Annotated in this window: 32 protein-coding genes and 1 pseudogene; 19 read left to right on the top strand and 14 right to left on the bottom strand. The window is 71.7% G+C overall.

What is annotated here, in order from left to right; all coding sequences use genetic code 11:
* Positions 1-273 (bottom strand): annotated as a pseudogene (locus B9S57_RS35495) (hypothetical protein); the annotation flags it as partial.
* Positions 274-439: 166 nt separating this feature from the next.
* Between B9S57_RS35495 and B9S57_RS15930 the strand changes: the two are divergent.
* Complete coding sequence (locus tag B9S57_RS15930; protein ID WP_103516238.1) at positions 440-1,081, top strand: superoxide dismutase; 642 nt, start codon at positions 440-442, stop codon at positions 1,079-1,081.
* A gap of 122 nt (positions 1,082-1,203) precedes the next feature.
* Here B9S57_RS15930 and B9S57_RS15935 read toward each other — a convergent pair whose 3' ends face one another.
* The 3 genes from B9S57_RS15935 to B9S57_RS15945 form a co-directional block, all read right to left on the bottom strand.
* Positions 1,204-2,670, bottom strand: a complete 1,467-nt coding sequence (locus tag B9S57_RS15935) for an aminotransferase class V-fold PLP-dependent enzyme (RefSeq protein ID WP_103516239.1) — start codon at positions 2,668-2,670, stop codon at positions 1,204-1,206.
* Positions 2,660-4,033, bottom strand: coding sequence for an MFS transporter (locus B9S57_RS15940; RefSeq protein WP_103516240.1), 1,374 nt, complete (start codon positions 4,031-4,033; stop codon positions 2,660-2,662). Before B9S57_RS15940 ends, B9S57_RS15935 begins: the two co-directional genes overlap by 11 nt.
* 110 nt (positions 4,034-4,143) lie before the next feature.
* Positions 4,144-4,794 (bottom strand): DsbA family protein, encoded by a 651-nt coding sequence (locus B9S57_RS15945; protein ID WP_103516241.1) that lies wholly within the window; start codon positions 4,792-4,794, stop codon positions 4,144-4,146.
* 133 nt (positions 4,795-4,927) lie between these two features.
* On the opposite strand from B9S57_RS15945, the gene pepN (B9S57_RS15950) reads away from it, so the two are divergent.
* The 4 genes from pepN (B9S57_RS15950) to B9S57_RS15965 all read left to right on the top strand — a co-directional run bounded on the left by pepN (B9S57_RS15950) (position 4,928) and on the right by B9S57_RS15965 (position 13,315).
* Positions 4,928-7,516, top strand: a complete 2,589-nt coding sequence (gene pepN, locus B9S57_RS15950; RefSeq protein ID WP_103516242.1) for an aminopeptidase N — start codon at positions 4,928-4,930, stop codon at positions 7,514-7,516.
* Between the two features lie 125 nt (positions 7,517-7,641).
* Positions 7,642-8,649: a hypothetical protein gene (locus B9S57_RS15955; RefSeq protein ID WP_103516243.1), complete on the top strand. Its 1,008-nt coding sequence runs from the start codon at positions 7,642-7,644 to the stop codon at positions 8,647-8,649.
* Positions 8,650-8,792: 143 nt separating this feature from the next.
* Positions 8,793-12,101 (top strand): S8 family serine peptidase, encoded by a 3,309-nt coding sequence (locus B9S57_RS15960; RefSeq protein ID WP_181011362.1) that lies wholly within the window; start codon positions 8,793-8,795, stop codon positions 12,099-12,101.
* Positions 12,102-12,286: 185 nt separating this feature from the next.
* A complete protein-coding gene (locus B9S57_RS15965; protein ID WP_103516244.1) occupies positions 12,287-13,315 on the top strand; it encodes an aspartate-semialdehyde dehydrogenase in 1,029 nt (342 codons plus the stop codon).
* Positions 13,316-13,385: 70 nt separating this feature from the next.
* On the opposite strand, the gene B9S57_RS15970 is transcribed toward B9S57_RS15965, so the two are convergent.
* From B9S57_RS15970 to B9S57_RS15980, 3 genes are read right to left on the bottom strand one after another with little or no spacing between them, the layout of a single operon-like run.
* The gene (locus B9S57_RS15970) at positions 13,386-13,733 is read right to left on the bottom strand and encodes a type II toxin-antitoxin system PemK/MazF family toxin (protein ID WP_103516245.1); all 348 of its coding nucleotides are present in this window, start codon (positions 13,731-13,733) and stop codon (positions 13,386-13,388) included.
* Complete coding sequence (locus tag B9S57_RS15975; RefSeq protein WP_103516246.1) at positions 13,726-13,950, bottom strand: ribbon-helix-helix domain-containing protein; 225 nt, start codon at positions 13,948-13,950, stop codon at positions 13,726-13,728. The genes B9S57_RS15970 and B9S57_RS15975 overlap by 8 nt, the downstream gene beginning before the upstream one ends.
* A gap of 45 nt (positions 13,951-13,995) precedes the next feature.
* Positions 13,996-14,505, bottom strand: a complete 510-nt coding sequence (locus tag B9S57_RS15980) for a DUF1203 domain-containing protein (protein ID WP_103516247.1) — start codon at positions 14,503-14,505, stop codon at positions 13,996-13,998.
* A 114-nt stretch (positions 14,506-14,619) separates the two neighbouring features.
* Between B9S57_RS15980 and pepN (B9S57_RS15985) the strand changes: the two genes are divergently transcribed.
* Together pepN (B9S57_RS15985) and B9S57_RS15990 are read left to right on the top strand one after the other, a co-directional pair.
* Positions 14,620-17,196 carry an aminopeptidase N gene (gene pepN, locus B9S57_RS15985; RefSeq protein WP_103516248.1) on the top strand — a complete coding sequence of 859 codons (2,577 nt, stop codon included), beginning with the start codon at positions 14,620-14,622 and terminating at the stop codon, positions 17,194-17,196.
* A gap of 158 nt (positions 17,197-17,354) precedes the next feature.
* Positions 17,355-17,915 carry a hypothetical protein gene (locus B9S57_RS15990; protein WP_103516249.1) on the top strand — a complete coding sequence of 187 codons (561 nt, stop codon included), beginning with the start codon at positions 17,355-17,357 and terminating at the stop codon, positions 17,913-17,915.
* A gap of 89 nt (positions 17,916-18,004) precedes the next feature.
* Here B9S57_RS15990 and B9S57_RS15995 read toward each other — a convergent pair whose 3' ends face one another.
* The 6 genes from B9S57_RS15995 to B9S57_RS16020 all read right to left on the bottom strand — a co-directional run bounded on the left by B9S57_RS15995 (position 18,005) and on the right by B9S57_RS16020 (position 24,547).
* Positions 18,005-19,183, bottom strand: a complete 1,179-nt coding sequence (locus B9S57_RS15995) for a permease (protein ID WP_103516250.1) — start codon at positions 19,181-19,183, stop codon at positions 18,005-18,007.
* A 420-nt stretch (positions 19,184-19,603) separates the two neighbouring features.
* Positions 19,604-20,752: an allantoicase gene (gene alc / locus B9S57_RS16000; protein ID WP_103516270.1), complete on the bottom strand. Its 1,149-nt coding sequence runs from the start codon at positions 20,750-20,752 to the stop codon at positions 19,604-19,606.
* A 58-nt stretch (positions 20,753-20,810) separates the two neighbouring features.
* On the bottom strand, positions 20,811-21,734 hold the full coding sequence (locus B9S57_RS16005) for a LysR substrate-binding domain-containing protein (RefSeq protein WP_103516251.1): 924 nt from the start codon (positions 21,732-21,734) through the stop codon (positions 20,811-20,813).
* Positions 21,735-21,815: 81 nt separating this feature from the next.
* Complete coding sequence (locus B9S57_RS16010; RefSeq protein ID WP_103516252.1) at positions 21,816-22,028, bottom strand: hypothetical protein; 213 nt, start codon at positions 22,026-22,028, stop codon at positions 21,816-21,818.
* 38 nt (positions 22,029-22,066) lie between these two features.
* The gene (gene malQ, locus B9S57_RS16015; RefSeq protein WP_103516253.1) at positions 22,067-24,214 is read right to left on the bottom strand and encodes a 4-alpha-glucanotransferase; all 2,148 of its coding nucleotides are present in this window, start codon (positions 24,212-24,214) and stop codon (positions 22,067-22,069) included.
* Positions 24,215-24,547, bottom strand: a complete 333-nt coding sequence (locus B9S57_RS16020) for a hypothetical protein (protein WP_103516254.1) — start codon at positions 24,545-24,547, stop codon at positions 24,215-24,217. It abuts the gene before it with no gap.
* A gap of 307 nt (positions 24,548-24,854) precedes the next feature.
* Here B9S57_RS16020 and B9S57_RS16025 point away from each other — a divergent pair, with 307 nt between their 5' ends.
* Entirely contained in the window at positions 24,855-27,857 is a 3,003-nt protein-coding gene (locus B9S57_RS16025; protein ID WP_103516255.1) for a beta-N-acetylglucosaminidase domain-containing protein, read from the top strand.
* A gap of 29 nt (positions 27,858-27,886) precedes the next feature.
* Here the strand turns inward: B9S57_RS16025 and B9S57_RS16030 are convergent, their stop codons facing one another.
* Positions 27,887-28,423, bottom strand: a complete 537-nt coding sequence (locus B9S57_RS16030) for an HNH endonuclease (protein ID WP_103516256.1) — start codon at positions 28,421-28,423, stop codon at positions 27,887-27,889.
* Between the two features lie 316 nt (positions 28,424-28,739).
* On the opposite strand from B9S57_RS16030, the gene B9S57_RS16035 reads away from it, so the two are divergent.
* The 11 genes from B9S57_RS16035 to B9S57_RS16085 all read left to right on the top strand — a co-directional run.
* Positions 28,740-29,801, top strand: a complete 1,062-nt coding sequence (locus tag B9S57_RS16035; protein WP_103516257.1) for a mechanosensitive ion channel family protein — start codon at positions 28,740-28,742, stop codon at positions 29,799-29,801.
* Between the two features lie 178 nt (positions 29,802-29,979).
* Positions 29,980-31,140 (top strand): ROK family transcriptional regulator, encoded by a 1,161-nt coding sequence (locus B9S57_RS16040; RefSeq protein WP_103516258.1) that lies wholly within the window; start codon positions 29,980-29,982, stop codon positions 31,138-31,140.
* A gap of 110 nt (positions 31,141-31,250) precedes the next feature.
* Positions 31,251-32,591, top strand: a complete 1,341-nt coding sequence (locus tag B9S57_RS16045) for an ABC transporter substrate-binding protein (RefSeq protein ID WP_258036406.1) — start codon at positions 31,251-31,253, stop codon at positions 32,589-32,591.
* 11 nt (positions 32,592-32,602) lie between these two features.
* Positions 32,603-33,601 carry a carbohydrate ABC transporter permease gene (locus B9S57_RS16050; RefSeq protein ID WP_258036407.1) on the top strand — a complete coding sequence of 333 codons (999 nt, stop codon included), beginning with the start codon at positions 32,603-32,605 and terminating at the stop codon, positions 33,599-33,601.
* A 1-nt stretch (position 33,602) separates the two neighbouring features.
* Positions 33,603-34,505: a carbohydrate ABC transporter permease gene (locus tag B9S57_RS16055; RefSeq protein ID WP_103516259.1), complete on the top strand. Its 903-nt coding sequence runs from the start codon at positions 33,603-33,605 to the stop codon at positions 34,503-34,505.
* Positions 34,506-35,771, top strand: coding sequence for a 6-phospho-beta-glucosidase (locus B9S57_RS16060; protein WP_103516260.1), 1,266 nt, complete (start codon positions 34,506-34,508; stop codon positions 35,769-35,771). It begins immediately after the preceding gene.
* Positions 35,762-36,736 carry an N-acetylglucosamine kinase gene (locus B9S57_RS16065; protein ID WP_103516261.1) on the top strand — a complete coding sequence of 325 codons (975 nt, stop codon included), beginning with the start codon at positions 35,762-35,764 and terminating at the stop codon, positions 36,734-36,736. The genes B9S57_RS16060 and B9S57_RS16065 overlap by 10 nt, the downstream gene beginning before the upstream one ends.
* Before the next feature lie 231 nt (positions 36,737-36,967).
* Entirely contained in the window at positions 36,968-38,350 is a 1,383-nt protein-coding gene (locus tag B9S57_RS16070; protein ID WP_103516262.1) for a hypothetical protein, read from the top strand.
* 11 nt (positions 38,351-38,361) lie between these two features.
* A complete protein-coding gene (locus B9S57_RS16075; RefSeq protein WP_103516263.1) occupies positions 38,362-39,396 on the top strand; it encodes a glutamate ABC transporter substrate-binding protein in 1,035 nt (344 codons plus the stop codon).
* Positions 39,397-39,441: 45 nt separating this feature from the next.
* Positions 39,442-40,779 (top strand): hypothetical protein, encoded by a 1,338-nt coding sequence (locus B9S57_RS16080; RefSeq protein WP_103516264.1) that lies wholly within the window; start codon positions 39,442-39,444, stop codon positions 40,777-40,779.
* Positions 40,776-42,286: serine/threonine protein kinase (locus B9S57_RS16085; RefSeq protein WP_181011363.1), on the top strand; the 1,511-nt coding region annotated here is incomplete at its 3' end. The genes B9S57_RS16080 and B9S57_RS16085, both read left to right, overlap by 4 nt.

Here is a 42,286-nt window from a genome sequence, read left to right on the forward strand (position 1 = left end):
GAACCCGGCGGCCCGCCGGGAGCGCACCGGGGTGGCGGCGCCGGTGACACGGGTGACGGGCACGATCCCGGCGCCCTCCGCCAGCCGCGCCAGCGGGCGCTCCACCCCGCCGCCGCCGAGCCAGCGCCCGCGTAGGTAGGCGTCGGCCATGGCACCGAGGTTCAGCTCGTCCAGCGGCGTGATCCTGCCGCCCCTGCGCAACCGGTCGCCCGTCAGTTCCACCGTCCCGGCGAGCGGGTTCCAGGACCGCTCGCCGTAGAGCACTCCGCTCATGACTCCCCCTGTCGTGGCTCGGCGCAGGACACTCCCGGCACCACCGGGTGACCCTAACCCGCGACCTAGGACCAAGGGCTGATCAATCCGGCAGCCTCCTCCTGCTAGCCTGCATTTGCACATCACTTGCAATAACAACCAGGTAGCAGTTGGAGGGTTCGAACCCATGGCCACGTACACGCTTCCGGAACTCCCGTACGACTACGCGGCGCTCGAACCGGTCATCAACCCGCAGATCATCGAGCTCCACCACGACAAGCACCACGCGGCGTACGTCAAGGGTGCGAACGACACCCTGGAGCAGTTGGAAGAGGCCCGTGACAAGGAGGCCTGGGGCGCGGTCAACGGCCTCCAGAAGAACCTCGCCTTCCACCTCTCCGGCCACATCCTGCACTCGATCTACTGGCACAACATGACCGGCGACGGCGGCGGCGAGCCCCTGGCGGCCGACGGTGTGGGCGATCTGGCCGACGCGATCACGGAGTCCTTCGGCTCCTACGCCGGCTTCAAGTCGCAGCTCACGAAGGCCGCGGCGACCACGCAGGGCTCCGGCTGGGGCGTCCTCGCCTACGAGCCGGTCAGCGGAAAGCTGATCGTCGAGCAGGTCTACGACCACCAGGGCAACGTCGGCCAGGGCTCGGTCCCGGTCCTGGTCTTCGACGCCTGGGAGCACGCCTTCTACCTGCAGTACAAGAACCAGAAGGTGGACTTCATCGAGGCCATGTGGCGCGTCGTCAACTGGCAGGACGTGGCGAAGCGCTACGCCGCCGCCAAGGAGCGCGCGGACGTGCTGCTGCTCGCTCCCTGACGGAGAACCCGAGCGTCCTGCCTCGTGATCGTCTTCTCAACCTTCACCCGGCAGGCGGATGGACGGAGAACCCCCGCGAGGACATGACTCGCGGGGGTTCTCCCGTGTGTCCGGGAGGGCCCTCAGATCCGGAAGACGGAGCCGACGAACTCGGAGAGGAGCCGCTCCTTGAGGGCACCGGGCAGGGCGTCCAGCAGGACGAGTACGGGCGCCATCCGGCCGGGCAGTCCGGTTCCCTCGCCGAGGCCCGCGAAGGCGAGGACACCCGCGACCTCGTCCGGCCCCAGGGTGTCCGGGTCCAGCTCCGCGGCGAACGCGGCCAGCGCCGGGTCCACGGTGACCGGCTCCAGCGCGCGGGCCTTCGCCAGCGCGGTCCCGAGGTCGCCGAGCAGGGCGTCGACCTGGCCGACGGTGGCGGGGGTGAGCGTGAGGTGGAGGTTGGGCGGGAGGGCGTCGAAGGAGAGCTGCGGCTGGAGGTACCAGCCGCTCTCGCGCATCTCGTCGGCGAGGTGGAGGAGCATGCTGAGGTCGGGGGCGCCGTCCTCCCCGGCGACGGTGAACGCGACGAGCCCGGCCGCGGGATCGCCCAGCACCCGTACGCCGTCGAGGGAACGCAGCCCCGCGAGCAGCCGGTCGGACGCCTCGGCGACCCGGCCCGCGAGCGCGGTGTAGCCCTCCTCGCCGACGTGCTGGAGGACCGCCCACGCCTGCGCGAGCAGTCCACCGGACTTGGTTCCCTGCACCGTCGGGTTGACGACCGGGTAGCCGGGCCAGCCGGCGTGCGCGAAGTACTGGTGACGGCGGAGCTCCGCGTCGCGGTAGAGGACCACGGAGGCGCCCTTGTCGGCGTACGCGTACTTGTGCAGGTCCACGGAGAGGGAGGTCACCCCGGGCACGGACAGGTCGAACGGCTCGACCTCCCGCCCGGCGCGCCGCAGGTAGGGCAGGATCCAGCCGCCGATGCAGGCGTCCACGTGGCAGAGCGCACCGCGTGCGGCGGCTGCCGCGGCGATCTCGGCGACGGGGTCGATCACTCCGTGGGCGTACGAGGGCGTGGAGGCGACCACCAGCGCGGTGCGGTCGGTGAGCGCGGCGGCCATGGCGGCGGCGTCGGCCCGGAAGGTGACGGGGTCGACGGGGACGACGACGGCCTGCACACCCAGGTAGGCGGCCGCCTTGTGGAAGGCGGCGTGGGCGGTGGACGGCAGCACCAGCTGGGGCTCGGTGATCCCGCGCACCGTCCGTGCGTGGTCGCGCGCGGTCTTGACGGCGAGCAGGATGCTCTCCGTGCCGCCGCTGGTGAACGTCCCCTGGGCGCCGGGGGCACCGAGCAGCGCGGCGACCGCGCCGACCACGTCGTTCTCCAGCCGGGCCACGCTCGGGAAGACGGTGGGGTCGAGGCCGTTGACCGTCGCGAACGCGGTGTACGCCTCGGCGGCCAGCTCGTCGAGTCCCTCGAGCCCCGCGTCGTAGACGTAGGCGAAGGTGCGGCCCCCGCGGGTGGGCGCGTCGGCCGCGCGCAGGGCGCGCAGCTCGGCGAGCACCTCGGTGGCGGGGCGGCCGTCGGGCAGGGCGGGGTCAGTCGGCACGGGCGGGCTCTTCCTGGAGGGTGCGGGGTGCGGGCGGGGTGTCGCGGTAGCGGTGGAGCAGCAGCAGGCTCGCCGCGGCGAGGACGGCGGGCAGCACGCTCATCCCCGCGGTGATCCCCGTCAGCGCCGCGGCCGGCTGGTCCGCGTGGTGCGCGGCGTCTGAGGAGCGGAAGCCGGTCGCGGCGAGGACGAGGGCGAACACCCCGGCGCCCAGCGCGAAGGCGAGGGTCTCGGCCGCGGTCCACAGGCCGGTGAAGGTCGCGGCCCTGCGCCTGCCGGTGGTGACGAAGTCCGCCGCAAGGGTGTCCGCGAGCATCGTCAGGGGGAGCAACTGGAGCCCCGCGTAAGCGATTCCGACGAGGACGACGGCCGCGTACCCGACGACGGGCCCCCCGGCGCCGGTGAACGCGAGGAGCACCGACCCTGCCGTGTAGAGCAGGGACGCGCACCACTGGGCGTACCTCACGCCCTTGCGGCGGGCCAGCCGGTTCCACAGCGGCATGAAGAGGACGAGCGGGCCGATCAGGCAGGCGAAGAGCGGGGTGACCGCGTCCGGTGAGCCGAGGGTGTACGTCGCGAAGTACTGGACGCCGGCGAGCATCACGCCGATGGCGAGGGCCTGGAGCGTCCACATGCCCGCCAGGTACAGGAACGGCCGGTTGGAGCGGGCGGCGGCGAGCTGGGCGCGGAGGGAGGGTTCGGCCTCGCTGCGGGCCGCGGCCGGGGCGCGTCGGGTGGCCGCCCAGGCTCCGAACATCCCGAAGGCCAGGAGGACGGCGACGACGGCGCCCATCAGGCGGTAGCTCTCCGGGGTGTCCCCTTGGGCGTGCGCGATCGCGGGGGCCAGGGCGCCGGACAGCAGGATGGCGACGCCGAGGAACCCCACCCGCCAGCCGAGCACGCGGGCGCGCTCGTGCGGGTCCTCGGTCATCTCGGCCGGCATGGTCACGTACGGCACCTGGAAGACGGCGTACGCGGTGGCGGCGAGCAGGAACAGGACGGCGACGTAGCCGGCGGCGGGGGCGCCCCGCAGCGGTGGAGCGGCGAAGATCAGCGCGAAGAGCGGGGGCAGTGTGCAGGCGCCGATCAGCAGGAACGGCCTGCGGGACCCGCCGCGCAGGCGGCTGCGGTCGGAGACCGCGCCGACCAGCGGGTTGATCAGGACGTCCCAGGCCTTGGGCAGGAAGACGGCGGCCCCCGCGACGGCGGCCGGCACGGCGAGGACGTTGGTGAGGTAGTAGAGCAGGATCAGGCCGGGCACGGTCGCGAAGGTGCCGGTGCAGAGCGAGCCGAGCCCGTATCCGATCCGCACGGTGCGCGGCAGGGAAGGGGCCGCGTGCTGATCCGGACCGGCCGCTGGCATGGGCAGATCTTGAACGATGTTCATCTTTTCGGCAAGACCCGCGGAGCCCGCGACGCATGACGCCCTGCGGCGGGCGGGGCGCGGCCGCCCCGCCCGCGGCAGGCGCGGGGTCAGTCGAAGACGGGACCCTGCGTACGGGTCCGCTTGATCTCGTAGAAGCCGGGGATCGACGCCACCAGGAGCGTGCCGTCCCAGAGCTTCGCCGCCTCCTCGCCCTTCGGGGCGGGGGTGACGACCGGGCCGAAGAACGCGATCTGCTCGCCGTCGGCGCCGGGCACGGCGATGACCGGGGTGCCGACGTCCTGGCCGACCTTGTCGATGCCCTCCTGGTGGGAGGCGCGCAGCTCCTTGTCGTACGCGTCGGAGTCGGCGTACTCCAGCAGTTCGGCCGGCAGGCCGACGTCCGCCAGGGCGCCCGCGATCGCCTCGCGGGTGGGGCCCTCGCCGTTGTTGTGGATGCGGGTGCCGAGGGCGGTGTACAGGGGGCCGACGATGGCGTCGCCGTGCTTCTCCCGGGCGGCGACCACGACACGGACGGGCGCCCAGGCCTGGGTGCGCATCATGTCCTGGTACTCCTCGGACAGCTCGTCGAGCCTGGGCTCGTTGAGCACGGCGAGGCTCATCACGTGCCAGCGCACCTCCACGTCGCGGACCTTCTCCACCTCCAGCATCCAGCGGGAGGTCATCCAGGCCCAGGGACAGAGCGGGTCGAACCAGAAGTCGGCCGGGACCTTGCCGCCGGCCGTGCTGTTCTCGGGCATGTCTCTCCTCATGAGGTCGGTCTGCACCTGAGTCCCGGAACACCTCAGGGCCCTCCCGCCATTCCCGTGCGCCGCCTCCCGGGGCCGCATGGGAGGATCAAAAGTCTTCGAACGAGACACAAAGGAGTGCTCCGTGCCTGGTGAGAACCTGTCCCGCGACGAGGCCCGCGAGAGGGCCGAGCTGCTGACCGTCGACGGTTACGAGGTCGTCCTCGACCTCCGTTCCGCCGTCGGTGAGCCCGACGGGGGCGACGACGCCGGTCCGCGCACCTTCCGCTCGCAGACCACGATCCGTTTCCGCGCCGCCCGCGCGGGGGCCTCGACCTTCGCCGATCTGCTGGCGCCCTCCGTGACCGCCGTGACGCTGAACGGCAGGGACCTGGACCCCGGGGCCGTCTTCGACGGCACCCGGATCGCGCTGGAGGACCTCGCCGGCGGCGAGAACGTCCTGGTGGTCGACGCGCAGTGCGCGTACAGCCGGACCGGCGAGGGCATGCACCGCTTCGTCGACCCGGAGGACGGCGAGGTCTACCTGTACACGCAGTACGAGCCGGCCGACGCCCGGCGCGTCTTCGCCAACTTCGAGCAGCCCGACCTCAAGGCGCCCTACCGCTTCCAGGTGACGGCGCCCGAGGGCTGGCGGGTCTGGAGCAACGGCGCGGAGGAGCCGCAGGAGGGCGAGGTCCACCGGTTCGCGGAGACCCTGCCGATCTCGACGTACATCACGGTGGTCGTCGCGGGGCCGTACCACTACGTGAGCGACCTCTACACGCGCAGGTTCGACGACGGCTCGAAGCTGGAGGTCCCGCTCGGGGCGATGTGCCGGAAGGGGCTCGCGCGGTACTTCGACGCGGACGACGTCTTCCTGATCACCAAGCAGGGCCTGGACTTCTTCCACGACCACTTCGACTACCCGTACCCCTTCGGGAAGTACGACCAGGCGTTCGTGCCGGAGTACAACCTCGGCGCCATGGAGAACCCGGGCCTCGTCACCTTCCGCGAGGAGTACATCTACCGCGGAAAGGTCACCTCGGCCTCCTACGAGCGCCGCGCCAACGTCATCCTGCACGAGATGGCGCACATGTGGTTCGGCGACCTGGTCACCATGCAGTGGTGGGACGACCTGTGGCTGAAGGAGTCCTTCGCCGACTTCATGGGGACGTTCTCGATGGTGGAGGCGACCCGCTTCACCAACGGCTGGATCACCTTCGCCAACAACCGCAAGGCCTGGGCCTACCGCGCAGACCAGCTGCCGTCCACGCACCCGATCACGGCCGACATCCGTGATCTGGAGGACGCCAAGCTGAACTTCGACGGCATCACGTACGCCAAGGGCGCCTCGGTGCTGAAGCAGCTCGTGGCGTACGTGGGACGGGACGCCTTCCTGGAGGGCGCTCGCCGCTACTTCAAGCAGCACGCCTACGGCAACACGCAGCTCGGCGACCTGCTCTCGGTACTGGCCGAGACGTCCGGGCGCGACATGACGGCCTGGTCGCGCGCGTGGCTCCAGACGGCGGGGGTCAACGTCCTGACGCCGGCGGTGACGTACGACGGCGAGGGCCGGATCGCGGAGCTCGCCGTGGTCCAGGAGGCCGCCGCCTCCCACCCGGAGCTGCGTCCGCACCGGGTCGCGGTGGGGCTGTACCGGCTCTCCCCGGAGGGCGAGCTGGTGCGGTACGCGCGCGCCGAGGCCGATGTCGCCGGGGAGCGCACCGTGGTCGCGGAGCTGGCGGGGTCCGAGAGGCCCGATCTGGTCCTGGTCAACGACGACGACCTCACGTACTGCAAGGTCCGTTTCGACGAGGTGTCCCTGGCCACCCTGCGCGAGCACCTCGGTGACATCACCGACCCGCTGGCCAGGGCGCTGTGCTGGTCCGCGCTGTGGAACATGACGCGGGACGCGCTGCTGCCGGCCCGGGACTTCGTGTCCCTGGTGCTGTCGTCCGCCGGCCGCGAGTCGGACATCGGCGTCCTGCAGATGCTGCACGCCTGGGCGCAGTCGGCGCTCGTACGCTACGCCGCGCCCGCCTGGCGCGAGGAGGGCGGCCGGGCGCTGGCCGAGGGCGCGCTGGCGGAGCTGCGGCGCGCGGAGCCCGGCAGCCAGCACCAGCTGACGTGGGCCCGGTTCCTCGCGGCCGTCGCGTCGTCGGAGGCGGACCTCGAGCTCCTGGGCGAACTGCTCGACGGCTCGGCCGCGATCGACGGCCTGGACGTCGACCAGGAGCTCCGCTGGGCGTTCCTGTCCCCGCTGGTCTCGCACGGCAGGGCCGACGAGGCGGCCGTCGACGCCGAACTCGCGCGCGACGACACCGCGTCCGGCAAGCGGCACCACGTGCGGTGTCTGGCCTCGCGCCCCTCGGCCGCGGTCAAGGCGCAGGCCTGGGCGGCGGTCGTGGAGTCGGACAAGCTGTCCAACGCCCTCGTGGGCGCCACGATCGCGGGCTTCGAACAGCCCTCCCAGCGGGAGTTGCTGGCCCCGTACACGGCCACGTACTTCGAGGCGATCGAGCGGGTCTGGGCCGAGCGCTCCATCCAGATCGGCATGGACGTCGTCAAGGGGCTGTTCCCCGGGCTGCAGGACGACCCCGCGACCCTGACCGCGACAGACGCGTGGCTGACCTCGCACCCGGACGCGGCCCCGGCGCTGCGGCGCCTGGTCCTGGAGGCGCGGGACGATCTGGCGCGGACGCTCCGGGGGCAGGAGCGCGACGCGGCGGCGTGAGATTCCGGCGCAACCCCATCTTTTCGGCGTTCGAACTGCCGTGCTTTAGGACGGTGTTGTCCTGGAATGTCGACGGACGTGTAACACGGGTTACCGCGCCGCGGGGCTGCGGAACCCTCCCCGGCATGAACCGGAACACCCCACTGTCCCCGAGCCCCGTCCACGAAGTGAGCCACCGCGTGCAGTCGGCCGCGCAGTTGCGCGCCCGCGGCGTGACCGCCGCGCAGACCGCCGCACAGTGTCTGCCCGGCGGCCCCTGGCAGCAGCTGCTCCCGGGCGTGTACCTCCTGCACCCGGGGCCCCCCACGAACGACGACCGGGTGCACGGCGCCCTGCTCTACGCCGGGCGGCCCCCGGCCGGCGCCCGGCGGACCGTGCCCGCCCCGTCAGGCCCCGGCTACGGCGAGGCCATGGTGACGGGCCTGGCGGCCCTGTCCCTGTACGGATTCGCCTCCGCGCCCACGGTGATCGCCCTGCACCGGATCGACGTACTGGTGCCGCGCACCAGGCGGCTGCGCTCCACCCGGTTCGTCCAGGTCACCAGGACCGCCGCCCCGCCCCGGCCGCAGCGCCGACTCGGGGTGCCGCTGGCTCCGGTCGAGCGCGCCCTGGCCGACGCGGTGACCGCGCTCACGGACGCCTCGACGGTGCGCCGGATCCTGACGGAGGCGGTGCGAGGCGGCCACTGCGACCCCGTCTCCGTCGTGCGGGAGCTGAACGACGCCAAGCTGCTGGGCCGCGCCCATGTGGTGGACGCCGTGGAGGCGTTGCTCGTCGAGGGCCGCGCCGTGGCGGAGGCCGGCCTGTACGCGATGGTGCGCACCCACGGCCTGCCCCAGCCGCTGTGGAACGTGGAACTGTCCCTTCCGGGCGGCGGCTCGCTGGGAGGGGTGGACGCCTACTGGCCGGAGCAGGCGGTCGCACTCGAACTCGGCAGCCGTTCAGCCCGCCAGGAGCACGTCGTCTTCGCCGCGGAGCGGGAGCGTCTGGCGCGGCTCGGGGTCACGGTGGTGCGGGTGTCGCCCAAGCAGCTGAGGGATTCGACCGCACAGCTCTCGGTGGTGCTGCGTACGGCGATGATGGCGGCCGAGGACCGGGAACCGGCCGCGTACGTGGTGGTCCTGCCGCGGTAGTGGCGCGATGGGGACGGTGGCGGATCTCCGCCATGTCACTTTCTCGTCCCCGTCAACTCTCCACAAACCCCTGTCTTTTACGAAAGGCTGAGCGGTCATCGGGTACCGAATTCCGGACTCTCTCTTTCATTCACAAAACAGGGATGCTGATGACCAAGGAATCCCCCAGCTCCATACCCGGGGCCAGACGCGCGGCGCGCATCGCGGCCGCAGCCGGTCTGGCGGCCGCGCTGGCCGCCTCCGGCGCCGCCCCGGTCTTCGCCGCGGACGACCCGGCGACCTCCCCCGTGAAGCCCGCCGCCACGAGCGCGAAGGGCGACAAGCTGGGCGAGGCCGACGCCGATGTACTGGCGAAGGCCGAGGCCGAGGGCGAGAAGACCATCACGATGATGGTCGCCACCACCCCGGGTGCGACCGAGCAGGTCGCCGAACAGCTGGACGCCGTCAAGGGCTCCGTGCTGGGGCAGACGTACGACAAGCTCGGCTACGTCCGTGCGACCGTGCCGACCACGACCGCCGAAGCCACCATCAAGGCGGCGCAGAAGCTCTCCTCGGTCCAGGGCATCGACCTGAAGCAGGAGATCAAGCTCGACGACCCGACGCCTTCGGGTGACCGGGCAGCAGGGGCCAAGCAGCCCAAGTCGACCGGCAGTTACCCGGCACCGGGCAAGAACACCCCTGCCGAGAACCCGTACAACCCGTCCTTCGAGACGGGCGCGGTCGACTTCGTCAAGCAGCACCCGAAGGCCGACGGGCGCGGGATCACCATCGGTGTCCTGGACTCCGGTGTCGACCTGGGCCACCCCGCACTGCGCAAGACCACCACCGGCGAGCGCAAGATCGTCGACTGGGTGACGGCGACCGACCCCGTCAGTGACGGCGACGGCACCTGGCTGCGGATGACCGCGGCCGTGACCGGCCCGACCTTCACCATCGGGGGGCGCACCTACTCCGCGCCCAAGGGGTCCTACAGGATCCAGCTCTTCTCCGAGGCGGCCACCAAGGGTGGCGACATGGCCGGGGACCTGAACCGGGACGGCGACACCACCGACGTCTGGGCCGTGCTCTACGACCAGAGCGCCGGCACCGTCCGCGTGGACCTGGACAACGACGCGGACTTCGGCGACGAGTCGGCCATGAAGCCGTACAAGGACAAGCACCAGGTCGGCTACTTCGGCACGGACAACCCGGCGACGCAGATCGCCGAGCGCATCCCGTTCGTCGTCGAGACCCGCAAGGACGTCGTCTACAACGCGGCCGGCGACAAGGCCGACTACGTGAACATCGGCGTCATCGAGAGCGAGCACGGCACCCACGTCGCGGGCATCACCGCGGCCAACGGCCTGTTCGGCGGCAAGATGAACGGTGCGGCGCCCGGCGCCAAGATCGTCTCCTCGCGCGCCTGCACCTGGTCCGGCGGTTGCACCAACATCGCGCTGACCGAGGGCATGATCGACCTCGTCGTCAATCGCGGTGTCGACGTCGTCAACATGTCGATCGGCGGCCTGCCGCCGCTCAACGACGGCAACAACGCGCGTGCCGAGCTCTACAAGCGGCTCATCGACATCTACGGCGTCCAGCTGGTCATATCCGCCGGCAACGAAGGCCCGGGCGTCAACACCATCGGTGACCCCGGCCTCGCCGACCACGTCATCTCCGTGGGCGCGTCGATCTCCAAGGAGACGTGGGCCGCCAACTACGGCTCGAACGTCACCAAGAAGTACGACATGCTGCCCTTCTCCTCGCGCGGTCCGCGTGAGGACGGCGGCTTCACGCCGACCCTGACGGCTCCCGGCGCCGCGATCAACACCACGCAGACCTGGTACCCCGGCGGACCGGTCAAGGAGTCGGGCTACACGCTGCCCGCCGGCTACTCCATGCTGCAGGGCACCTCGATGTCCTCGCCGCAGGCCGCCGGTGCGACCGCGCTGCTGCTGTCCGCGGCGAAGCAGAAGCACATCGAGCTGCCCCCGGCCGACCTGCGGACCGCGCTGACCAGCACGGCCACCCACATCAAGGACGTGCCCGCGCACGCCCAGGGTGCCGGTCTGATCAACATCGTCGGCGCCTGGAAGCAGATCAAGAAGCAGGGCGCCCCGGCGCACGAGTACACGGTGAAGGCCCCGGTCGACACCGCGATCGACTTCGCGCTGAAGGACCCGGGCTTCGGCACGGGCCTCTACGACCGTGAGGGCGGCCTGCAGGCCGGCCAGAAGAAGTCGTACGACGTCACGGTCACCCGCACCACGGGTCCGGACAAGGCCGTCAAGCACAGGCTGTCCTGGAAGAACAACGACGGCACCTTCTCCCTGAAGGGGTCGAGCACCGTCTCGCTGCCGCTCGGCGAGCCGGTGACCGTCAAGGTCCAGGCGAAGCCCCGCACGGCCGGCGTCCACAGCGCGATCCTGCAGGTGGACGACAAGAAGACCTCCGGCATCGACCAGCAGATCCTCTCCACGGTCGTCGTCGCCAAGGACCTGGTGAAGCCGGGCTACTCGTTCTCGACGACCGGCTCGGTGCAGCGCAACGGCACCACGTCGTACTTCCTGAACGTCCCGGAGGGCGCGAAGACCCTCGAGGTCGCGATGAGCGCCCTGCGCTCGGGCAGCCAGACGCGGTTCATCTCCATCCACCCGTACGGGGTCGGGGTGGAGGACAGCTCGACGATCTTCTGCTACCCGAACTACGAGAACCCGGCCAACACCTGCCGCCCGGACACGCGCTCCTACAAGGACCCGCAGCCCGGCGTCTGGGAGATCGAGGTCGAGTCCCGTCGCACGTCGCCGCTGCTGGACAACCCGTACAAGCTGGACGTCTCGCTGCTCGGCGCCACCTTCGACCCGGCGGTGCAGACCATCCCCGAGGCGAAGATCGGCACCCCGGCCGCGGTGGACTGGACGGTCACCAACGACGCCGGTGACCTGAAGGGCTCCCTCAAGGGCGGCTCGCTGGGCTCGGCCGCCGTCGCGCGTCCCTCGATCGGCACGGGCGGCCAGTACACCCGTACGGTCACCATCGGTGCCGGCGTCGAGAAGCTGGACGTCGCCATCGGCAACACCTCGGACGCCAACGCCGACATCGACCTGTACGTCTACAAGGGCGACACCGAGGTCGGCGCCTCGACCACGGCGGGCTCCGAGGAGTCGGTCAGCCTGGTCAACCCGGCGGCCGGGACGTACACCGTCGTCGTCGACGGCTACTCGGTCCCGGCGGGGACCACCGAGTACGACTACCGGGACGTGTACTACTCCCCGGGTCTCGGCGAGATCAAGGTCGACGAGTCGAAGGCCGTGAACCTGGCCAACGGCGCGTCCGCCGAGGTCGGCGCCGAGGTCGTGGTCGCCGGAGCGGCTCCCGAGGGCCGGCAGTTCTTCGGCGAGGTCCAGCTCGTGAACGCCCGCGGCACCGCGGCGGGCACCGGCAGCGTCGTGATCGGGAAGGTCGCGCCGTAGCCGTGGCGACGGTGTGATCCGCACGACACCGGGTACCTGTGGGGCGAGTGCTCGCAAGGGCACTCGCCCCACAGTGCTGTGCGCGGCCTGTCCGTCTGCCGGACAATGGATTGGACAAGGAAGCCGGGGACATACGCATCATGGACCGGCAACCGTGCCCGTTCGCAGTCTGTGAGGGAGTTCTTGTGAAGGTCGGAATCGTCGGCGCCACCGGTCAGGTCGGCACAGTCATGCGCAGGATCCTGGCCGAGCGGAAGTTCCCCGTCGCCGAACTGCGGCTCTTCGCGTCCGCGCGTTCCGCGGGCTCCACCCTCTCCTACGAGGGCACGGACATCACCGTGGAGGACGCCTCGACGGCGGACTACACCGGGCTGGACATCGTGCTGTTCTCGGCAGGCGGCGCGACCTCGAAGGCGCTGGCCGAGAAGGTCGCCGCCCAGGGCGCCGTGGTGATCGACAACTCCTCCGCCTGGCGCAAGGACCCCGAGGTCCCGCTGGTGGTCTCCGAGGTCAACGCGCACGCGATCAGGAACCGTCCCAAGGGCATCATCGCCAACCCGAACTGCACCACGATGGCCGCCATGCCCGTGCTGCGCCCCCTGCACGACGAGGCACAGCTCGACGCGCTGACGGTCGCGACCTACCAGGCGGTGTCCGGCTCCGGTGTCGCGGGCGTCGCGGAGCTGCACGGCCAGGCCTCCAAGGTCGTCGCCGACGCGGACAAGCTGACGCACGACGGCGGCGCGGTCGACTTCCCCGAGCCTGGCGTCTACAAGCGTCCGATCGCCTTCAACGTGCTGCCGCTCGCCGGCTCGATCGTCGACGACGGCTCCTTCGAGACGGACGAGGAGCAGAAGCTCCGCAACGAGTCCCGCAAGATCCTGGAGATCCCGGAGCTCAAGGTGTCCGGCACCTGCGTCCGGGTCCCGGTCTTCTCCGGCCACTCCCTCCAGATCAACGCCCGTTTCGCCCGCCCGATCAGCGTCGAGCGCGCCTACGAGCTGCTGAAGGACGCCGAGGGCGTCGAGCTCTCCGAGATCCCGACCCCGCTCCAGGCCGCCGGGAAGGACGCCTCGTACGTGGGCCGCATCCGGAACGACGAGACCGTCGAGCACGGCCTCGCGCTCTTCGTCTCCAACGACAACCTCCGCAAGGGTGCCGCGCTGAACGCGGTCCAGATCGCGGAGCTGGTCGCGGCGGAGCTCAAGGGCTGAGCCCCTTCACTCCCGTAAAGGGCGGCCACCGGGTTCCCGGTGGCCGCCCTTTCGCGTGCTCCTGCCCGCCTCAGAGCGCGAGGTGCCTGCGCAGGGCTGCGTCGATCTCGCTCATGCGCTGACGCGGGACGGTGCCGACGCGCCTCAGCACCCGGTCCAGGGAGACGGCGCGGACCTGTTCGCACTGAACCTTCGAGTCCCTCGGCAGGCCACTCTCCGCCGCGCGGAGAAGCGCCTGGAAGGTGAGGACGCGCGCCGTGCTGGACGTCAAGGGCACCACGGTGACCACGCCGCGCGCATGGGACTCGACCGACAGGTTCGCCGCGTTGTTCGACACGATCACGGCTGGTCTGACCTTGTTGGCCTCACTGCCCCTGGCCGGCTCCAGATCGACCAGGTGGATGTCCCCTCTACGCATCGACGAGCCCGTCCCCGGCCGTGCGGTCCCAGAGAGCGGCGTCCTCGCTCGCGTCCCATTCCTCGAAGGCTTCGGTGTACTCCGCTTCGAGCCCTGCCTCGCGCAGCAACTCGATCGCGGCGTGTATCACCGCCGAACGGGAGTCCGCCTCGGTCTTCGCGGCGTACTCGTCGACGAAGGCGACATCCTCCTGCGGCAAGCTCACACTGATCTTCATGCCGCCCATCCTACCGCGAGTAGGAATGCCCTGCCCACCCGAGTGCTACCGCTCGCGACGCGCTCGTACCTCGAAGTGGAAGCACCCGAACTCCACGGCCCGTACGTGCGCCAGCACCACCTCCGGGTCCGCGAACGCCTCCGCGAAGGCCGCGTCGAAGCCCCGCTCCTCGTCGGCCGGGATCTCCAGCAGCCGGCCTCCGACGATCCTGCCCTCGGCGTCGTAGCGCCGGACCGTGCGCAGGGCGCCCGCCCGGGAGAACGGATAGCCGGGACGGTCCCCCGCCGGACCCTCGCACTCCTCGGCATGGACGAAGACCGGCCCCTGCTCGTCGTACGCCCCGGGGCGCGCCCCGGTCTCCTGCGCCCAGCGGCGCAGCGGCGCGTAGGAGACCAGGGCGATCCTGTCGCCGGGCTCGGCGCCGCGCAGGCAGCAGCGCAGGGGCTCGCCGCCCTCCGTCACCGTGTACGGGACGCAGGGCCGCCCCGCGTCGTCGGTCGTGCGGAGCTCTTTCAGGGTGTCCGGCCCGATGGGCCGCGCCTCGTATGCGGTCATGCTCCGAGGGTGGCCCGTACGCCTGGGCAGGTCCGGCGGAAAACGGACATCGCGTTGCGCCCTCCCCACGTGGAAGGATGGCGAAAAACATCGCACATCAAAGGAGATGACCGCGTGCCTGGCACGAATCTGACCCGCGAAGAGGCACAGGAGCGGGCGCGCCTGCTGACCGTGGACGCGTACGAGATCGATCTCGACCTCTCCGGCGCGCAGGAGGGCGGCACCTACCGGTCCGTCACCACCGTGCGCTTCGACTCCGCCGAGGCCGGTGCGGAGACCTTCATCGATCTGGTCGCCCCGGCGGTCCACGACGTCGTGCTGAACGGCAAGGACCTGGACGTCGCCGCCGTCTTCCGGGACTCCCGGATCACGCTGAAGCACCTCCTGGCCGGCGCCAACGAGCTCAAGGTCGTCGCCGACTGCTCGTACACCAACACGGGCGAGGGCCTGCACCGCTTCGTCGACCCGGTCGACGAGCAGGCCTACCTCTACACCCAGTTCGAGGTGCCGGACGCCCGCCGGGTGTTCGCCAGCTTCGAGCAGCCCGATCTGAAGGCGACCTTCCGCTTCACCGTGAAGGCGCCGTCCGGCTGGACCGTGATCTCCAACTCGCCGACGCCCGAACCGAAGGACGACGTCTGGTCCTTCGAGCCGACGCCGCGCGTCTCCACCTACATCACGGCCCTGATCGCCGGTCCGTACCACTCGGTGCACAGCAGCTACGAGAAGGACGGCCAGTCCGTCCCGCTCGGCATCTACTGCCGCCCGTCGCTCGCCGAGTACCTCGACGCGGACGACATCTTCGCCGTGACCCGGCAGGGCTTCGAGTGGTTCCAGGAGAAGTTCGACTACGCGTACCCGTTCGCCAAGTACGACCAGCTCTTCGTCCCGGAGTTCAACGCCGGTGCGATGGAGAACGCCGGCGCGGTCACCATCCGCGACCAGTACGTCTTCCGCTCGAAGGTCACGGACGCCGCGTACGAGACGCGGGCCGAGACCATCCTCCACGAGCTGGCCCACATGTGGTTCGGCGACCTGGTCACCATGGAGTGGTGGAACGACCTCTGGCTGAACGAGTCGTTCGCCACCTACACCTCGATCGCCTGCCAGGCGGACGCCGAGGGTTCGAGGTGGCCGCACTCCTGGACCACCTTCGCCAACTCGATGAAGACGTGGGCGTACCGGCAGGACCAGCTCCCGTCGACGCACCCGATCATGGCGGACATCCAGGACCTCGACGACGTCCTGGTGAACTTCGACGGGATCACGTACGCGAAGGGCGCCTCGGTCCTGAAGCAGCTCGTGGCGTACGTCGGCAAGGACGCGTTCTTCCAGGGCGTGCAGGCCTACTTCAAGGCGCACGCGTTCGGCAACACGCGCCTGTCGGACCTGCTGGGCGCCCTGGAGAAGACCTCCGGCCGTGATCTGAGGACCTGGTCGAAGGCGTGGCTGGAGACGGCCGGGATCAACATCCTGCGCCCGGAGATCGAGACCGACGAGAACGGGCACGTCACGTCCTTCGCGGTCCTCCAGGAGGCTCCGGCGCTGCCCGCCGGGGCGAAGGGCGAGCCGACGCTGCGCCCCCACCGGATCGCCATCGGCTGCTACGACCTGGACGGGGCCGGGAAGCTGGTCCGCACGGACCGGATCGAGCTGGACGTCGACGGCGAGCGCACCGCGGTGCCCTACCCGGCGGACAAGGTGCGCCCGGCGGTCGTCCTGCTCAACGACGACGACCTCTCGTACGCGAAGGTCCGCCTCGACGAGGAGTCGCTGCGGGTCGTCACCGCGCACCTGGGCGACTTCGCCGAGTCCCTGCCCCGCGCGCTGAGCTGGGCCTCGGCCTGGGACATGACGCGCGACGGCGAGCTGGCGACGCGCGACTACCTGGCGCTGGTCCTCTCGGGCATCGGCAAGGAGTCGGACATCGGCGTCGTGCAGTCGCTGCACCGCCAGGTGAAGCTGGCCCTGGACCTCTATGCCGCCCCGGAGTGGCGTGAGGCGGGCCTGAACCAGTGGACCGAGGCGACGCTGGCGCATCTGCGCGCGGCGGAGCCGGGCAGCGACCACCAGCTGGCCTGGGCCCGTGCCTTCGCCGCGACGGCGCGCAGCCCGCTGCACCTGGACGTGCTGCAGTCACTGCTGGACGGCACCCAGGAGATCGAGGGCCTGGCCGTCGACACGGAGCTGCGCTGGGCGTTCGTGCAGCGCCTCGCGGCGACGGGCCTCATCGACGAGGAGGAGATCGCCGCCGAGTACGAGCGCGACAGGACCGCCGCGGGTGAGCGCCACGCGGCGTCCGCACGCGCGGCGCAGCCCTCCGAGGAGGCGAAGGCCGAGGCATGGGCCTCGGTCGTCGAGTCGGACAAGCTGCCGAACTCCCTCCAGGAGTCGGTCATCGGCGGATTCGTGCAGACCGACCAGCGTGAGCTCCTGGAGCCGTACACCGAGCGGTTCTTCACGGCGGTCAAGGACGTCTGGGACTCACGGAGCCACGAGATGGCCCAGCAGATCGCGGTCGGCCTGTACCCGGCCCTCCAGGTCTCGCAGGAGACCCTGGACGCCACGGACGCCTGGCTGGAGACGGCGCAGCCGAGTGCGGCCCTGCGCCGGCTGATGTCGGAGTCCCGCTCGGGCGTGGAGCGTGCGCTGAAGGCGCAGGCCGCGGACGCGGCGGCGGCCACCGCGTAGCGGTCCGGCGTACGTACGCGTGAAGGGGGCGCCCCGGCCGGGGCGCCCCCTTCGTGCCGTCCGTGCCGTGCGGTGCCGTTGATGACGCCGGCGATCGGGGGTAGACGCGTCACCGGGGGCGACTCCCCCGTACCCGACGGGAACAAGGGGGCGGCCCGATGGCGGAATCCGCGAACGGCACGGCACGACCGCGTGGGCGCCGCACGCTCATGGCGGTGGTGTACCTGGTCGTCATCCTCCTGTCGGGTGTGGTCTCGGGGGCGGTCCTCCACACCGGCGGCAACCCCGTGCCCCTGGTCGTAGGGCTGCTCGTGCTCCTCGGGGGCCTCGGGGCGGCGGCGGGCGTGAGCGTCAACCGGGCACTGGCCCGCGAGACCGGCGTCCCCCGCGGGAGCCTGCGCTCGCTCACCCGCCGCGTCCAGCGCGAGGACATCCCCGACGATCCGCAGGAACGGGCGGCCATGGGCAGGATCGTGGCCCGGCAGCGGAGGGCGACGGAGAGGCTGGTCCGCTTCCGCTGGGCCTACCTGGTGCTCGCCACGTTCTTCGTGCTGGGCGCCCTGCAGCAGTTCCTCGAGGGACGGATCCTGCCGGGCGGCCTGATGCTGGTCGCCGCCGCCGCGCAGTGCTGTACGCCCCTGCTCACCCGGCGCTCCTCGGCGAAGCTGGACCGGGTGGAGGCGGAGTTGAGGCGGCGCGAGCCGCCCACCGGGTCGTGAGCCCTGAGCTCACGGCACTCAGCACCAGACTTCTCCGTGTGACGTCCACCGCGGGTCAACACCTCCGAACGACGCCGCACTTCCTCGGATCAGTGGTGGGAGTGGCCAGGTCCGGTGTGGTCGCCGTCGTGGTCGGAATCGGGTGAACCGCCCATCATCCCCAGCATGCCCCGTCCTCCGGTCCGAAGGAAGCGGATCACGAGGGAGGCGCCCAGCAGGAGAAAGGCGATGTTGAGCCAGGTGGTGTAGTTCCAGCTGACTCCGCTGTCCGGGATGGTGGCGCCGGCGCGGTCGGGGGTGAGACCCAGGCCCCCGAAGGCGAATTCGATGACGTAACCGGCCAGGACCATCGCGGCGTAGAAGGTGGCGAGCAGGAAGAGCGCCATGCGGGCGCCGTAGTACTTCCGGTAGATGTTCAGGATCGGCAGGATCAGCAGGTCGGCGAAGAGGAACGCGACGACGCCGCCGAAGCTGATGCCGCCCTTCCACAGCACGACGGCCAGGGGGACGTTGCCCACCGAGCACACGAAGGACCCGATCGCCACCAGCGGACCGATCAGCGGCCCCCACAGTTGCGCCGCGAGCGGGTGGCCGTCGAAGAAGAAGGTGCGCCAGAAGGAGTCGGGGACCCATGCGGCGATGGCCCCGGCGATCAGCAGGCCGACGACGAGGTCGCGGAGGATCGCCGCCCACTCCATGACGAAGACGTGCGAGACCGAGGTGAAGCCCTCGCGGGAGAACAGCCTGCGGGCGAAGGAGCCCTCACGCCGGACCGACATGTCCATCGCGGCATGCCCCTCCATGGAGCCGGCCACGCCGCGCTCCGCCTGCTCACGGGCTTCGCGCAGCAGCTTCTCGCGCAGGAACAGACGGAACATCACGGCCAGGGCGATGATCATCAGGGCGCCGCCGGTGAACTCCGCGACGACGAACTGCCACCCCATGAGCAGGGCCAGGATCACGCCGAGTTCGACGACGAGGTTGGTCGAGGCGATCTCGAAGGCCATCGCCGCGGTGAAGTCGGCTCCCTTGCGGAACAGGGACCGGGCGAGCGCCACCGCGGCGTACGAGCACGACGACGAGGCGATACCCAGGCCGGTCGCCGTGGCGAGGGTGCGGGGCCGGTCGTCACCCATCAGGGAGACGACCGTGGACTTGCGCACCACGGCCTGGACCACGGCGGACAGGGTGAAGCCCAGGATGAGGGCCCAGGCGATCTCCCAGGCCATGGAACCGGTGATCGACAGGGCGTGCCAGAGTGCGTGCATGGGTGTCCTCCTGCCCGGGAGGGGCCCGACGCACCGCCCGGATCGTGTACCCCCACGAGGTAACCCCCTGCGCGGACCCCGGAGACGGCCCGACTCGCCTTGCACCTCCGCGCCCACCCGGGTGGGGCAGGCTGCCCGGCGGCGACTCGGCCTCATGGCCGGAAGCACCGCTCGTGTCGCAGAGGCACGGGGGCACCGTGGAATCGGCGGCTCGCACCGGCGCACAGGCAGACGCACACACGATCGTCGTGTGGACGGGCCTTTGGTGCACACGCCGGCGCCGACAGGTTCGCCCCCGGTGCAGCGGCCCTGGGTGGGCGCGCCACCCCGTCCGAGCCCGGCCGCGCACGTGGAAGCCGCCCGGCGGGCAGGCGCCGGAGCGCTGCCGCCCGCCGGGCGGGAGTTCGGGGGTGGGGCGGGCTACGCCACCGACTCCTCGTAGCGGCGGGTCAGTTCCGCCGTACCCGCCTGCGTCGGCGAGCCGTGCAGGCGCATCCGGGCCACTCCGCCGTCAGGGAAGGTGTCGAGGCGGACGTGGGTCACCACGGCCTCCGCGTCCAGGACGAAGCGGTGCACGGTGTCGGGCTGGAGGCGGGTGCGCGGGATGATCTCGAACCACTCGCCGCCGTCGCCGTCGCGGCCCTGGAGGCTGATCCAGCCGGCCGCGTTGCCCTTGAGGTAGGCCGTGTCGATCTCGACGGCGCGCACCGCGCCCTGGGCGGGAAGGCGGAAGCGCACCCAGTCGTTCGTGTCGCGGACGCGGCGGCGGCGGTTCTCCCAGCCGTCGTCCATCTTGCGGGACGTTCCGGGCAGGATGATCTGGGCCGGCGAGGAGTAGAAGCGGTCCGAGGCGTCCTCGAACATGCCGCCGTTCAGGATCGAGATCAGGTCGATCGTGCCCAGCGCCGCGAGCCAGGCCGGGTCGGGCACGACCTCGCCGTGGACGCGGAGGCGGGCGACGCCGCCGTCGGGGTGCTGGCAGAGCCGGACGTGGGTGTAGCGGCGGTCGCCGGTGATCTCGAAGGCGTTGGCGGCGTGGCCGCGTACCGGCGTCTCCGGGACGATCTCCTCCCACTTCACGTCGTCGGCGAGGAGCTGCTCGGGGCTCGGGGCGCCCTCGACGGAGGTGGCCTGCACGGAGACGCGCTGCGGGTAGTTGCCGCGGAAGTGGGCGGTGTCGACGATCAGGCCGCGGATGATTCCGGGTGCACCGAGCCGGACGATCGCCCAGTCGTGCTCTCCCGGAGCCGGGAAGGGGTGCTCCGCGTCGGCGCCGCGGCGGCGGCGGGTCTCCCAGCCGTCCATGATCTTGCCCTTGTGGCCGAAGCGCTCGGGGTCGAAGACCGCGGGTTCGCGGATCAGGAGGTTCTCGCGCTCGGCGAAGAACTCGTCGTTGGCGGCGATCACACCCGCGCCGAGTCGGCGGTCCGCGAGGTCGACGAGCTCGGTGAATGCGAGACCGGTGGCGTGGCGGTAGTCGGCATAGGGGTCGCCCCCGCCGTAGGGGGCCGCGTCGTTCGCGTGGGGGTCGGTGTCCTGGAATGTGGTCTCGTTCGCGTCGGTGGTCATGTCACGACTGTCGCTCACGGGACCCATCAGGTCCATCGAAAATATTCGTACGGTTCCTTCAGTTTTCCTGAACGGTCGATCGGGCCACCCGCTGGAGCGCCGTCAGCACCCGCGCCACCGCCGGTCCACGCTCCGCCCCCTGCCGCACCGCCGCCACCACATGGCGGCGCGGGCGGTCCGCCTCCAGGACCCTCATGGCCACGCCTCCGCCGGACCGGTCGGCCGCGGACGCCATCCGGGGCACGAGCGCGACGCCCATCCCGGCTTCCACCATGGCCAGGATCGCGGTCCAGCCGGAGGCGCTGTGGGCCTGTTCGGGGACGAACCCCGCCGCCTCGCAGGCGGCCCTCGTGATCTCCGACCAGGGGCCGGAGCCGCCGAAGATCCAGGGTTCGGCGGCGAGATCGGCCAGCCGCAGACCCGGAGCGCGGGCGAGCCGGTGGTCCAGGGGCAGCGCGACGTCCAGCGGATCGGCCAGGAGCGGCAGCAGGGTGAACCGGGGGTCACGGGCCGTCGGCGCGTGCGCCGCGAGGGAGAGGGCGAGGTCCACGTCCCCCGCGGACAGCAGCGCGTACGCCTCGGCCGCCTCGGCTTCCCGTACGCACACCTCGGGGCCCGGGTGCGTCCCGTCCCGCAGGAGCCGTACGGCGGGCACGACGAGGGCGGGCACGGCCGTCGAGAAGGCACCGACCCGCACCTGGCCCGCCTCGCCCCTCAGATAGCCGGTCAGCTCGGCGTCGGCGCGCTCCAGCTGGGCGAAGACCGCCTCGGCGTGGCGCAGCACGAGGTGCGCGGCGTCGGTGAGCCGGACGCGTCGGCCCTGCGCCTCCAGGAGCGGCACACCGAGCTGCCGTGCGAGGTTGGTGAGCTGCTGCGAGACCGCCGACGGGGTCATGAGCAGCGCTTCGGCCGTGGCGGTGACCGTGCCCAGATCACGCAGGGTGCGCAGGATGCGGAGCTTCTTGACGTCCCACTCGGTCATGGCCGAAACCTACCGGGTGACGGACATGCCGGCGCGCCGCGCGGTAGGTCGTACCGGCGGCGCACTCGGGAGAACAGCTCTCTAGGCCTGCTTCTTGGACTTGTCGAGGACCACGACGAGCCCCGCGATCACCAGGAAGAGGACGATCGGTGCCGCGACGAAGAGGCCGAGGGTCTCCATCACGTTCAGCCCCGGACCCGGGTCGTCACCGTCGTCGCGGGTGAGCGCGAGCGCCGGGGACGACATGAGCAGCATCATCAGCGTCGTACCGGCCGCGACGGCGCCGGCGCGCATAGCGTTCTTCTTGTCCACGGTGCAAACGTAGCGAACGCCTACGACGGGCGCGCGCCCGGGGGTGCCGTACGGGACTTCCGGCCGTCCGGCATGACGGCCATCAGCCTGCGCAGCCGGGGTGAGGCGGTGATCTCCTCCAGCGTGACGGGGTGGCCCTCCGCATCGGCGATGGGCAGGCGCCAGTTGGGGTACTGGTCCCAGGTCCCGGGGAGGTTCTGCGGACGGCGGTCACCCACGGTGTCCGGGAGCCAGACCCCGGCCATCCGTGCCGGGGTGCGCAGCAGGAAGCGGTGGACCGCGCGTACGGCCGCCTCCTCGTCGCCGTCGCCCTCGGGCAGCAGCCGGAGCCGGGCCAGGCAGGCCAGCCACTCGGATGTGTCGGCGGCGTCCTCCGCGAGCTCCTGCTCGAGCCCCCGCGTGAGCAGCCCGAGCCGGTGGCGGAGCGTCACGTGCTCACCCGTCAGCCGGGCGGCGGTTGACGGCAGGTCGTGGGTGGTGGCGGTGGCCACACAGTCCTCGCGCCACTGCTCGGGGGCGAGCGGGCGTCCGGTGCCGCTCCAGTCGCGCTCGAACCAGAGCACGGAGGTGCCGAGCACCCCGCGCCGGGCGAGCGCCTCGCGCACTCCGGGCTCGACGGTCCCGAGGTCCTCCCCCATGACGACGGCACCGGCCCGGTGCGCCTCCAGGACGAGCACGGCGAGCATCGCCTCGGCGTCCTGACTGACGTACGTGCCGTCGGTGGGCGGGCGCCCCTCGGGGACCCACCAGAGCCGGAAGAGGCCCATGACGTGGTCGATACGCAGCGCTCCGGCGTGGGCGAGGAGGCCGCGCAGGAGCTGCCGGTAGGGGGCGTAGGCGGAGGCGGCGAGGGCGTCGGGGCGCCAGGGCGGCAGGCCCCAGTCCTGGCCGTGGGCGTTGAACGCGTCGGGCGGTGCGCCGACGGACATGCCGTGCGCGTAGGCGTCCTGCTGGGCCCAGGTGTCCGCGCCGTCGGGATGGACGCCGACCGCGAGGTCGTGGACGATGCCGACGGCCATGCCGGAGTCACGGGCGGCGGCCTGTGCGGTCGCGAGCTGGGTGTCGGTGAGCCAGGCGAGCCGGCAGTGGAAGTCGACCCGGTCCAGCAGCTCGCCGCGGGCCCGGGTGCTCTGCGGGGAGCGGGGGTCGCGCAGCCCCTCGGGCCAGGCGCGCCACTGGGGGCCGTGCACCTCGGCCAGGGCGCACCACAGGGCGTGGTCCTCCAGGGCCTGTCCCTGCGCGGCGAGGAAGTCGCAGTAGGCGGCGCGGCGGCCGGGGGTCAGGGGGACCTGGTGGATGAGCTCCAGGGCCTGCTTCTTGAGCTCCCAGACGGCGTCCCGGTCGATCAGCGCGCCCTTGTTCAGGACGGCTTCACGCAGCGCCGCGGCTTCCTGGCGCAGGTCGTCGAGGGCCGCCCTGCCGGGCTCGGGGACGTGGCCGCACTCGGGGATCGACTCGATGTGCAGGTGCACGGGGTCGGGGAAGCGTCGCGAGGAGGGGCGGTACGGGGAGGGGTCGGTGGGCGCCCCGGGCACGGCGGCGTGGAGCGGGTTGATCTGGACGAACCCGCTCCCCAGGGTCCTGCCCGCCCAGGCCGCGAGATCGGCCAGGTCCGCGAGGTCGCCCATGCCCCAGGAGCGGCAGGAGAGCAGCGAGTAGAGCTGGACGAGGAAACCGTGCGTGCGGCCGGGCGGCCGGGGTACCCGGTCCGGAGCGACGACGAGCGTGGCGGTCGCGGAGTGGCGGTCCGGCGTACGGACGGTCAGCCGGTGGACGCCCAGGGGCGGTTCGCCCCACCAGGAGGGTGTGACCGGCGTGTCCGCCGTCGGGGCCGGGGCGGGGAGCACGCGCATGCGCAGGGCCCCGGTCGTGGCGATGGTGCCCGGTTCGGGGTCGACCGTGAGGACCGTGCCCGGCGGGAGCGCGGCGAGCGCGGCCGGCAGCGGCTCTCCCGACCAGGCCACCACCGTCGGCGGGAGCAGTCGGGAGGCCGCTGCCGATTCAGCTGCGGCGAGTGATCTCCGCACCTCCGCGGGGGTGGCGGCGTCGACGCCCAGCGCGGCGAGCACGGCCGAGACCGTGTCGTCGGGGACGGACACCGCGACATCCGCGGACGGGGAGAAGGAGGTGGCGACGCCGTGCAGTGCGGCGAGCCGGGACAAGCCCATTCAGACTCCTGGGGACTCCATGCCCCCTGCGGTGCCGGGTGCTGTCGGCTCGCTGGTCAGAGGGGCGACGGCGGCGAGCGGAGGCTCGCTCGTGAGAGGTGTGGCGTCGGCGAGCGGGGGCTCGCTGGTGAGCGGGGGCTCGCTGGTGAGCGGAGCGCTGTCGGCGAACGCGGGTTCACCGGTCAGGGGAGAGACGTCGACGAGCGGCAGCTCGCTGATCATCGGAGGGGCGGTGAAGGTCGGGGACGATTTGGCTGCCAGCGGATCGGGTCCCATGGGGCTCGGTACCTGTTTGGAGAGGGCGGAGAGCAGAAGCTGCGCGGAAGCGGGCACGTGGGCCTCCTGGCCGTGGACAACAGAACACAGCAGGCCTACCCAGCAAGCGCGCGAGCAGACGTGGACGTGACATAGGCGTTATGACAACGAGCCCAACGTGCCGTGGGTCACATCCCGTTCCCTCGCGCGCCGACTATGGGCTGTATTCAGCCACTCGGTGACCCTTCCCCGGGCGCCGACGCGCCACGCCAGCCAATACATCGGGCATTTAAACCCAAAGCGGCCATGCGCATTGACACCCCCGCGCCCGGGTGGTGGGCTCGGACGTCACTGCCGGGGCGAGGTCTGGACGAAGGAGTACGACGTGCGGCTCGGGCGCAGGAGGCACGCGACAGCCGTCGCCGTAGCCGTGATCGGCGGGCTGCTCAGCCCCTTCGCGCCGGCCGCCGCAGCGACCCCGGCCCCGCCCGACGGTGCCGCGGCGACCCGCACGGACCGCACCGGCGACGAGCGGACGCCCGCCGTCTGGCCGCGGCCGCAGTCCCTGAAGGCCTCCGGACAGTCCGTCCCGCTGGGGTCCGAGGTCACCCTCCTCACCGACGCACAGGCAGATCCGTACGCCGTGGACGCGCTCAGGGAGCTCCTGGGCGACGCCGGCGTCCGGACGGTGCACGACACGCTGCCCGGCAAGGGCCCGGTGATCCGGCTCGGCGGCACGGACGCGGGAAGGGCGCTGCGGGCCCTGCGTGCACCCGAGCGCTCCGACCTGCCGTCCGGCGGCTACCGCCTCGCCGTGGGCAACGTCGAGGACCGGCCCACCGTGGCCGTGGACGGCGTCGGCGAGGACGGCCTGTTCCACGGTGTCCAGACCCTGCGCCAGCTCGTCCGGGACGGCGCCGTCGCCGGGGCCGTGGTCCGCGACTGGCCGGGGACCGCCGTGCGCGGCACCGCCGAGGGGTTCTACGGGCAGCCGTGGAGCCAGGAGGAACGGCTCGCCCAGCTCGAGTTCATGGGACGCACCAAGCAGAACCGCTTCCTCTACGCGGCCGGCGACGACCCCTACCGGCAGACCCGCTGGCGCGAGCCGTACCCCGCCGGGGAGCGCGCCGACTTCCGCGCGCTGGCGGCGAGGGCGCGGGCCGAGCACGTGACGCTCGGCTGGGCCGTCTCCCCCGGGCAGGCGATGTGCATGGCCTCGGACACGGACGTACGGGCGCTGAACCGGAAGATCGACGCGATGTGGGCGCTGGGAGTGCGGGCCTTCCAGCTCCAGTTCCAGAACGTCAGTTACAGCGAGTGGCACTGCGACCAGGACGCCGAGACGTTCGGCAGCGGCCCCGAGGCGGCGGCCAGGGCGCAGGCCCGGGTCGCGAGCGCGGTCGCCCGGCACCTCGCGGACCGCTACCCGGACGCGGAGCCGCTGTCGGTGATGCCGACCGAGTACTACCAGGACGGCGCCACCGCCTACCGCACGGCGCTCGCCGCGGAGCTGGACCACCGGGTGCAGGTCGCCTGGACCGGGGTCGGGGTCGTGCCGAAGACCATCACGGGCCGGGAGCTGGCAGGCGCGCGGGCCGTGTTCCGGCGGCCCCTGGTCACCCTGGACAACTACCCGGTCAACGACTACGCGCAGGACCGGATCTTCCTCGGCCCGTACACGGGCCGTGATCCGGCGGTGGCCGGCGGGTCCGCGGCGCTGCTGGCCAACGCCATGGAGCAGCCCTCCGCGTCGCGCATCCCCTTGTTCACGGCCGCGGACTTCGCCTGGAATCCGAAGCAGTACCGGCCGCAGGAGTCCTGGCAGGCCGCCCTGGACGACCTCGCGGACGGGGACGCCTCCGCCCGGGCGGCCCTGGGCGCACTGGCGGGCAACAGCGCCGCCTCGGTGCTCGGCGGCGACGAGTCCGCGTACCTCCGGCCGCTGCTGACCGCGTTCCGGGCCTCGCGTCCGGCCTCGGACGCGGCGGGACGCGACAGGGCCGCACGTGAGCTGCGGACCGCCTTCGGGGTGATGCGGCAGGCGCCCGAGAAGCTGGGGACCCTCGCGAGCGGCCGCCTCCGGGACGAGGTACGGCCGTGGACCGAGCAGCTGGCCAGGTACGGCCGGGCGGGTGAGCTCGCCGTCGATCTGCGGCAGGCCCAGGAACGCGGCGACGGAGCGGCCGCCTGGCGGGCCCAGCTGGCCCTCGAACCCCTGCGCAAGGAGATCGCGGCGAGCACCGCCACGGTCGGCGAGGGCATCCTGGACCCGTTCCTGGACCAGGCCCAGAAGGAGGCCGACGCCTGGAACGGCACCGACCGTGACGCGGGAACGGTGAGCAGGGACGCGCACGGCTACACCGTCCGGCTCGACCGGGCCCGCCCGCTGGAGGCCGTCACCGCACTGACCCGTCCGGGTGACGGTGCGGCGGGCGCCGTCCTGGAGGCCCATGTGCCGGGCGAGGGGTGGCGCGGACTCGGCCCCCTGTCGGCGGCGGGCTGGACGCAGACGGCGGCGAACGGTCTGCGTGCGGACGCGCTCCGGGTCACCGTCCCTTCCGCCCGCCCGGTCCTCGTCGGCCCTCCGGCCCCGGGCGTCACGGGGACCGCTCCCCCGTCCTCGGACGCCCCCGAGGTGCGGGCGCTGGTCCCGTGGTTCGGTGACGAGCCCGCCGCCCGGCTCGCGCTCGTCCGCGACAGGACGGACGCCGTGATCGGAGGCGGAACCCAGCGGGTCGAGGCGCGGCTGGCCGGCGGGCGCCCCGGCGAGGTGAAGGGCGAGCTGAAGGCGAAGGCGCCGAAGGGCATCGAGGTGAAGGTGCCGAAGCAGACGACCGTGACGCGCGGCTCGCGCACCGACGTCCCCGTGGACATCACCGTGCCGGCCGACACCCCGGCCGGCGAGTACGAGGTGCCGCTGAGCTTCGAGGGCCAGGAGAGCACCCTGACCGTGCGGGCCTACCCGCGCACGGCGGGCCCCGATCTGGTGCGTACGGCCGAGGCGTCCTCGTCCGGCGACGAGACCGCGGACTTCCCGGCGGCGGCGGCCTCGGACGGTGATCCCGAGACCCGCTGGTCCTCACCCGTCGAGGACAACGCCTGGTGGCAGGCCGAGCTGCCCGCGCCGGTGCGGCTGGGCCAGGTCGTCCTGCGCTGGCAGGACGCCTACGCCTCCCGCTACCGCGTGCAGGTCTCCCCGGACGGCCGTACCTGGCGTACGGCGGCGACCGTCCGGGAGGGCGGAGGCGGGCGCGAGTCGGTCCGGATGGACGCGAAGGAGACCCGCTTCATAAGGATCCAGGGCGACGGCCGTGCCACGCAGTACGGCTACTCGCTGTGGTCGGTCGAGGCCTACGCCGTCGCCGGTGAGGACCCGGACGCCCCCTGAGGGCCCGGGAACACCGAAGGCCCGGCACCTCAGGCGGAGACGCCGTCGATCCGGGCCATCACGTCGTCCGCGCCGAACGGCTGGAGGTAGGGCAGCCAGCGCGGGTCCCGGTGACCGGTCCCGATGATCCGCCAGGCCAGCCCGCTGGGCGGCGCCGGCTGGTGGAGCAGCCGCCAGCCCAGCTCCGGCAGATGGCGGTCCGCCTTGACGTGGTTGCAGCGGCGGCAGGCCGCCACCACGTTGTCCCAGGCGTGCTGCCCGCCGCGGCTGCGCGGGATGACGTGGTCGACGCTGGTCGCGGCGGCGCCGCAGTACACGCAGCGGCCGCCGTCCCTCGCGAAGAGCGCCCGGCGGGTGAGGGGGACGGGCCCCCGGTAGGGCACCCGCACGAACCGCTTGAGGCGGACGACGCTGGGCGCGGGCACGGCACGGGTGGCACTGTGCATGAAGGCGCCGGACTCCTCGAGGCAGATGGCCTTGTTCTCGAGGACGAGGACGAGCGCGCGGCGTAGAGGTACGACGCCGAGCGGCTCGTACGAAGCGTTGAGAACCAGGACGTGCGGCACGTGGATGCCTCCTTGTACGCCGGCGACGCGTGGCTCGCGCCGGGACGATCCGATCCAAGTCTCTCCTCATGCCTGGTCCGAGCGCCACCACGTGCGGGTAACGGGCCCGAAGGATTTTTCTCACCCCCCGCCGCGGACCCGGCCCGGACGCGCCGCGACCGGGGCTCCAGCAGGGCGTCCGGGCCCCGGGCGTGAGCCGCCGCACCCCGCGCGCCCCCGGGTGAGACCTGGATCTCCCTCCTGGAAGGCAACGAACCACTCCCCCGGCTTCGTTACTGTGGTTGGTCTGCTGTCGCCCCACGTGGAGGTCCCCGCCGTGTCCCTGTCCGCCCTCCTTGCCGCGGCTCCGTCACCCGGGGCCGGCGGCTCACTGGACGAAGCCGCAGAGCGGGCCGGGAACGCCGCAGGCTGGGTCGAGGAGAACTGGTCCACCTGGCTGAACACCAGCCTCCGCATCGTCCTCATCGCCGCCATCGCGATCGTGCTGCGCTATCTGATCCGGCGCGCCCTCACCAACCTCATCGACCGGATGAACCGCAGCGCCCAGGCGGTGGAGGGCACGGCCCTCGGCGGTCTGCTGGTCAACGCGGAACGCCGCCGCCAGCGCTCCGAGGCCATCGGGTCCGTACTCCGCTCGGTCACCTCGTTCCTGATCCTCGGCACGGCCGCCCTGATGATCCTGGGCGCCTTCCAGATCAATCTGGCCCCTCTGCTGGCCTCCGCGGGGGTCGCCGGTGTGGCGCTGGGCTTCGGCGCGCGCAACCTCGTCACCGACTTCCTCTCCGGCGTCTTCATGATCCTCGAGGACCAGTACGGCGTCGGGGACACGATCGACGCGGGTGTCGCCTCCGGCGAGGTCATCGAGGTCGGACTGCGGGTCACCAAGCTGCGCGGCGAGAACGGCGCGATCTGGTACGTCCGCAACGGCGAGGTGAAGCGGATCGGCAACCTCAGCCAGGGCTGGTCCACGGCGGGTGTCGACGTCACGGTCCGCCCGCTGGAGGACCTGGAGCTGGTCCGCAAGGCGATCGCCGAGGCGGGCGAGACCATGACCAAGGAAGAGCCCTGGTCGGAACAGCTGTGGGGCCCGGTGGAGATCCTCGGGCTGGACGCGGTGCTGCTGGACTCGATGACCGTGCGGGTCACTGCGAAGACGATGCCGGGCAAGTCCCTGGGCGTGGAACGGGAGCTGCGGTGGCGGATCAAGCGGTCGCTGGACGCGGCCGGCATCAGCATGGTCGGTGTGGTCCCGCTGCAGGACGGGGACGCCGCGGCCGACCCGTCGGCCGCCGTGGCGGCCCCCTCGGCGTACGCGTCGGCGGTGTCACCGCAGTCGCTGGCCGCCTCCCCGATACCGCCGGCGACTCTGACGAAGTAGGACCTGCGCCGGAAGGGGCGCCCCGCGCGATCGCGGGGCGCCCCTTCCGGCGTCCAACCCGGTGCCGGGTAAAGCTTCGGTAGCCGCATGCCCGCGCCCCATTGACGACCGGGTGACGTGGGTCCTACCGTCCTCAACGAATAGGAAAGTTTCCTAACAGAGGGCAGGTGCGTCGCTCATGGCCGGAACCACACCGGGTACCCCCCGCGTTCTAAGGGCCATGAACGACCGGGCGGCCCTCGACCTCCTGGTCACGCAGGGCCCCCTCACCCGCACCCGCATCAGCGAACTGACCGGGCTGTCCAAACCCACCGCCTCACAGCTGCTGGCGCGGCTGGAGGACGCGGGCCTGGTCCGTTCGACGGGGAACCAGGGCGGGCGCCCCGGGCCCAAGGCGGTGCTCTACGAGATCGCCCCGGCCGCCGCCCACGTCGCGGCGCTCTCCGTCGGACCGACCGGCATCGACGCCGTGGTCGCCGACATCACCGGAACGGTCGTCGGCTCCTGCCGGGTGGAGGCCGAAGCAGTCGCGGAGGACGTCCGGCACCGCACCGCCCAGCTCGTTGCCGAAGCCGTGGACGGCGCCCTGCGGGGGACCGGTCTCCACCACGACGACCTCGCGAGCGTGGTGGTCGGCACGCCGGGCGCGATAGACCCGCACACCGGCCAGCTGCGCTACGCCCCCCATCTGCCCGGCTGGCACTCCCGCACCCTGCTCGCCGACCTCGCCGAAGTGGTCGGCAGGCCTGTCGTCATCGAGAACGACGTGAACCTCGCCGCCCTCGCCGAGCAGCACGAGGGCGCCGCGCAGGACCACGACCACTTCGTGCTCGCCTGGCTGGACGAGGGCGTGGGCGCGGCGATCGTCCTGGGCGGTGCTCTGCTGCGCGGCGCCACCGGAGGCGCGGGGGAGATCGGCTACATGCCCCTCCCCGGCGCCCCGCTCGCCCGCGGCGGCGAGAGCGCCTGGGCGGGCGCTGACGCCGGGGGCGGTCTCCAGAGCCAGGTCTCCTGCCCCGCCGTGCGCGCCCTGGCCGGAGGCAGGCCACTGACCGAAGCGCTCGCCGACGAGGCCGTGTGCGCCGAGGTCGCCCGCAGGCTGGCCACCGGGCTCGCCGCCGTGGTCGCCGTGATCGACCCCGAACTGGTCGTCCTCTCCGGCCGCGTGGCCGAGACGGGCGGGGAGAACCTCCGCGAACGGGTCGAGGCCGAGATGACCGGCCTGGCACTGCCCAGGCCGGTGCTCCGCATCAGCGACGTCGACGGGGATCCGATCCTGACCGGCGCACTGCGGACGGCTCTCGCCCAGGCGCGCGACAGCGTCTTCGACACCGTCTGACCCACCCGTCGCCCTCGTGGTGACACCGCAGGCCGGTGGCCCCCACGGCACCTCCATGCCCGTTTCACCCGCTCCCTCCCTCTCCCTCTCCCCCGTCAAGGAAGTCCGACATGACGCGATGGCACATGCGTGCCCGTGTGCCCGTGGCGCTCGGCGCGGCAGCACTGCTGCTGGCCGGCTGCGCGAATCCGAGCACCGGAAGCAACACCGACGACCCCACGAGGCCGGTCACGCTGAAGTTCTGGCACGGCTGGTCGGCGCCGGGCGAGGTCAAGGCGATCAACGAGAACATCGCCCGCTTCGAGAAGCTCCACCCCAACATCCACGTGGTCGCCACCGGCAACGTGAGCGACGAGACGATCAACCAGGCGCTGCGGGCCGGCGGCGGGGACGCACCCGACGTCGTCACGTCCTTCACCACCAACAACGTCGGCCAGTACTGCTCCTCCGGGATGTGGGCGGATCTCGACCCCTTCCTGGAGAAGAGTGGGATCGACAAGACGAAGGTCTTCCCGAAGACCCTTCTGGACTACACCCGGTACGAGGGTGTCCAGTGCGCGGCCCCCCTGCTCGCCGACGCCTTCGGCATGTACTACAACAAGGACGCCTTCGAGGAGGCCGGGATCAGCCGGCCCCCGCACACCATGTCCGAGATGAAGGCCGACGCGGTCAAGCTGACGCGGAAGAAGAAGGACGGCTCGCTCGAGCGTGCGGGCTTCATGCCGAACTTCCAGCTCTACCAGAACTCCCCCGACCGGATGTTCGCCCAGTGGGGGCCGAAGTACTTCGACGACGAGGGCAAGGCACAGCTCGCGGACGAACCCAGGACCGAGGACTTCTTCACCACCATGCGCGACCTCGCCGACGCGCAGGGCGGGTACCACGCCATGGAGCGCCTCCGCGCCGGCTTCGGTGACGAGATGTCGTCGCAGAACGGCTTCCTCACCGGCAAGCTCGCCATGCACCTGGACGGTGAGTGGCGTGGGCTGATGCTGGATGACGCCAAGGCGGAGTTCGGCTGGGGCGTCGCCCCGCTCCCGGTCCCCGACGACCAGGCCGACACCTACGGGCGCGGCTACCTCACCGGCACCGTCGCGGGCATCGCGCACAGCAGCATGCATCAGAACGCGGCGTGGGAGCTGGTGAGGTACCTGACGACCGACACCGACGCGGTCGTTCACTTCGCCAACGCCATCCACAACGTGCCGTCCACGTTCGATGCGCTGAAGTCCCCGGACCTGAACGCCGATCCTGCGTTCCGCGCCTTCATCAGCATCGCGCAGAATCCGTACAGCCAAGCGGTTCCGCCGTCGAACAACGGCGGCCAGTACATCAACTCGTTCGGTGACTTCTCGTACTCCGTCGAAGCGGGCAGGGCCAAGAACCTGCACCAGGCCCTGAAGGACCTCGACGAGCAGATCGACGCCGACAACCTCCAGTCGGAAAACTGAGGAGCCGAGCCATGGCACTTTCCCTCCCCACCTCGGCGAAATCCGCCGGCCGGGGGACCGAACCGGCCCCCCGCGACACCGCCCTGAGGCGTAAGCGCAACCACCAGCGGCTGCGCACCCTGGGTTTCCTCTCGCCCTGGCTGGTCGGCTTCTCGGTCTTCTTCGGATATCCGCTGATCGCGACCGTCTACTTCTCGTTCATGCACTACAACCAGATCAAGGCCCCCACCTTCGTGGGGCTGCGGAACTGGAGGTACGTGCTGGAACAGATGCCGCTGTTCGGCCCGGCTCTGTGGAACACGCTGTGGCTGGTCGTCGTGATGGTCGCGCTGCGTGTGGTGTTCGGCCTCGGCGTCGGCCTGCTGATCACCAAGATCAAGACGGGTGTGGGCCTGTTCCGCACGGCCTTCTACATCCCGTACCTGGCACCGCCCGTCGCGGCCACCGTCGCCTTCGTCTTCCTCCTCAACCCGTCCACCGGACCGGTCAACGAGATGCTCTCGTGGATCGGCCTGCACGGCCCGAGCTGGTTCAACGACCCGAACTGGTCGAAGCCCTCGCTGGTCCTGCTCTCCCTGTGGGGCATCGGCGACCTGATGGTCATCTTCATGGCCTCGCTGCTCGACGTGCCGAAGGAGCAGTACGAGGCCGCCGATCTGGACGGTGCGGGCGCCCTGGCGAAGTTCCGCTACGTCACCTGGCCGGCCATCATCCCGATCGTGCTGTTCGCCGTCGTGACCGGCGTCGTGCAGACGATGCAGTACTACACGCAGGCCCTCGTCGCGGGGAAGCTCGCCTCGGGCGTCTCGATCGGTCCCGGCACGGTGATCCAGCCCGGGTATCCGGACCACTCCACCCTGACGGTTCCGCAGCTCGTCTACTCACTGGGCTTCCAGAACTTCAACACCGGTGCCGCGTGCGTCCTCTCCCTCGTGCTCTTCGCCATCGCCATGGCCGTCACCCTTCTGCTGATGCGCAAGAGCGTCGGCCTCGTTCCGGCGGAGGACTGAGATGACCAGCACTACCCTGACCAGGCCGGAAGCCACCGCGACGAGCCGCCCGAGCGGCGCCGACGCGGCCGGACACCGCCGCAAGCGCGTGCTGAACTGGATCGCCGTCCACTCCGTGGCCGTGGCGCTCGCCCTCTTCTTCGTCCTGCCGTTCGTCTTCGTCCTCCTCACCTCGGTGATGAGCGACGGGCAGGCGATGAGCGGCGATCTGTGGCCGGACTCCTGGCACTGGTCGAACTACTCGGCCGTCTTCCACACCCCGGGGTTCCTCGACTGGTGGCGCAATTCGCTGATGTACGCCGTGCTGGGAACGGTGTTCACGGTGTGCTCGTCGGTACCGGTCGCCTACGCGCTGGCCAAGTTCCGCTTCCGCGGCCGGCGCACCGCGATGCTCCTCGTCATCTCCACGATGATGCTGCCGCCCCAGGTCATCATCATCCCGATGTACCTGGTCTGGTCCCAGCAGTTCCACCTCTCGGGCTCGCTGTGGCCGCTGATCATCCCCATGGCCTTCGGCGACGCGTACTCGATCTTCCTGCTGCGGCAGTTCCTGCTCACCATCCCGCAGGAGTACATCGAGTCCGCGAAGGTCGACGGGTGCGGTGAGTTCCGCACCCTGCTCAGGATCGTGGTGCCGATGGCCAAACCGGGTATCGCCGCGGTCGCCCTCTTCCAGTTCTTCTACTGCTGGAACGACTACTTCGGCCCGCAGATCTACGCCGCGCAGAATCCCGGCGCCTGGACACTGAGTTACGGCCTGGAGTCCTTCAAGAGCGCCCACGCGGTCAACTGGAACCTCACGATGGCCGCGACCCTGCTGGTCATGGCGCCGGTCATCATCGTGTTCTTCTTCGCACAAAAGGCCTTCGTCGAAGGCGTCACACTGACTGGAGTGAAGGGCTAGATGAAGCTCGCAGTAGTGGGTGGCGGGTCCACCTACACACCTGAACTGATCGACGGATTCGCACGGTTGCGGGACACCCTGCCCGTGGAGGAGCTGGTCCTCGTCGACCCGGCGGCCGACCGGCTGGAGCTCGTCGGCGGCCTGGCGAGGCGGATCTTCGCCAAGCAGGGCCACCCCGGACGGATCACCACCACCGACGACGTGGACGCGGGGGTGGACGGCGCCGACGCGGTGCTGCTCCAGCTGCGCGTCGGCGGCCAGGCCGCCCGCAACCAGGACGAGACCTGGCCGCTGGAGTGCGGCTGCGTCGGCCAGGAGACCACCGGGGCCGGGGGCCTCGCCAAGGCCCTGCGCACGGTGCCGGTCGTCCTGGACATCGCCGAGCGGGTCCGCCGTACCAATCCGGACGCCTGGATCATCGACTTCACCAACCCGGTCGGCATCGTGACCCGGGCCCTGCTGCAGGCCGGGCACAAGGCCGTCGGACTCTGCAACGTCGCGATCGGCTTCCAGCGGAAGTTCGCCCGGCTCCTGGACGTGGCTCCGGGCGAGATCCACCTGGACCACGTCGGGCTCAACCACCTCTCGTGGGAGCTCGGGGTACGGCTCGGCGGCCCGGACGGCGAGAACGTCCTGCCGAGGCTGCTCGCGGAGCACGGCGACGCGATCGCCGGCGACCTGCGCATGCCCCGGCAGATCGTCGACCGCCTCGGCGTCGTCCCGTCGTACTACCTGCGGTACTTCTACGCGCACGACGAGGTCGTCCGGGAGCTCGGCACCAAGCCGTCCCGGGCGGCGGAGGTCGCCGCGATGGAGAAGGAACTCCTCGCGATGTACGGCGATCCCGCGCTGGAGGAGAAGCCGGAGCTGCTCGCCAGGCGCGGCGGGGCCTTCTACTCGGAGGCCGCCGTGGACCTGGCCGCCTCGCTGCTCGGCGGGGGCGGCCCGCCGGTGCAGGTGGTGAACACGTACAACAACGGCACGCTGCCCTTCCTGCCGGACGACGCGGTGATCGAGACCCAGGCCCGGGTGGACGGCACGGGCGCCACCCCGCTCGCGGTCCCGGCCCTCGATCCGCTGTACGCCGGGCTCATCGCCAACGTGACGGCGTACGAGGACCTGGCGCTGGAGGCAGCGCTGCGCGGCGGCCGGGACCGGGTGTTCAAGGCGCTGCTCTCGCACCCGCTCGTCGGGCAGTTCGAGTACGCCGAGGCGCTCACCGACCGGCTGATCGCGCACAACCGGGAGCACCTGGCGTGGGCGTGAACGCTTCGGTCCTCGCCGTCGACGCGGGGAACAGCAAGACCGATGTGGCACTGGTCGGCGAGGACGGCACGGTCCTGTCCACGGCGCGCGGCGGGGGCTTCCAGCCTCCCGTCGTGGGTGTGGAGGCGGCGGTGGACGTCCTGGCCTCGGTGATCGGACAGGCCCTGGCCGAGGCCGGGGAGCGCGCCGGGGGTGTGGAACACGTCTCGGCCTGCCTGGCCAACGCCGACCTCCCGGTGGAGGAGGCCGAGCTGGCCGAGGCCCTGCTCGGCCGGGGCTGGGGCCGCACGGTGGAGGTGCGCAACGACACCTTCGCGATCCTGCGGGCGGCCGTCGACGAGCCCCGCGGGGTGGCCGTCGTCTGCGGTGCCGGGATCAACTGCGTGGGCATGGTGCCGGACGGCCGTACGGCCCGCTTCCCGGCGATCGGCCGCATATCGGGTGACTGGGGCGGCGGTTCGGGCCTCGCCGAGGAGGCCCTGTGGTTCGCCGCACGGGCCGAGGACGGACGCGGGGAGCCGACGGAGCTGGTGCGTACGCTGCCGGGCCACTTCGGCCTCGGTTCGATGTACGAGCTGATCGAGGCGCTGCACCGGGGACACATCCCCGACGGCCGCCGGCACGAGCTGACGCCGGTGCTGTTCGCGACCGGCGCGGCCGGGGACGCCGTGGCGAGCGCCCTGGTGGACCGGCTGGCGGCCGAGGTCGTCTCCATGGCCTCGGTGGCCCTGGACCGGCTCGGTCTGCTGGCCGAGGAGGTGCCGGTGGTCCTGGGCGGCAGCGTCCTGGCGGCACGGCACGCCCGGCTGGACGACGGCATCGCCCGGCTCCTGTCGGAGCGTGCCCCGAAGGCGTTGGTCCGGGTCGTCACGGAGCCTCCCGTCCTGGGCGCGGCGCTGCTCGGCCTGGACCGCGTGGAGGCGCCGGACGGGGCGCACCGCAGGCTGCGGGCGCACTACGCCTGACGCACCGGTCCCGAAGGCGGGGGCGTCACCCGGTCCGCGGCCGGGAGACGCCCCTTCCGTACGGGAACCGATCAGTTGTCCCGATCGTGTTCATCATGGGGAGATCGATCCGGTGCAGGATCCAGGTATTCCTGGTGAATGCCGCTCCCTGCGGCCATACTTCTGGCCGGGCACAACTTCCCCGATCGGCCGGGGGGTGCAGCCGACGTCAGTGACCGAGGGGGAGGTCGAGTGACATACCCGCCGAGCGGCACCGCGCTGCGGGAGTCCGGGCCGGACCAGCCGGTCGCGCCCGTACCCGCGCAGCGCCGTGACATCCGGGCCGAGACCGTCGCGCAGCTGCGTGCCGCCACCACGACCGAGCCGGGCCGGCTGCAGATCATCGGCGCCGTACTGGCCCTGCTGGTGCTGGTGTTCGGGGTGATCACCTTCGTCGAGATCTCCGGGCGGGCCTCGTCCGCCGACGCCGTGGTGACACGCAGTCAGCCGCTGAGCGCGGACGCCGCGAGCATCTACCGCTCGCTCGCCGACGCGGACACGATGGCCGCGAGCGGTTTCCTCGAGGGCGCACAGGAGCCCAAGGACGTGCACGAGCGGTACGAGGCGGACATCAAGGAGGCCTCCCGGCTGCTGGTGAAGGCCGCGGGAAGCACCGACGCCTCGACCTCCTCGCACGAGGAGATCACCAGGCTCGGGGAGCTGCTCCCCGAGTACACGGGCCTGATCGAGCGCGCCAGGGCCAACAACCGGCAGGGGCTGCCGCTCGGCGGCGCCTACCTCCGGTACGCCAACCAGAAGATGACCAACGAACTCCTCCCGGCCGCCGAGCGGTTGTACACGGCGGAGACGGCCCGGCTCGGGACGGACTCGGCCGACGCCCGGCGGTGGCCGTTCCTCTCGCTGGCCGCCGGACTCGTGGCGCTCGCCGCGCTGGTGTGGATGCAGCGGCGCAACTACCGCAGGACGCACCGCGTCTTCAACCGCGGACTGCTGGCGGCGACGGCGGCGGCCACGGTGGTGCTGCTGTGGCTGGCCGTGGGCCACACGGTGGCCAGGGCGGAGCTGCACGGTGCCATGGTGAACGGCCAGGAGTCGCTCGACGTCCTCAACAAGGCCCGGATCAACTCCCTGAAGGCACGCGCGAACGAGAACCTCACGCTCGTCGCCCGGGGTGCCGTCCTCACCCCGGACGGCACGCGGGACAGGTACGAGTACGACTACAGCACGGGCATGAAGGCGCTCGGCTCACAGCTCGAGACCGCGGAGAAGCTCGCCGGCGACGACACGGGGAGCGAACCGGTGAAGGACGCCATCAGCAGCGTCTCCGAGTGGCAGGACCGTCACAGGAAGGCCCGGGCGACGGACGACGAGGGCGAGTACGACGCCGCGCTGAAGCAGATCATCGGGCCGAAGGGCACCACGGGGCAGTCCTTCGAACAGGTCGACGACGCGCTGGAGCAGGCTCTCGCCCATGAACAGGGCGAGTTCGACGCCGCGGCGAAGAGCGGCCGCGGGGCACTGGGCGGACTGCCCTCCGGTGCCGCCGTCCTGGCCCTGTTGGGCGCGGTCGCCGCGATCGTCGGGGTCAACCGCAGGCTCGCGGAGTACCGGTGAGGGGACGAGCGATGACCAGGGCGAGGAGCCGGGCCGCACGGAGCAGGCTGCGTGGCTGGGGCGGGGTGACGGCCATGGCGGTGGCCTGCGCGGTCACGGCCTCACTCACCCTGCTGCCGCTGGCCCACGGCGACGGGACGTTCGGCGGCCGGAGCGCGGGTCACGGGGCCGCCTCGGCGGTCCCGGCCGCGGCCGGGGCGTGCGAGGACCCGGAGGCGAGCGTGCCGGCGTCGGACGAGGGCGGTCCGAGCATCGACAGGATCCGGGCACGCGGGAAGCTGATAGCCGGTGTCGACCAGAACAGCTTCCAGTGGGGATACCGGAATCCGGAGAGCCGCACGCTCGAAGGCTTCGACATCGATCTGGTGCACGCCATCGCGGAGGACATCCTCGGCGACCGGGACGCGGTGATCTTCCGTGCCATACCCACCAACCAGCGCATCTCCGCACTGGAGAACGACAAGGTCGACGTCGTCGTCCGCACGATGACGATCAACTGCAAGCGCGTCGGCCAGGTCGCCTTCTCCACGGCGTACTTCCAGGCCGGCCAGCAGGTGCTGGCTCCCAAGGACTCCGCGATCGACGGCTACGACAAGTCGCTGAAGGGCAAGCGGGTCTGCACCGCGGAGGGCTCCACGGCGTACGACGCGCTCAAGGAGAAGTCCTTCGGAGCGGTGTTCGAGGACGAGCACGAGGACACCGAGCAGGACGAGGACCAGCTGACCGTGCCCAACCAGCTGGACTGTCTGGTGCGGCTGCAGCTCGGCGAGGTCGACGCCGTCGTCACGGACAACGCGCTGGCGGCCGGCCAGGCGGCCCAGGACCCGGCGGTGGAGCTGAAGGGCGACGAGCCGTTCACCACCGAGTACTACGGCGTGGCCGCCAAGCTCGGTGCCGATGACCTGGTGGCGCGCGTCAACCGTGTACTGAACGGCTACCGCCAGGGTGGTGAGGACAGCCCCTGGATGACGTCCTACCGCACCTGGCTGGCCGAGGGGCTGCCCGGGATCAAGGGTCCCCCGGCACCCAGGTACCGGAGCAACTGAACCTGTCCGGGCCCCGGCCCGGCGACTGATACGGAGAGGTGATCGATGGGCGTGGCGGGATCCTTCCCCGGCTTCGCGGGGAGGCCCCCCGGCCCGGTCATGGACCGGGACGAGGCGGACCGTGCGCTGGCCCGGCTCGGTGCTGAGCACGAGGCCATCGAGACCTCGCTCCTCGCCCTGCAGGACCACGCCGGACGCCGGCTCCTGGAGGGCGCCGACCTGTCCGGTGTCACCAAGGAACGCTGGGCCGCGACCGATCAGGCGATCACCCTGCTCTGGGAGTACTTCGACGCCTACGCGGGGGCGCTCGCCAAGGCGCGTGAGATCCGCGCGGGGCGCCGCCACCCCGGCAAGGACGACCTGGTGGCCCTGACCGACGTGCTGCGCGGTGACAGCGTGACCGTCGCGAACCCGGGAGCGGTCAGCCCGGGACCGTCGACCGGTGGCCCGGCCCGGCTCTCCGAGCGGTTCACGCTGGAGGAGCTGGTCGCCCGGATGAACGACCTGTACGCCCGGTCGCTGGACATGGTCGTCGCCGCCGACTCCGTGTGGTCGGCGCTGCCCGCCCGGATAGACCTGCTCGCCGCGGAGCTGCGCCGCACCCGCTCCCTGGCGCACTCCGTCGGGGTGCGGCCCGGGGAGCATCCGGCCGGGGACGACCTGGAGTCGATCACCCAGGAGCTGACCACGCTGCGGGTGCAGGTGATCTCCGATCCGCTGGCGTTCTGGCTGCCGGGCCCCGGCAGCGCGGCGCCGGGCGGGGGACGTCCCGACACCGCGCGCTACGACCGGGCGGCCCGGGCCCTGGAGGACGTACGCCGGGAGATCGAGGCGGTCCTCACGGTCCGGCAGGACGCCGAGCAGCGCCTGGTCCGGCTGCGTGACGTCCTGTCCCGCGCGGACCGCACCCTCTCGGAGGCCCGCTCCGCACGCGGCGAGGTGCTGGCGAAGATCGCCGCGTCGGAGGTGCCGGCCGTCAGCGGCCCGCCGACGGCGCTCCAGGAGCGGCTGGCCGTCGCCTCCGAGTACCGCAGGCACGCACAGTGGAACAGGCTGTCGCCCCTGCTGGACTCGCTGGAGCGGGAGGCCGAGGACGAACTGCTGCGCGCCCGGGAGTCGCTGACGTCGGTCACGGCGCCGCTCGCGGTCCGTGCGGAGCTGCGGGGCAGGCTGGACGCGTACAAGGCGAAGGTGGCCCGGCACGGCCTGGCCGAGGACCCGCTGCTGATCGAGCGGTACGACGCCGCCCGGCGGATGCTGTGGAGCGCGCCGTGCGACCTGCGCGTCGCCGAACAGGCGGTGCTGCGCTACCAGCGGGCCACCGCGGATCTGCTGACACCGCGCCGTCCGGGCGGGCCCGAGGGACAGGGGGAGACATCATGAGTACGCAGTGCCAGCGCCCCGCGTGCGAGGGCTGCTACGAGGACATGGGCGGCGGCGAGCTGTACTGCGACACCTGCGGCCTCGCGCCGGTCGTGTCGCCCACGGGCATGGTGAGTTCGCCGCCCACGGGCATCGCCGGCGGTGGCAGGGCGGCAGGCGGCAGGGGCAGCAGCAGCACCTCGCAGCGGACGGGCTCGCAGGCGTCCGCGCGTTCCTCGTCCCGCTCGTCGACCTCGCGGCGTTCGGTCTCCGGACGGCTCTCGCGTTCCCTGTCCGGGGGCTCCACGTCCCGTTCGGTGTCGGTGCGCTCGTCGGGTTCCGCCACGAGCTCCGCCTCCGGGCGCGGGAGGCTGGGAGCGGGCCTGGTGCTCGTCCCCGACGTGCCGCGGCCCGATCCTCAGACCGCGGTGATGGAGAAGCCCGAGGTCCCCGAGCGGAAGCGGTTCTGCTCGCGCTCCGACTGCGGCGCGCCCGTGGGCCGGGCCCGCGGGGACCGTCCGGGCCGTACCGAGGGGTTCTGCACCAAGTGCGGTCACCCGTACTCCTTCGTGCCCAAGCTGCGCGGCGGTGACATCGTGCACGGGCAGTACGAGGTCGCGGGCTGCCTGGCCCACGGCGGGCTCGGCTGGGTCTATCTCGCCGTGGACCGCGCGGTCTCCGACCGCTGGGTGGTCCTCAAGGGCCTGCTGGACACCGGGGACCAGGACGCCATGGCGGCGGCCATCTCGGAGCGGCGCTTCCTCGCGGAGATCGAGCACTCCAACATCGTCCGCATCTACAACTTCGTGGAGCATCTCGACCAGCGCACGGGCTCGCTCGACGGCTACATCGTGATGGAGTACGTCGGCGGCAAGGCGCTCAAGGAGATCGCCAACGAGCGCCGGACCCCGGCCGGGAAGCGGGACCCGCTGCCGGTCGAGCAGGCCTGCGCGTACGGGATCGAGGCGCTGGAGGCGCTCGGCCACCTGCACAGCCGCAACCTGCTGTACTGCGACTTCAAGGTCGACAACGCGATCCAGACCGAGGACCAGCTCAAGCTCATCGACATGGGCGCGGTGCGCAGGATGGACGACGACGAGTCGGCCATCTACGGGACCGTCGGCTACCAGGCACCCGAGGTGGCCGAGGTGGGCCCGTCCGTCGCCTCCGACCTCTACACCGTCGCGCGGACGCTCGCGGTGCTGACCTTCGACTTCCAGGGGTACACGAACATCTTCGTGGACTCGCTGCCCGATCCGGACAACATCGAGGTGTTCCGGAGGTACGAGTCGTTCTACCGGCTGCTCGTGCGGGCCACGGACCCGGACCCGGCGCGCCGGTTCTCCTCGGCCGCGGAGATGGCGGAGCAGCTGACGGGGGTGCTGCGGGAGGTGGTCGCCCTGCAGACGGGGCGCCCGCGCCCGTCGCTCTCCACCCTCTTCGGCACGGAACTGCGCGTGACGGACGTGGAGTTGTTCGCGGAGCTCTCCGACGAGGTCTCCCGGCTCGGCGGCCGGACGGATCCGTC

Origin of the sequence: Streptomyces sp. SM10, from assembly GCF_002910915.1 — a bacterium.
In the GTDB taxonomy this organism is placed as follows: Bacteria; Actinomycetota; Actinomycetes; order Streptomycetales; family Streptomycetaceae; genus Streptomyces.

What these genes read in the sequence shown, in the direction of transcription:
- B9S57_RS16045 (WP_258036406.1), top strand. Translation starts at nt 31,251, where the DNA reads ATGACGCGATGGCACATGCGTGCCCGTGTGCCCGTGGCGCTCGGCGCG.
- B9S57_RS15940 (WP_103516240.1), bottom strand. Translation starts at nt 4,033, where the DNA reads ATGCCAGCGGCCGGTCCGGATCAGCACGCGGCCCCTTCCCTGCCGCGC.
- B9S57_RS15955 (WP_103516243.1), top strand. Translation starts at nt 7,642, where the DNA reads ATGAACCGGAACACCCCACTGTCCCCGAGCCCCGTCCACGAAGTGAGC.
- B9S57_RS16055 (WP_103516259.1), top strand. Translation starts at nt 33,603, where the DNA reads ATGACCAGCACTACCCTGACCAGGCCGGAAGCCACCGCGACGAGCCGC.
- alc (WP_103516270.1), bottom strand. Translation starts at nt 20,752, where the DNA reads ATGACCACCGACGCGAACGAGACCACATTCCAGGACACCGACCCCCAC.
- B9S57_RS15960 (WP_181011362.1), top strand. Translation starts at nt 8,793, where the DNA reads ATGCTGATGACCAAGGAATCCCCCAGCTCCATACCCGGGGCCAGACGC.
- B9S57_RS16080 (WP_103516264.1), top strand. Translation starts at nt 39,442, where the DNA reads ATGGGCGTGGCGGGATCCTTCCCCGGCTTCGCGGGGAGGCCCCCCGGC.
- B9S57_RS16060 (WP_103516260.1), top strand. Translation starts at nt 34,506, where the DNA reads ATGAAGCTCGCAGTAGTGGGTGGCGGGTCCACCTACACACCTGAACTG.
- B9S57_RS15945 (WP_103516241.1), bottom strand. Translation starts at nt 4,794, where the DNA reads ATGCCCGAGAACAGCACGGCCGGCGGCAAGGTCCCGGCCGACTTCTGG.
- B9S57_RS16075 (WP_103516263.1), top strand. Translation starts at nt 38,362, where the DNA reads ATGACCAGGGCGAGGAGCCGGGCCGCACGGAGCAGGCTGCGTGGCTGG.
- B9S57_RS16040 (WP_103516258.1), top strand. Translation starts at nt 29,980, where the DNA reads ATGGCCGGAACCACACCGGGTACCCCCCGCGTTCTAAGGGCCATGAAC.
- B9S57_RS16005 (WP_103516251.1), bottom strand. Translation starts at nt 21,734, where the DNA reads ATGACCGAGTGGGACGTCAAGAAGCTCCGCATCCTGCGCACCCTGCGT.
- B9S57_RS16010 (WP_103516252.1), bottom strand. Translation starts at nt 22,028, where the DNA reads ATGCGCGCCGGCGCCGTCGCGGCCGGTACGACGCTGATGATGCTGCTC.
- B9S57_RS15995 (WP_103516250.1), bottom strand. Translation starts at nt 19,183, where the DNA reads ATGCACGCACTCTGGCACGCCCTGTCGATCACCGGTTCCATGGCCTGG.
- B9S57_RS15975 (WP_103516246.1), bottom strand. Translation starts at nt 13,950, where the DNA reads ATGAAGATCAGTGTGAGCTTGCCGCAGGAGGATGTCGCCTTCGTCGAC.
- B9S57_RS15990 (WP_103516249.1), top strand. Translation starts at nt 17,355, where the DNA reads ATGGCGGAATCCGCGAACGGCACGGCACGACCGCGTGGGCGCCGCACG.
- B9S57_RS16050 (WP_258036407.1), top strand. Translation starts at nt 32,603, where the DNA reads ATGGCACTTTCCCTCCCCACCTCGGCGAAATCCGCCGGCCGGGGGACC.
- B9S57_RS15980 (WP_103516247.1), bottom strand. Translation starts at nt 14,505, where the DNA reads ATGACCGCATACGAGGCGCGGCCCATCGGGCCGGACACCCTGAAAGAG.
- malQ (WP_103516253.1), bottom strand. Translation starts at nt 24,214, where the DNA reads ATGGGCTTGTCCCGGCTCGCCGCACTGCACGGCGTCGCCACCTCCTTC.
- B9S57_RS15930 (WP_103516238.1), top strand. Translation starts at nt 440, where the DNA reads ATGGCCACGTACACGCTTCCGGAACTCCCGTACGACTACGCGGCGCTC.
- B9S57_RS15970 (WP_103516245.1), bottom strand. Translation starts at nt 13,733, where the DNA reads ATGCGTAGAGGGGACATCCACCTGGTCGATCTGGAGCCGGCCAGGGGC.